At 49.0% G+C, this 57671-nt stretch carries 52 protein-coding genes (1 of these 52 cut by a window edge); 26 read left to right on the top strand and 26 right to left on the bottom strand.

The features are described 5' to 3' along the window. The first annotated feature begins 102 nt into the window (after window positions 1-102). On the top strand, window positions 103-1155 hold the full coding sequence (locus J9260_RS16320) for a hypothetical protein (protein WP_210218771.1): 1053 nt from the start codon (window positions 103-105) through the stop codon (window positions 1153-1155). A gap of 20 nt (window positions 1156-1175) precedes the next feature. Here J9260_RS16320 and J9260_RS16315 read toward each other — a convergent pair whose 3' ends face one another. The 3 genes from J9260_RS16315 to speA are packed head-to-tail and all read right to left on the bottom strand — an operon-like array spanning window position 1176 to window position 4112. Next, window positions 1176-1424, bottom strand: coding sequence for a YcgL domain-containing protein (locus J9260_RS16315; RefSeq protein ID WP_210218770.1), 249 nt, complete (start codon window positions 1422-1424; stop codon window positions 1176-1178). Between the two features lie 5 nt (window positions 1425-1429). Continuing rightward, window positions 1430-2191: a RodZ family helix-turn-helix domain-containing protein gene (locus tag J9260_RS16310; RefSeq protein WP_210218769.1), complete on the bottom strand. Its 762-nt coding sequence runs from the start codon at window positions 2189-2191 to the stop codon at window positions 1430-1432. Between the two features lie 22 nt (window positions 2192-2213). Further along, entirely contained in the window at window positions 2214-4112 is a 1899-nt protein-coding gene (gene speA / locus J9260_RS16305) for a biosynthetic arginine decarboxylase (RefSeq protein ID WP_210218768.1), read from the bottom strand. A 211-nt stretch (window positions 4113-4323) separates the two neighbouring features. Here speA and trhP point away from each other — a divergent pair, with 211 nt between their 5' ends. Beyond that, window positions 4324-5679 carry a prephenate-dependent tRNA uridine(34) hydroxylase TrhP gene (gene trhP, locus J9260_RS16300; RefSeq protein WP_210218767.1) on the top strand — a complete coding sequence of 452 codons (1356 nt, stop codon included), beginning with the start codon at window positions 4324-4326 and terminating at the stop codon, window positions 5677-5679. Here the strand turns inward: trhP and rnd are convergent. From rnd to J9260_RS16280, 4 genes are all read right to left on the bottom strand, one after another. Next, a complete protein-coding gene (rnd, locus tag J9260_RS16295) occupies window positions 5676-6818 on the bottom strand; it encodes a ribonuclease D (protein ID WP_210218766.1) in 1143 nt (380 codons plus the stop codon). The genes trhP and rnd overlap by 4 nt on opposite strands. A 347-nt stretch (window positions 6819-7165) precedes the next feature. Beyond that, window positions 7166-9298 (bottom strand): hypothetical protein, encoded by a 2133-nt coding sequence (locus tag J9260_RS16290; protein ID WP_210218765.1) that lies wholly within the window; start codon window positions 9296-9298, stop codon window positions 7166-7168. A 3-nt stretch (window positions 9299-9301) separates the two neighbouring features. Next, entirely contained in the window at window positions 9302-10390 is a 1089-nt protein-coding gene (locus tag J9260_RS16285) for a M48 family metallopeptidase (RefSeq protein WP_210218764.1), read from the bottom strand. Further along, the gene (locus J9260_RS16280) at window positions 10390-11574 is read right to left on the bottom strand and encodes a YjgN family protein (RefSeq protein ID WP_210218763.1); all 1185 of its coding nucleotides are present in this window, start codon (window positions 11572-11574) and stop codon (window positions 10390-10392) included. Before J9260_RS16280 ends, J9260_RS16285 begins: the two co-directional genes overlap by 1 nt. A gap of 203 nt (window positions 11575-11777) precedes the next feature. Between J9260_RS16280 and J9260_RS16275 the strand changes: the two genes are divergently transcribed. From J9260_RS16275 to yidD, 8 genes are all read left to right on the top strand, one after another. After that, window positions 11778-12809: a bifunctional nicotinamide-nucleotide adenylyltransferase/Nudix hydroxylase gene (locus tag J9260_RS16275; protein WP_210218762.1), complete on the top strand. Its 1032-nt coding sequence runs from the start codon at window positions 11778-11780 to the stop codon at window positions 12807-12809. A gap of 59 nt (window positions 12810-12868) precedes the next feature. After that, window positions 12869-14254: a nicotinate phosphoribosyltransferase gene (locus J9260_RS16270; protein WP_210218761.1), complete on the top strand. Its 1386-nt coding sequence runs from the start codon at window positions 12869-12871 to the stop codon at window positions 14252-14254. Window positions 14255-14267: 13 nt separating this feature from the next. Next, a complete protein-coding gene (locus tag J9260_RS16265) occupies window positions 14268-15056 on the top strand; it encodes an ADP-ribosylglycohydrolase family protein (RefSeq protein ID WP_210218760.1) in 789 nt (262 codons plus the stop codon). A 75-nt stretch (window positions 15057-15131) separates the two neighbouring features. After that, window positions 15132-15368, top strand: a complete 237-nt coding sequence (locus tag J9260_RS16260) for a hypothetical protein (RefSeq protein ID WP_210218759.1) — start codon at window positions 15132-15134, stop codon at window positions 15366-15368. 80 nt (window positions 15369-15448) lie between these two features. Next, on the top strand, window positions 15449-16006 hold the full coding sequence (locus J9260_RS16255; RefSeq protein WP_210218758.1) for an HPP family protein: 558 nt from the start codon (window positions 15449-15451) through the stop codon (window positions 16004-16006). A gap of 49 nt (window positions 16007-16055) precedes the next feature. Then, window positions 16056-16988, top strand: a complete 933-nt coding sequence (locus J9260_RS16250) for an AAA family ATPase (protein ID WP_210218757.1) — start codon at window positions 16056-16058, stop codon at window positions 16986-16988. Then, the gene (locus tag J9260_RS16245) at window positions 16985-17455 is read left to right on the top strand and encodes a type II toxin-antitoxin system VapC family toxin (protein ID WP_210218756.1); all 471 of its coding nucleotides are present in this window, start codon (window positions 16985-16987) and stop codon (window positions 17453-17455) included. Before J9260_RS16250 ends, J9260_RS16245 begins: the two co-directional genes overlap by 4 nt. Beyond that, window positions 17452-17709, top strand: coding sequence for a membrane protein insertion efficiency factor YidD (gene yidD, locus J9260_RS16240; protein WP_210218755.1), 258 nt, complete (start codon window positions 17452-17454; stop codon window positions 17707-17709). The genes J9260_RS16245 and yidD overlap by 4 nt, the downstream gene beginning before the upstream one ends. Window positions 17710-17719: 10 nt before the next feature. Here yidD and J9260_RS16235 read toward each other — a convergent pair whose 3' ends face one another. From J9260_RS16235 to J9260_RS16215, 5 genes are all read right to left on the bottom strand, one after another. After that, entirely contained in the window at window positions 17720-19285 is a 1566-nt protein-coding gene (locus J9260_RS16235; protein ID WP_210218754.1) for a tetratricopeptide repeat protein, read from the bottom strand. A gap of 313 nt (window positions 19286-19598) precedes the next feature. Further along, window positions 19599-20822 (bottom strand): GGDEF domain-containing protein, encoded by a 1224-nt coding sequence (locus J9260_RS16230; RefSeq protein ID WP_210218753.1) that lies wholly within the window; start codon window positions 20820-20822, stop codon window positions 19599-19601. 160 nt (window positions 20823-20982) lie between these two features. Further along, window positions 20983-21711: a hypothetical protein gene (locus J9260_RS16225; RefSeq protein WP_210218752.1), complete on the bottom strand. Its 729-nt coding sequence runs from the start codon at window positions 21709-21711 to the stop codon at window positions 20983-20985. Between the two features lie 20 nt (window positions 21712-21731). Next, a complete protein-coding gene (locus J9260_RS16220; protein ID WP_210218751.1) occupies window positions 21732-22169 on the bottom strand; it encodes a cyclic nucleotide-binding domain-containing protein in 438 nt (145 codons plus the stop codon). Between the two features lie 7 nt (window positions 22170-22176). Then, window positions 22177-24159: a HEAT repeat domain-containing protein gene (locus J9260_RS16215; RefSeq protein WP_210218750.1), complete on the bottom strand. Its 1983-nt coding sequence runs from the start codon at window positions 24157-24159 to the stop codon at window positions 22177-22179. An 820-nt stretch (window positions 24160-24979) separates the two neighbouring features. On the opposite strand from J9260_RS16215, the gene J9260_RS16210 reads away from it, so the two are divergent. Both J9260_RS16210 and J9260_RS16205 read left to right on the top strand, forming a co-directional pair. Continuing rightward, entirely contained in the window at window positions 24980-27448 is a 2469-nt protein-coding gene (locus J9260_RS16210; protein WP_210218749.1) for an FAD-dependent oxidoreductase, read from the top strand. After that, window positions 27438-27902, top strand: a complete 465-nt coding sequence (locus tag J9260_RS16205; RefSeq protein ID WP_210218748.1) for a hypothetical protein — start codon at window positions 27438-27440, stop codon at window positions 27900-27902. Before J9260_RS16210 ends, J9260_RS16205 begins: the two co-directional genes overlap by 11 nt. An 18-nt stretch (window positions 27903-27920) precedes the next feature. Here the strand turns inward: J9260_RS16205 and J9260_RS16200 are convergent, their stop codons facing one another. Both J9260_RS16200 and J9260_RS18710 read right to left on the bottom strand, forming a co-directional pair. Beyond that, on the bottom strand, window positions 27921-29420 hold the full coding sequence (locus tag J9260_RS16200) for a FecR family protein (RefSeq protein WP_210218747.1): 1500 nt from the start codon (window positions 29418-29420) through the stop codon (window positions 27921-27923). A gap of 13 nt (window positions 29421-29433) precedes the next feature. Continuing rightward, entirely contained in the window at window positions 29434-29709 is a 276-nt protein-coding gene (locus J9260_RS18710; RefSeq protein WP_281419482.1) for a DUF2860 family protein, read from the bottom strand. Between the two features lie 30 nt (window positions 29710-29739). On the opposite strand from J9260_RS18710, the gene J9260_RS16190 reads away from it, so the two are divergent. After that, window positions 29740-30960 (top strand): IS256 family transposase, encoded by a 1221-nt coding sequence (locus J9260_RS16190; protein ID WP_210217517.1) that lies wholly within the window; start codon window positions 29740-29742, stop codon window positions 30958-30960. 17 nt (window positions 30961-30977) lie between these two features. Here J9260_RS16190 and J9260_RS16185 read toward each other — a convergent pair whose 3' ends face one another. Then, window positions 30978-32063, bottom strand: coding sequence for a tetratricopeptide repeat protein (locus J9260_RS16185; RefSeq protein ID WP_210218746.1), 1086 nt, complete (start codon window positions 32061-32063; stop codon window positions 30978-30980). A 182-nt stretch (window positions 32064-32245) separates the two neighbouring features. On the opposite strand from J9260_RS16185, the gene J9260_RS16180 reads away from it, so the two are divergent. Continuing rightward, a complete protein-coding gene (locus J9260_RS16180) occupies window positions 32246-34477 on the top strand; it encodes a CHASE2 domain-containing protein (RefSeq protein WP_281419400.1) in 2232 nt (743 codons plus the stop codon). Between the two features lie 20 nt (window positions 34478-34497). Further along, window positions 34498-36312 carry a patatin-like phospholipase family protein gene (locus J9260_RS16175; RefSeq protein WP_210218744.1) on the top strand — a complete coding sequence of 605 codons (1815 nt, stop codon included), beginning with the start codon at window positions 34498-34500 and terminating at the stop codon, window positions 36310-36312. Between the two features lie 45 nt (window positions 36313-36357). Here the strand turns inward: J9260_RS16175 and ilvD are convergent, their stop codons facing one another. Next, on the bottom strand, window positions 36358-38208 hold the full coding sequence (gene ilvD, locus J9260_RS16170; protein WP_210218743.1) for a dihydroxy-acid dehydratase: 1851 nt from the start codon (window positions 38206-38208) through the stop codon (window positions 36358-36360). 356 nt (window positions 38209-38564) lie between these two features. Here ilvD and J9260_RS16165 point away from each other — a divergent pair, with 356 nt between their 5' ends. The 4 genes from J9260_RS16165 to ribF are packed head-to-tail and all read left to right on the top strand — an operon-like array spanning window position 38565 to window position 42269. Further along, complete coding sequence (locus J9260_RS16165; RefSeq protein WP_228292346.1) at window positions 38565-39563, top strand: aspartate carbamoyltransferase catalytic subunit; 999 nt, start codon at window positions 38565-38567, stop codon at window positions 39561-39563. Continuing rightward, on the top strand, window positions 39560-40834 hold the full coding sequence (locus J9260_RS16160; RefSeq protein WP_210218742.1) for a dihydroorotase: 1275 nt from the start codon (window positions 39560-39562) through the stop codon (window positions 40832-40834). Before J9260_RS16165 ends, J9260_RS16160 begins: the two co-directional genes overlap by 4 nt. Beyond that, window positions 40827-41291 carry a tRNA (cytidine(34)-2'-O)-methyltransferase gene (locus J9260_RS16155; RefSeq protein WP_210218741.1) on the top strand — a complete coding sequence of 155 codons (465 nt, stop codon included), beginning with the start codon at window positions 40827-40829 and terminating at the stop codon, window positions 41289-41291. Before J9260_RS16160 ends, J9260_RS16155 begins: the two co-directional genes overlap by 8 nt. A gap of 9 nt (window positions 41292-41300) precedes the next feature. After that, window positions 41301-42269: a bifunctional riboflavin kinase/FAD synthetase gene (gene ribF, locus J9260_RS16150; RefSeq protein ID WP_210218740.1), complete on the top strand. Its 969-nt coding sequence runs from the start codon at window positions 41301-41303 to the stop codon at window positions 42267-42269. On the opposite strand, the gene J9260_RS16145 is transcribed toward ribF, so the two are convergent. Next, on the bottom strand, window positions 42266-43279 hold the full coding sequence (locus J9260_RS16145; RefSeq protein ID WP_210218739.1) for a class 1 fructose-bisphosphatase: 1014 nt from the start codon (window positions 43277-43279) through the stop codon (window positions 42266-42268). The two genes, ribF and J9260_RS16145, sit on opposite strands and share 4 nt — an antisense overlap. A gap of 463 nt (window positions 43280-43742) precedes the next feature. On the opposite strand from J9260_RS16145, the gene J9260_RS16140 reads away from it, so the two are divergent. The 4 genes from J9260_RS16140 (at window position 43743) to J9260_RS16125 (ending at window position 46703) form a co-directional block, all read left to right on the top strand. Next, the gene (locus J9260_RS16140) at window positions 43743-44378 is read left to right on the top strand and encodes an RNA polymerase sigma factor (protein WP_246499490.1); all 636 of its coding nucleotides are present in this window, start codon (window positions 43743-43745) and stop codon (window positions 44376-44378) included. Window positions 44379-44398: 20 nt separating this feature from the next. After that, window positions 44399-45157, top strand: a complete 759-nt coding sequence (locus tag J9260_RS16135; protein WP_210218738.1) for a hypothetical protein — start codon at window positions 44399-44401, stop codon at window positions 45155-45157. A gap of 8 nt (window positions 45158-45165) precedes the next feature. After that, the gene (locus J9260_RS16130; RefSeq protein ID WP_210218737.1) at window positions 45166-46428 is read left to right on the top strand and encodes a S8 family serine peptidase; all 1263 of its coding nucleotides are present in this window, start codon (window positions 45166-45168) and stop codon (window positions 46426-46428) included. A 128-nt stretch (window positions 46429-46556) separates the two neighbouring features. Further along, entirely contained in the window at window positions 46557-46703 is a 147-nt protein-coding gene (locus J9260_RS16125) for a hypothetical protein (RefSeq protein ID WP_210218736.1), read from the top strand. 4 nt (window positions 46704-46707) lie between these two features. On the opposite strand, the gene hemF is transcribed toward J9260_RS16125, so the two are convergent. From hemF to J9260_RS16110, 3 genes are read right to left on the bottom strand one after another with little or no spacing between them, the layout of a single operon-like run. Further along, entirely contained in the window at window positions 46708-47625 is a 918-nt protein-coding gene (gene hemF, locus J9260_RS16120; protein WP_246499789.1) for an oxygen-dependent coproporphyrinogen oxidase, read from the bottom strand. A gap of 60 nt (window positions 47626-47685) precedes the next feature. Further along, on the bottom strand, window positions 47686-48261 hold the full coding sequence (locus J9260_RS16115) for a CAP domain-containing protein (protein WP_210218734.1): 576 nt from the start codon (window positions 48259-48261) through the stop codon (window positions 47686-47688). 15 nt (window positions 48262-48276) lie between these two features. Further along, window positions 48277-48906 carry an MBL fold metallo-hydrolase gene (locus J9260_RS16110; RefSeq protein WP_210218733.1) on the bottom strand — a complete coding sequence of 210 codons (630 nt, stop codon included), beginning with the start codon at window positions 48904-48906 and terminating at the stop codon, window positions 48277-48279. A 38-nt stretch (window positions 48907-48944) separates the two neighbouring features. Between J9260_RS16110 and J9260_RS16105 the strand changes: the two genes are divergently transcribed. Continuing rightward, window positions 48945-49748, top strand: coding sequence for a sulfite exporter TauE/SafE family protein (locus J9260_RS16105; protein ID WP_246499489.1), 804 nt, complete (start codon window positions 48945-48947; stop codon window positions 49746-49748). Window positions 49749-49824: 76 nt separating this feature from the next. Here J9260_RS16105 and J9260_RS16100 read toward each other — a convergent pair whose 3' ends face one another. The 3 genes from J9260_RS16100 to J9260_RS16090 all read right to left on the bottom strand — a co-directional run bounded on the left by J9260_RS16100 (window position 49825) and on the right by J9260_RS16090 (window position 53399). Then, the gene (locus J9260_RS16100) at window positions 49825-52098 is read right to left on the bottom strand and encodes an NADP-dependent malic enzyme (protein ID WP_210218732.1); all 2274 of its coding nucleotides are present in this window, start codon (window positions 52096-52098) and stop codon (window positions 49825-49827) included. A gap of 149 nt (window positions 52099-52247) precedes the next feature. Further along, window positions 52248-52991: a helix-turn-helix domain-containing protein gene (locus J9260_RS16095; protein WP_210218731.1), complete on the bottom strand. Its 744-nt coding sequence runs from the start codon at window positions 52989-52991 to the stop codon at window positions 52248-52250. 135 nt (window positions 52992-53126) lie between these two features. Further along, entirely contained in the window at window positions 53127-53399 is a 273-nt protein-coding gene (locus J9260_RS16090; protein WP_210218730.1) for a YiaA/YiaB family inner membrane protein, read from the bottom strand. Window positions 53400-53667: 268 nt separating this feature from the next. Here J9260_RS16090 and J9260_RS16085 point away from each other — a divergent pair, with 268 nt between their 5' ends. After that, window positions 53668-54084, top strand: a complete 417-nt coding sequence (locus J9260_RS16085) for a CBS domain-containing protein (protein ID WP_210218729.1) — start codon at window positions 53668-53670, stop codon at window positions 54082-54084. Between the two features lie 405 nt (window positions 54085-54489). After that, a complete protein-coding gene (locus J9260_RS16080; RefSeq protein ID WP_210218728.1) occupies window positions 54490-55827 on the top strand; it encodes an ATP-binding protein in 1338 nt (445 codons plus the stop codon). A gap of 11 nt (window positions 55828-55838) precedes the next feature. Here J9260_RS16080 and J9260_RS16075 read toward each other — a convergent pair whose 3' ends face one another. From J9260_RS16075 to J9260_RS16065, 3 genes are all read right to left on the bottom strand, one after another. Next, window positions 55839-56708, bottom strand: a complete 870-nt coding sequence (locus J9260_RS16075; RefSeq protein ID WP_210218727.1) for a toll/interleukin-1 receptor domain-containing protein — start codon at window positions 56706-56708, stop codon at window positions 55839-55841. A gap of 14 nt (window positions 56709-56722) precedes the next feature. Next, entirely contained in the window at window positions 56723-57175 is a 453-nt protein-coding gene (locus J9260_RS16070) for a hypothetical protein (RefSeq protein ID WP_210218726.1), read from the bottom strand. 139 nt (window positions 57176-57314) lie between these two features. Then, on the bottom strand, window positions 57315-57671 hold the 3' portion of the coding sequence (locus tag J9260_RS16065; protein ID WP_210218725.1) for a type II toxin-antitoxin system VapC family toxin. It continues 66 nt past the right edge of the window; the window shows 357 of its 423 coding nt (coding positions 67-423); the start codon falls outside the window, past its right edge — the gene reads right to left on this strand; its stop codon occupies window positions 57315-57317.

Raw genomic sequence — 57671 nt, 5'->3', positions numbered from 1 at the left:
CAAAATAATAATACGTCCGAAGATTTTCGGGCAATCGCTATGCATCGACAAGCAGGGGAACGGGGATCAGCCCCCATAACGTGCTGAGCAAGGAAAGCTTCCATGAATAATCAATGGTATTCACTGGGCGTGTTGCGTTTACTACTGTTAGTAATATTGAGTGTCTTCAACGCAACGGCTGTAGCAGGTGTTGCTGCTTATCAGCAACCCGAATCGAACGCATCACTGTGGCAAAAGGTTTCTGCATGGGCGCAACATCTACCGTTTAATACGGAAGCAACGCCCGGTTTTCGCTGGATTGAAACCCCAAGTCTACACAGTGAACCCCAACAACGCACTGTCGCTCCCGGTGGTATGTTCCGCCGTGCTGAAAAAGGTCCGCACATTGGTGTTAATGGCGTGGCTCCGGTGGCGGCTGCGTATCCTTCATCCATTGCTGAGCAAAATTTGGTATTGGATGTGTTGTTACCGCGTGAGTTGGTTTTGGCTGATGCGGAGATTGTTTGGCACATTCACGCACTGGAAAACGCAGTCGAACATCGCCTACACGGGCGTAAGCTCGGTTTAACGCTGCCCGACGGTAAATACCAGATTAGTTTGATGATTGGCACTTATGTTGAAAACAGCACAGTGGATGTTCATCATGGCAAATTAGCGGTGACTACCTTTAACCCGCGCATCGGGCGTTTGCAGGGGGAAAGTACCCTGTTAGCAGCGTGGGAAGTATTTGCGGTCAAGGCTGGTGTACCCACCCATAAAATCATGACGCGCGAACGGGTGAGCCAGTTCCAAGCCATTGTGCCGGAAGGTGAATACGATGTGTTCGCTACCATTGGTGATGCACGCCAATTAGCGCGGGTTCGCGTGGGTAACGGAACTAACGCTATTACCCGGATGGATATTCCTACCGGACGGGTGAATTTGTTGGCAACCCTCGATAACACCCCCGCCATGCGCCCAATGAGCTGGAAAGTGTTTCGTTTGGATGGCGGTACAGGGCGGCGCGAAGTGGCCTCCCCTGAGCGTCACAGTGCTTCGCTGGTGGTTCCACCGGGGCATTACGAAGCGGTGGCAATTTTAAACGGTAAGCAACGCAGTCGTGAGTTCACGGTGAGCAGCGGTACGTTTAACAGCATTGTTTTGGCGATGGATTAACGCTCAGCGAAAGAGCGCACTTAACAAACGCGCTCTTCGCTGGGGGGTAATTGCAGGAAAAAACCGTTAGTCGTAATCAGTCGACGGATTTCGGCAGTGTCGGCTTTAATCATCAGGGTACGGTCTACACTCGCATCAAATTCAAACGAGAATTCCGGCACGCCAAAAATATCCAGCAATGGTTGCGGAACCGCTTTGAAATTATCACGCTCCGCTAAAAATAAAAAAGAACCGGGTTTACGGCGACTGCGATAAACATAGCATTGCATCGTGGTTACTCTTGATTTTGCTGGTTACGCAGAATGAATACTTCACGCAGTTCATTAAGCTTGAACGTTTGACTTTTCACCCCACCCTCTTCGCGCTCTTCCACGGTAATCTCAGTGTTAGTCACGTTTTGCAGTTTACCTTCACGGCGTTTTCCGTCTTTTTGCACGATCCGCAAGTAACTACCGGTATTATCGCCCACTTTATCCAGTGGTAAGGCTTCAAATACCATGTGATACAAAGCTTTGGATGGTAATGCTTGCGCCTGAATCGTTGAGCTCGTGGTTTCCGGGGTTTGCGCAACAGGTGCTGCTGTTGACGGCGTGGACTGTACCGGTACGGTAGTATTATTTACGGGTGCGGCAGTTTGCGGTTGCGCAGGCGGCAAACTCAATGCGGTAGTGGTTAACGCATTAGATGCTGTTGCTGTGGCTGGTTTAACGCTGGGGGCTGGCGTATTAGCAGTAACTGCTACGGCTGCTGGTGGCGCACTAATGCCTAGGCCAAATCGCTGTGCTTGTTGCTGTAACTGGGTTGGTGCGCCGCCTAACCACGCACCAATTGCGAGTAAAAACCCGACAAAGCCCACCATGACCCAACCCGACACGCGATGCCATAGTGATGGCAGGGTGACGACGTTAAGCACGGGTATGAGTGCGAACACCCCGGTGACAGCGTGGCGTTGGAAGCCTTTAATCACCACGGCTAACCAGCCTGCCAAAAATAATAAAACCCCGACCAACAATGCACCCAGCAGTACGTATTCCATAATTTCCTCGTGTTGCCCGCGATTAATCTTCCAAGTAAGTATAACCGATTAAACCCGCTTCGATTTCGCGCAACAACATTTTTTGTCGGTCGCTGTCGCTCACGGCTGTCGCTAGTTTACGGCGGCATTGTGCCAGTAAATCCTTCGGCTCGAAATGCACGTAACGCAACAATTCATCAATGGTGTCGCCGCGCTCCGGTTCTGACAAGCGATAACTGCCATCATTGAGCAGTTCCACATTGATCGAATCGGTATCCCCGAACAAATTGTGTAAATCGCCCAGAATTTCCTGATACGCACCCACCATGAAAATTCCCAGCAAATACGGCTGGCCTTTTTGTAAGGAATGCAATGCTAGGGTGGTTTCCAGCCGCCCACTTTCCACGTAATTGGATACCGTACCGTCAGAATCGCATGTTAAATCTTGCAGCGTTACCCTACGATCAGGGCATTCCTGTAAGCGGTGCAACGGCATAATCGGGAAGATTTGCTCAATCGCCCAAGCATCCGGCATCGACTGGAACAGCGAGAAATTGCAGAAATACTTATCTGCCAATTTTTCCCGAAGGCTGACCTGAATTTCCGGCTCCAATGCGTCAAACAATTCCGCCTTGCGCAATAATTGGTAACAAATCGCGCGGTGGAACTCCTCTGCCCTCGCCCGCTGATTCAAATCAATCGAGCCGTGCGCGTACATCCCGTGTGCCTCGTCCAGCCAATACGCGGCATCGTGGTAAATTTCTGATGGCGGTAATTGCTTACGATTGTGATACAAACGATAGAGATTGTGCAAAATCATCGGGTCAGCATCATCCGGTTCACGCAGTACCGGTACGGCTTCCGGCTGTTCCGGGTCGGTATCAATCACGTTGGTAATCAACACCGCGTGGTGCGCACTTAAGCCGCGCCCGGATTCTGAGATGAAATCGGGGAATGGCAGTTCATATTCCTCGCATACATCCTGCACGCTGCGCACGATGGTATTGGCGTATTCCTGCAAGCTGTAATTGATCGAGCAATCATTGCGTGAACGCGAACCGTCATAATCCACGCCCAAACCACCGCCGACGTCGACCACGCGAATCCCCGCGCCTAAACGGTGCAATTCCGCGAAATAACGGCTGGCTTCACGCATTCCGCGCTGAATATCCTGAATATTGGCAATCTGCGAACCCATGTGAAAATGCAGCAATTGCAGGCAATCAAGTTTACCAGCCGTTTGCAAATGCTCGATCATGTGTAGGGCTTGCGCGGCGGAAAGCCCGAATTTGGATTTTTCTCCGCCGGTATTTTGCCATTTACCTTTACCGAGCGAATACAAGCGCACCCGAATCCCCAGCAGCGGTTCGATGCCAAGTTTGGCGGCTTCTTCCAGTGTTTCCGGCAATTCCGACGGTTTTTCAATCACAATGTAAATGCGATGTCCCATCTGTCGCCCAATCAGGGCTAGGCGCAAATATTCACGGTCTTTGTAACCGTTGCAGATAATCGTGCTACCTGCCGGGGCGGAGCCTAATACCGCCATGAGTTCGGGTTTACTACCGGCTTCCAAACCGACTTGTTCACCGCCGCCTTTGATGATTTCCTGTACCACACTACGTTGCTGATTCACCTTGATCGGGTAAATCGCGGTGTAATGGCTGTGCTGCCCGCAATCGGCAATCGCTTGGTTAAACGCCGCCTGCAAGCGTTGCACCCGATCGTGCAACACATTGACAAAGCGCACCAGCAATGGAAAACGCATCCCTTCTTCGTTGTGAACGCGCATTGCCAAGGCGTGCAAATCGACTTGCTGCGAAGGATTGCCGGGTACGCACATAGCAACATTGCCAGCGGTGTTAATGTCGAAATAACCATCGCCCCAATGCGCAATGCTGTACAAGCGGCGTGCGGTATCAAGATTCCAAAGCTTATCGGTCATGGTGTTCCTGCTCGTGTGGATGACACGGTGTCTCAAGGCGTGCAGGATACTAGCAAAGCGAATAACAGGCTATCTCAAGCCTAGGGCGACCGCAGATAAATTTACGTCGCTCTGACAAAATACCACACCGCTTGCCAATCTCATGGTTTCTGCGCTTACGCCCAGATTTCACGTATAATCGCGGCCTTGATGTAACGAACCGGACTTTGCCATGAAACGCCCTGAACTGCTCGCGCCTGCGGGAACGCTTAAATCCATGCGCCATGCGTTTGCCTACGGTGCGGATGCCGTGTATGCCGGACAACCGCGCTACAGTTTGCGGGTGCGCAATAACGAGTTCAAAAATGAAAATCTCGCGCAAGGCATTGCGGAAGCGCACGCTTTGGGTAAGCAGTTTTTCGTGGCGGTAAATATTTCCCCGCACAACAGTAAAATCAAAACGTTTTTAGCTGATCTTGAGCCGGTCATTGCGATGAATCCTGATGCCTTGATCATGGCTGACCCCGGTTTAATCATGCTAGTGCGCGAACGCTGGCCACACATGCCAGTGCATTTATCGGTGCAAGCCAATACGGTGAACTACGCGACGGTCAAATTCTGGCAGGCGTTGGGTTTAACCCGCGTGATTTTGTCGCGTGAATTATCGCTGGATGAAATTGCCGAAATTCGTCAGCAATGCCCCGACATGGAACTGGAAGTGTTCGTCCACGGTGCGTTGTGCATTGCGTATTCAGGGCGTTGTTTATTGTCCGGTTATTTCAACCATCGTGACCCGAATCAAGGCACTTGTACCAATGCGTGTCGCTGGGAATACAAAGCTTCCGAAGCGGTTGAAGCGGCAGAAGGCAAATTTGTGCCCAAAGAAGCTGTATTGTCGATGGATGCGTTTAATCAAGCGCAAAGCATGGGCAGTTGCGGCAATCAAGAACGCCACCCGCTCGCCGATAAGGTGTATTTCCTCGAAGAAACCAATCGCCCCGGTGAATTAATGCCTGTTATGGAAGATGAACACGGCACGTATATTATGAATTCCAAAGACTTGCGGGCGATTGAACACATCCAAAAGCTCACCGAAATCGGGGTGGATTGCCTCAAAATCGAAGGCCGTACCAAATCCCATTACTACGTGGCACGGACTGCGCAGGCTTACAAACAAGCGATTGATGATACCTTGGCGGGTCGTCCGTTTGATCCACGCTTGCTGGGCGTGTTGGAAAATCTGGCGAATCGGGGTTATACCGATGGTTTTTACGAGCGGCATCACACCCACGAATACCAAAATTATATGCAAGGTGCGTCAATGGGGCATCAGCAACAATTCGTTGCCGAAGCCATGCGCGTTGACCGTGAACAAGGTTGGGTAGAGCTGGACGTGAAAAACCGTTTCAGTGTTGGCGACCGTTTGGAATGGGTGCTACCGAGTGGCAATCGCGAAATCGTGCTGGAACACATGGAAAACCTCAACGGCGAAACCGTGAGCGTCGCCCCCGGCAGCGGTCACAAAATGCGAATTCCGCTCCCGGAAGGTATCAACGATGACATGATTTTAATCAGCCGTTTTCTTTAAGCGGCAATCACTACCCGCTGTTGCTGCACGCTGACTTGCGCTTTGCCGGACAGCAGTGCGGTAAACGCATCATTGACCAACGCGCCGCGCCAATCATCAGATAGGGTGGTGCGACCTTCTTCCAGCATCTTTTCTAGTTGCTGACGGGTGGCAATCATTTGTGCGGAAATGCCGTTTTCATTGGCAATCTGATTCAACACCGCCGTTAGCAAATCCGCAACCACACTCATGTTTTCATCCAGCTTACGGCGACGCGGCAGATTCGGCCATTCGCTCTTCGGCACTGCTTTACCCCGCGCAATACAGCCTAGCCATTCCGCCGCACCACGCTCGATTTGCTCATCACTTAAGCCACGAATATGGCGCAAACCTTCCGCGCTATCCGGCTGCATCCGTGCCATATCCAGCAGAATTTCGTCCGATAATAACCAGCGACGTGGTAAATCTTTCTGCAACGCCCGTTGTTCACGCCATGCCGCCAATTCACGCAATACCGCGAGTTGATGCGGTTTTAATACCTGTAAACCCCGGATGCGCTCCCAACACGTTTGCGGATCAATGTTGTAAGTATTGGCATCCGCCAGCTTCTGAAACGGTTTATCCAACCATTTCATCCGCCCTAATTGTTGCAGTTGTTCACGCAAGGCAAGGTAGACATCACGTAAATGACGCACATCATCAATCGCGTATTCCAGTTGGGCTTTGCTCAAGGGGCGGCGTGACCAATCGGTGCGCGATTGCGATTTATCCAAGGTAATGCCCAAAACGCCTTCCACCAAACGGGCGTAACCCATTTGATCACCCATGCCCAACACCGCTGCTGCAATTTGGGTATCAAACAACGGACTGGGCAATTCCCCTTGCCCCAAATGGTGGAAGATTTCCATATCCTGCCAAGCGGCGTGTAACACTTTCAGGCGTTTAGGGTCTTGTAGCCAAGTTAAAAACGGACGCAAATCCGTAATCGCTAATGGATCAATGCACGCCAACGTATCGGTACTGCCAATCTGAATCAGGCAAAGGCGCGGAAAATAGGTTTTTTCACGAATAAACTCGGTATCCAGCGTCACCCATTCGGCATTATCCAAACGGGTCATCAAATCATTGAGTTGTTGCGGGGTGCTGATGTATTCAAACATGGTGCGTCTGTCAGTAAAGAGTAGGAATGGTTATGCGACAGAGCATGGAGATTTATCGGCATTTATGCAAGTTTTGTGACGCAAGCCACACTCTAAGCGCAATTGCTGCAATGCAGCGTTAGCTAATTATTATATTATAAAAATCAACTACTTGTTGACGCATCAGAATTTTTTCTGCATATTGCGAAATATCAATTTGAAATCTCCTGACAATTGATCGTTTAACTTAAGACCGCTAGTAGAGGGTAGTCGCTGTAACAAATTGCTAGGTTTGTTACAGGTTATAGCGGGAAGCCCGGTTCAACAACCGGGCTTTTTTTTATCCAGATCAATGACATCAGCCACGCTTATTCCACACAAGCACTATCGGCAATTATTTTTGATAGCATGTAACCCTGTTGGAAAAGCGCGTATTCAGCTTGTGCGAATGCAGCGGCCTGTTGTTCTAATACGGCAGGCTTCACTTCCCGGCTGCAATCCAATTCGGTGTAACGGAATTCGTTATCCGCATACAACGGACTCAGGATTAACTCATCTTCTGTGCTGAAATGGCGGTAATGACGCGCTAACACCTGCGGCTTTTCATCGTTAACCCAATGCCACAATGGTTGCGCTTTTAACCCCGTTGCAGATGGCTGCTGCAATTGTGTCAACCAGCGCGTCGTATCGGTTGCCGCCGGAAAACGTAACCAATACGAATGTACCTCACCTTTGACCTCGGCATTCAACATCACCTGCGAACCGTAACGGACATATTCCAGATAACGGCTATCGCCATTGCCCCAGTTATCCGAGGGTGAAAATAACAAACGCTGATCCGCGTGCTGCAAGGCTTCATCCAAGCTTGCCAGCGTTACCGGCCCGTCTTGATTCGCGGTTAATATCTGGAAAATGTATTCAAACCAAATCGCCAACGGTGAACGTACTGTGGGTTTTTCCACACTGTTGTCAATGGGTTGCGCACTGAACGGTATCGCTGTGGTATTTTGCTCGTAACCGTCAAAGTAACTGAGTTCCCCAGCATTATCCAACAACAATGCCGCACCGGTCGCCGCATCGTGCCAAGGACGCGCCACCACCGTGCTATCAGTAAATACGCTGTAAATTTCCGCTGGTAAATCGGTAAAGGGTTTCTCTGGTTTTTGCTGATTATCGTGCCATGCTACCAACGCTGCGAGTTGCCCATCGGCGTGCAGGGCTTTCACTGGCGCAAACGTGGAACGCTGATCAGGGCGTTCCTCTTCCCAGTCCATGCTGCCGTTACTGGCGTGGAGATACCACGATAGCGGTTCCGCCGTGATGGTCTTGGCTTTATCCAACCATTTCAGGGTATCGCCTAAAGAACGCTCCTCATCATCCAAGTACCGCGCCCCGGCAGCTTGTAAATAAATGTATTTCAACACTGCTTGCGTTTCGGCATCATCCGGGGCTTTTTCACTGATGGCTTCCAGCTTTTCCACGGTTTCGCGCACATGCCGCCAATCACCACCTTCCGCGTTAACCAGCAAAAATAAATAACTTGCCATAAAACGCACATCAGACTGCTCGTCTAAATGCTTTAACGCTGCGGTGTGCAATGCCTCTGGAAATAATTCATCCTGATCAGAGTACTCTGCCATTAACGTTTCGTGCGCAATCCGAAAATAACGCGCTGGGTTATCCCACAGCGTATTCCAAAACGCCTGCGCCGCATCGGTTGAATTCAAAGCTACCAAGGTTTCTAAAATACGAGGTATTTGTTCCTCAGTCGCTTTAGCCAAACCCTCTTGCAGATCGCTCACAAATGGGTTCAACAATGCCTCATCCGCACTGTTACCCAAAAAAGTGCTGATACCGTAAGTATCGTTGTCGTCTTTATCAAAATACTGCGCCGCCAATGTTTTACGCAATTGTTGGGTCTGCGCCGGATCAAGCTTATCCACAGTAATGCTGTAATCGAAAATGGCTTGGCGTTGTGGGTGTGTTTCCGCATTTAACCGCGCTAATAACCATGCGAATATTTCAGGTTGTTGGGCGGCATCCAGCACTTGGGCAATACAAACCGTGTCTAAACTCGCACGTTTGTCGCGCTGATCACTCAGTTGCTCGTCGTCCTCTTTATCCAGTTCGGGGTTATACGGCTGCTGCAATTGCAAAAAACAAAGCTGCTGGTTCGCTGCTTGTTCAGCTGGAAGCATCACTGAACTATCGAGGTGCGGGCGGTCATTTTCAGCCGCCTGAATCAGTTCCCAATCATTGGCATTTTGCGGTTGACTACTAAGATACGCCAACAAAAACACCTGCCAAGTTGGGGCTGTTGCCTGATCATTGCCCATGTATTCCAACGCCAGTTGTTGACGCTGCGCTGCGGGCAAAGCCAAAAACTGTTCGGCAGCGGTAACACTTTGCGCATCTTGGCGTTGGAACGCGGATGCATCAAATGCCCAAGCTGTTTGACTCAGCAAGGTTAACGCGGTTATCAGCGAAAAGGCACGCAGCATGGTTCAATCCTTAGGAATTACAGGGGGTTTACTCGCTTGATAACGTTGCGAATAGGTTTTTGCCATTGCCGCACGCTCTTCACTGGGCGGGTGCGATGACAGGTATTTCAAGAAGGTTTCCGCGCGTTGACTGTCTTTGGCGGAAAGCGGGCTGTCTTGCAAGGCATCGGTGGTAATACGGTGCAAAGCATTACCAAAATGTACCGGATCAAGCCCCAAAATCGCCATACGTTCAAACGCATACACATCGGCTTCGCTCTCAAACTCGCGCGAATACTGGCTTTGTAACACGGTTGCAGGTAACGCCAGCGTCCATTCATCCACCGCCGAAGCATCACCCGCCAACATGACCAACGCCAATGTCACCGCCGACGATTGAATCACCTGACGCAAACTGTGACGATGCACCACATGCCCGATTTCATGCAGTAAGATCGAATCCAATTCAGCCGGTTTGGTAATAATTTCCGCCAAGCGATCCGTCACCACTACATCGCCGGAAGGCAACGCAAACGCATTAGCAACGTCCTCCATCTCACGAAAGTGCAGGGTGTAAGTAAAACCTTCGGGATTCAGCGGAACCAGTGTTTGCTGAAAATGCTCGCGTATCGCCTGCTGGCGTTCCGCAGGTAAACGACTAGGCTCTAGGACTAATTGATCGAGGGTTTTCAATGTGCCTTCCGCCAATGCCTGATTGACCGACGGGGGTAATTGATACGCAACGTACTTACTCGCCCAAGGCAATCCCCAAACAGCCACACTGACAACCACCAGCAAAGTCAGAACTACCGCTGAGGCAATCCAACGCCAACGGCTTTCTAGAGTATGCATCCATTGCACCCCGGCATCGTGATGCTCTGTCGCCTCCAGCCAAGCATCCACACCCGCGTTATCCACGGTTTCAAAAATCGACGCATCGGGCAGGGTAATTTTGCGTGGAATATTGCCGACACGCTGGCTCACTTGCAGGTTACTGGCCTCCCCGGTATGCAGCTCATCGCCCACTGACAGTCGGTAACTTTCACCCTCAAATTGCAGACTTGCCACTTGACGGGCGGAACTTTCCGGGGGATACCAATAGCCGTGCAACATTATAAGCCCACCTCAAATCCACCTTGCAAATCAAAGGCATCACCCATTTCATCACCCAAGGACGATTGCAGGTTTTGCTGTTGGGTCACGTATTGCCCCAAATCGCCTTCGACATGCGCTTGCGTGTGTTCGAGCATAAAACGGTGCAGACGCACTTTAACCCACGGTGTCGCCAATCCCATCGTCAACATGATTAACAACAAGTTAGTGGCGTACACTTTAAACAATCCCCATGTGGTTAAACTCGACCCCAAGGCAATCGCATTATCTAACGCGGTGTGGTTGAACACATAGTTGCGCATCTGGGTTTTCAGGTACGCATTGGTGAACACCCCAAACAAGATAATGATGAAATACAGTAGGAAAATAAATGGCAACATCACCATGATCAGCGTTGCTAACTGACTTTCATCGGCTCCACCGCCACTAAAAAAGTCAGAAATCCCCATGCCTGCACCAGCAATGACCAGCATCCCGATAATCCCGAATATCACCGACACCAACACACTGCCTAATACACTTACGCCCAACCATTTCAGGTAAATCACGTAAAACTGACCGGTCGTCACACTGGTAACAAACTTGCCTTGCCCGTATTGCGAATAATTAAGGTGATAGCGTTTCGCGAGGCTTTGCAGATACGGAATTATTAAATACGTTGCGATACCCGTCACGATCATCACATTGATGTAAACGGTACTGCTGTGAATGTCCGCAAGGTATAAACCCAACGTGACTAACGCCCCCAAAGCAATCGGGAACAGCGGAATCCATAAAAAATAACGGTAAGCATCGCCCAAACCGCCGTGGAACGAAAAGCGCACATTACGGTAGCTGCTCATTCGCGCCCCGAATTGCATACTGCGCCAAATTAACCAAGGTGCAGCAAGCATAATCAGTAGCAACAATCCAAACCCAATAATCGGGAACGTTTCTGACAACAGGGTATAAGCCACTAACAAACCAATCGCCACTGCGCGTCCGACTAAAATTTGCATTGGGGTAGCGTGATACTCAAAATTGGCTTCCGCTAACCAAGTATTACCGTAAAAGTAACGCCGATTTCTGACCGTAGCCCATGCGGAATAAATCCCCAATGTCAGAATGCTTAACAGGATATTGACGATCCAAATTTTAAAATATTCGTCGCCGGAACCTGTAAATCTAAAATGATTGGTATTCATGCTGTTATTCTTGAAAGGGGTAAAATATTTGCGCGCCGATAAGACTAGCACCGGATGGTCAAATCAACAAGCCAACAACCCAGCACAATCTCCACCATTTATCACATAATAAACGGAGGTTGACAGACAAGCTTCAACAGAGTTTACTTTAGACTATTCCCAGATAGACTGGGAAAAACTTTTGCAGTAAGGAGCTTACTGACATGTTCAAACCTGATTTTGATTTTCTGGTCTTCATTGGTCGTTTCCAGCCGTTTCATACGGGTCATCAAGCCGTGGTGGAAACCGCGTTGCAACGTGCCGAGCGCGTGATTGTGCTGGTCGGTTCGAGTTGCCAGCCGCGTACCTTGCGCAATCCTTGGACATTTGCCGAGCGTGAAGCGTTTATCCGCGCCACGTTTCCTGAGGCGGGCGAACGGTTGATTCTTGCGCCATTGCTGGATGATACCTACAACGAGCAAGGCTGGATCACCCGTGTGCAACAAACTGTGCATGGCATTACTTGCCGTTTCCCACCCAAAGTGGGCAGTGCCGCGCCGCGTGTCGGCCTGATTGGGCATAGCAAAGACCACAGTTCCTATTACCTGTCGATGTTTCCGCAATGGCAATCGGTCGCGGTGGAAAACGTGCGCGGGGTGTCGTCTACCCCTTTGCGTGAACAGTATTTCCAACGGGGTGCTGCGAATGGCGAGATGCCGCCAGCGGTGCAAACCTGGCTGGAAACCTTCCGCGAATCTGACACCTTTCAGCATATTGCCAGCGAGTGGGAATTCGTTAACCAATACCGCAAAGGTTGGGAAGCCGCGCCCTACGCACCAACGTTTGTTACCGTGGATGCGGTGGTGGTACAAGCCGGACACATCTTGCTGATCGAACGTAAAGCTCGCCCCGGCAAAGGGCAGTGGGCATTACCCGGCGGTTTCCTTGACCCGCACGAAAAGCTGTGCGATGCGGTAATCCGCGAATTGCGTGAAGAAACTCGCATCAAAGTGCCAGCACCCGTGTTGGCAGGGTCGATTGTGAAAGAGCAAGTGTTTGACGATCCGTACCGTTCGGCACGAGGGCGCACCATTACCCATGCGTTTCTGATTGAACTCAAACCGGATGCGCATGGTTTGCCGAAAGTGAAAGGCGGCGATGATGCGCAGCACGCTTTCTGGATGCCGTTGGGCGACCTTGATCCCGAACGCTTGTTTGAAGACCATTTCCAGATCATCAAAACGATGATTGGGTAATTATTCTCTCTCTCCACGCTGGATAGACCGGCGTTTAACTCAACACAGGAGGATTTCCTATGTTCACTAACTTGATTCTCAACACTGACAGCTACAAAGCCAGCCACTTTCTGCAGTACCCTGCGGGGACGCAAGTGGTGTCATCCTACATCGAATCGCGTGGCGGGCAGTTTCCGCAAACGCTGTTCTTTGGCTTGCAGGCGTTCATCAAGGAATACCTGCTTAAACCTGTTACCACGGCGGATATTGATGAGGCAGAGGCGTTGTTTGCGGCGCACGGTGTGCCGTTTTTCCGCCAAGGTTGGGAACAGATTGTGCAGCAACACGGCGGTTTTTTGCCGATTGAAATCCAAGCGTTGCCCGAAGGCATGATTGTTCCTACCGGCAATGCCTTGGTGCAAATCCGCAATACTGACCCGCAAGCGTTTTGGCTGACTTCGTATTTGGAAACGGCGTTGCTGCGGGCGGTGTGGTATCCCACCACCGTTGCCACGCTGTCATGGCAGGTGAAGCAAAGCATTCGCCAATCCCTCGAAACGACTTGCGACAATCCGGCGAATGAATTGCCGTTCAAGTTGCATGACTTCGGCGCACGCGGGGTGTCTTCGCACGAATCCGCAGCCCTCGGCGGTATGGCGCACTTGGTCAATTTCATGGGTGGCGATACGGTCGTGGCATTGCTGGCGGCGCGTAAATATTACGGCGCAGACATGGCAGGCTTTTCGATCCCGGCGGCAGAACATTCCACCATTACCGCATGGGGACGCGAAGGCGAAGCGGATGCTTACGCCAATATGCTGCAACAATTCGGGCAAGCAGGAAAATTGCTCGCGGTCGTCTCCGATTCCTACGACATCTACCACGCCGTTTCCGATATTTGGGGCAAGCAATTGCGGGCGCAGGTCGAAAGCAGCGGCGCAACCGTGGTGATCCGCCCCGATTCCGGTGTGCCGGAAGACATCGTGCCGGAAGTGCTGGAACGTTTGTATGCGGAATTCGGTGGTCGCGTAAACAGCAAGGGCTACAAAGTGTTGAGCGATTGCGTGCGCGTGATTCAGGGCGATGGGGTGGATGTGGATTCCATCGGCGTGATTCTGCAACGCATCCAGCAAGCGGGTTTTTCCACCGAGAATGTCGCGTTTGGTATGGGCGGTGGGCTGTTGCAGAAGGTCAACCGCGATACCTTGCGCTTTGCGATGAAGGCTTCCGCGATGCAAATCAATGGCGCATGGCGCGATGTGTATAAACAGCCCATTACCGATTCGGGCAAAAACTCCAAACGCGGACGACTGGCGGTGATCCGGGATGCGGGCGTGATCAAAACGATTCGTGAGGATGCGCTGTCGTGGGAAAGTAATTTGTTGCGCCCTGTGTTCCGTAATGGCGAGTTGTTGGTGGATGATAGTTTTGAAACCGTGCGTGCCCGTTCCAACGGTCAGCTATAAAAGGAGGTTCATCATGTTAGGTGCAATTGCAGGCGACATTATCGGTTCGGTATTTGAAGCGCGGAACTGGAACGACAAAACACCCCATAAGAGCAAAGAGTTTCCCTTGTTCGACCCTCAGTGCAGGTTCACGGATGACAGCACACTCACGATCGCATTGGCTGATGCAATCTTGCACCAGCGCGATTACGCCACAGTCATGCGCGAGTACTATCAGCGTTACCCCAAGGCCGGGTTTGGGAAATCGTTTCGTGTGTGGGCAGCCACACCCGATGCCCCCGCTTACAACAGTTGGGGTAATGGCTCGGCAATGCGCATCAGCCCGGTTGCGTATGCCTTTGATTCGTTGGAAGCGGTATTGGTGAATGCACGCCGTTACAGCGAACCGACCCATAATCACCCAGAAGGTATCAAGGGTGCGCAAGCCGTGGCGAGTGTGATTTATCTGGCGCGAAAAGAGGCAGACAAAGCCGAGTTAAAACGTTTCGTGGAAGGTGAATTCGGCTACGACTTGTCGCGCACTTTGGATGAGATCCGCCCGAATTACGTTTTCAATGAATCCTGCCAACAAACCGTACCGGAAGCGATCACCGCTTTTCTGGAGGCCAGTGATTTCGAGGACACTATCCGCAACGCGATTTCCATTGGCGGTGACAGTGATACCTTGGCGTGTATCGCGGGCAGCATGGCAGAAGCGTTTTACGGTGGCGTGCCAGAACACATTGCGACACCGTGCTTGGCATTACTGGATGAGCCATTGCGCAATGTTACTGAGGCATTCCGGGCAACTTATAGGGAATAACCACTGATGAAACATACTCATACTCTCAAAAACTACCAAGGCAGCCCGGAACAATTAGCCTAGGAAATCGGTGATTTGTTTTACGATTCACTCGCGGATTTATTGCACCTACTGAGTGAGAAGCTCCAGCGGGATGCGAATGCCGACCTTGCGCGGCAACGCTTCAAACTGGGCGGGCATTTGAAGGAATGCAGCCTGCATTTGGAACGCGCTTCCCACGAGATTCAACAGGCATGGCAGATTTGCGAACCGCACGTGCCACTGGAATACCAGCGTGTAACGTCACAAAATGCGCCAGCCAGTCAGCAATAGCAGACTAATCTAATGGGGTATAGCCGCTATCTTGAGTAAGCACTACTATGGTGCATATGTTTATACGGAGATAGCGGCTAATGCCTCAGTTTCTAAAAAATTATCTGGCGAAGATGCGTGGTGGGGGCAATAAGTCACCACACGCCGTAAATTGGCGCAACGCCTTGTGTTCGTGGTTGGGCGCATTCATTGGTCTGGCATTATTGGGCTGGTTAAGTACCAGTAGCAGCTTGACCGAACATGACCACTTGATCCTCATCGGCCCATTTGGAGCAACTGCGGTGTTGCTATACGGTTCGCCTGCCGCACCTTTTGCACAGCCGCGTTATGTATTGGGTGGACATTTTATCTCGGCGGTTGTCGGGGTAACGGTGTATTTGCTACTGCCCGAACCGTTGTGGTTGGCATCAGCCTTGGCAGTGTCGATTGCAACGGTATTGATGTATTTGACGCATACCACTCATCCACCCGGCGGGGCAACTGCGTTGATTGCGATCATTGGCAGTGACAGCATCCATGCACAAGGTTACTGGTACGTGCTAAACCCGGTGATGCTGGGGATCGTGTTATTGCTGTTGGTGGCACTGGTGGTGAATAATCTTTCGCCGCTGCGTAAATATCCGAATTACTGGTGGTAAAGTATTTCTGCTAAAGTAGTGGGAATGGTTTTACCGATGGAGTGCGACAATGCTGGACTTAACCCACTTACGACTAGACGATGTACAAGGTGTCGGCACAATCGAGCTGAATCTCGATCCGGGCAAGCAGGCTTACGTCTTCATCGGCGCAAATGGCGTGGGGAAAACCAAACTGCTCGAATCTCTATTTAATAAAATTAAAAGACAACATGCGAAAAGTCTTCTGGATATTTTTGATTCAGATAAAATTCAAATCATATTTCCACGTTATGAACTAATAACCACCAATGATCGAGGTCATTTTGCTAAAGGTTCAAAAAAACAAGATGAGTTAAGAACTTGGATTATAGAAAGTGCCAGTCTATCCAGCGTATTTCAAAGATCGAAAAACAATCGTGAACGCCAATTAAAAACACTTCTAAAGTGTTTAAATGATATTGACCCAAGCTATGATAGAAATTTCCTTGAAGTAGATGAAAAAGGACACATATTCCTTCTGATTAATCAGAAAGAGAAAGAACTATCCGAACTTAGCACAGGATTTGTATCTATCTTCAAAATTCTGACAGAAATAATTTCAAGATATGGACAAGAACTCAACGATATTGAAATACAGAATGTTGAGGGTGTTTTTCTAATCGACGAAATCGAGAGTCACCTCCATTTGGAATGGCAGGTTAAGATCATTCCAACACTCAAAAAGCTGTTCCCCAACACTACATTCTTCATTGCTACGCATTCCCCGTTGGTATTGAGCCAGCTTGAAGACGGTGAAGCCTATGAACTACGGCGGGATGAGGATGATATTGTGCGTACCCATAAGATCAAAAATCCGGGTAATACCGCGATGATTGATTTACTCAAAACGGCATTCAATATTGATCTTAACCGCCTTGCATTAGATAGACCTATCAGCGCAACACAACAGAAAGCTAGAACAGCTTTATTAGAACGCATGAAAAGCAGAAGGGTCGCGCAATGATAGTCAAACGCTTTTTGCTGGATAGCAACTTTTTGATTTATGCACTACCATTCAAGAAAATTGAGCTTACGTCTGAATCAACAGCAGAAGAAATAAAATTAGCCGATTTACAGGAAGAAAGTAGCCAAAAATTAAGTGATCTGATTAAGAATCAAGCCGTGCTCACTATCACGCCAGTTATTCAATATGAGTTGTTATGTGATGCTAAAAGCACTGATGAGAGACGTAAACTTGAAGAAGATCTTGTTGATTTAGGTTGCACCATGATTCAAGTCAACCAAGAAATTGCTGAACTTGCTGCAAAAATCTTTCGCACAGAACGTGATAACCAAGCTCCCGATAAGAAGAAACACAAATTCGATATTTTGCATCTAGCAACGGCAAAATATGAAAAACTAGAATTAATTACTTGTGATCAGAAACTATTAAAGCTGAAAAAACGGCATTTGCAGGAGGAAAATTCATGAAATACCTCCTAATCGCCATTATCCGCTTTTACCAACTCGCCATCAGTCCGATGCTAGGCAGTAATTGCCGCTTTTACCCCACCTGTTCGCATTACGCGAAACAAGCGATTGAGCAACACGGTGCGCTCAAAGGCAGTTGGCTTGCAGTGCAGCGGATTGGGCGGTGTAATCCTTGGCACGAGGGCGGAGTCGATTTAGTTCCCGAACCACATCGCGCTAATTGCCAGTGCAAAACGCATGATGACAAACCGTGATACGACTATTTCACAGTAGTGAGCGCAACGTTGTCCACAATCCTTGAAACGCTGTGTCTGATAAAAATCGCGAATCACTCAAACGGTTATTACACAATAGATCAGGGTATTTTTCCTGTAAGCGCATCCATTCAGCCTGAGCGCGGGAATAGTGTCCCAGATGGTAGTAACTAACGCACCGCGCTACTTCCCCCCAATACCCAAACTGTTGAATGTGTTCCGCGTGCGCTAACGCTTCCAGGTAATCGCCGCGATTAAAAGCGTATAAAAACGGTAAAACATGATACCAATCGGGTTTGTTACAAGGCACAAGCATCAGTTGCTTTATAATCGCGATGCCCTCCTCCCAATCACCTAACATGCATAAACCAATGCCATGCAAATATTCACCGGATAAATCGAACGGGTTCGCTTGTCGTGCCACATCCAATTCTGCACGGCACAATGCATAATCACCGCGCATGTAACTGTTGTGCGCAAACACCGAATGCGCTTCCGCATTACCGACATCAAGCTTCATCGCCAATCGTGCAGCCTGCGTCCACACCTGATCGCGGTCTTCGATTAAACGGTATTGCAACACCCCATCAAACGCACACAACCGCGCAAATACCACCAACGCCTTGCTATCGTGAGGAAAACATTTCAACCGCTGCCGACACACTTGCAATACTTGGGTAAAGGTTTCGACGCTCATGGCCTGCAAAAAATTCAAATAAGCCACCAACACCCGGTGATGCCCCGGCACACTGGTTACAGTATTGTTCCAATGTTGCGCCCAATGTTGCAGCATTAACCCACAATGCAATGACACCGTATTCGCAGTTACTTGACGATACATCGCCTGTAAGGTTTCAGCGCAAGGGGCGGAGGGTAACGCGACCGTGTTGCGCCATACCGTTTCATCCGTTGGGGTATGCGCTAACGAAAAACACAACTCCAACGCCTCGCTACCCGCGTTCACATCGCAGGTCAGCAAATAATCAGCGCGGTAAATATCCCACACATCGCGTAACCGTTGCCCACTGATCGGGTGTCCGGTATCCATCGACGCAGACGATACCAGCCGGATATTCCGAAAGCGGCTCAAAATCAGCAATAAATCGCCACGTACCTTGTAAAGCAACGGGTACGCATCACTGTGATCACCGTGTACCATCTGAAAATGTACAAACAAGCGCGGCCCTTCACTGACGCGCGGTTGCGCTTCGTCACTGAGGTAAACTGCCTGTTGTGATTGCGACTCGCACGCTTGAAACTCCACCTGATACGAACCTTTTGGCATCCGAATCATTACCGTATTTAAATGCCCTACATCGCTGTAGTAATCATCCAATAACTTGCGTAAACGCCCCGCTTCAATACGCACGATAGGATTATAAATAGGGGAAAAATCAGCCGTCTTACCCAATGCGTTGACCGCAATGGTGTATTGATTTAACTGCTCACCACGTCCTGCCAGACTTTCCTGAACCACGTAATGCAGAAATTTTTTAATGAGTTTCCTAGCGCGAAATCCCGGACTCGCGATAATGCGCTGTAATTCAGCCATCACCTGTTGTGTATCTATAGCCATTGCTAACGACTACCCGACTGCGTTACTCTCCTACGCAAGTTTGCGGAGAGGGCTCTGTGAGTAAAAAGCATTTTGTTATCCCGTGTTCTTGTGTTTTTTCTAAAAAAACCACCAAAAATAAGTGGCGGCATTTTTATATCAGAAAATACAATACTAGGGAAATGATTATTTTTTTCTTTATTAATCAGTTTGTTATATGCGTACCATTCAAGACGCTTTTTTGTTACGGTAACAAAAAATATTGTAACCTCGCACCTAAAAACACGAATTCTCTGAATTTCGACACGAATATACCACGAATCCTAGGGCGCATTTACGCTGCGTGCGTTGTCACCGCGACGGGGGCAACCGGCAAAATCAACATCGACTGCCCACACTGCTCTTTCGCCACCTGATTACGCCCATTACGCTTAGCACGATATAAAGCACGATCCGCTGAATTTAATAACATAGCGGGGTAAACCACCGCTGCATCTGGCTGCTGAGATTCCCCTAAACGGCTCGGTGCACAACAAGCCACACCAATACTCACCGTTACAATGCGAGGTAATGCGCCATCCGCGTGTGGAATCCGCAATTCCTCAACATTTTTACGCAACACTTCTGCCAATTTCACCGCATCTTCCAACTCGGTATTCGGCAATAAAATCGCAAACTCTTCACCACCGTGACGTGCCACTACATCTGACGCACGCCGCGTTACCGTTTTCATCGACTGCGCAATGCGTTGCAAACACTTATCACCTTCGTGATGCCCGTGCTTATCGTTATAACGTTTAAAATGATCCACATCGACCATCAGCAAGGACAAAGTATTGCTATCACGTGCGGCGCGTCGCCATTCTGTTTTAAAAATCGCATCAAAAAAGCGGCGGTTAGGAATTTGTGTCACCGGATCGGTGTGTGCTTGCTCCTGCATTTGTAACTGGGTTTTGCGTAAATCATTCAGCAAATGCGTTACAAACCGCGAAGTCATCACCAACAAGATCCCCAATAATAATGTCGCTACTGCCAATGCTTGTTGCGCGGGCTGACTTGACCACAATAGATTGATCGTGACCGGCGATAAAACCACCCCAATCTGTAAATACAACCCCACAGACGATAACGCCAGCACCGGCATAGCAGCAATGACCGCCGCGACCAGCAGCAATACGTGCGTCGCCTGCACCAGCACTTGCGTAGAAAATAAAATCACCCCGGAGACACCCCACAATGCACTCAGCAACGTAGAATAAATTAAATAACGCCGCCCAAACGCCCTCACACTATCCGGCGTATGTGCGTAGGCTGGTGTTGGCGCGAAGCTTTGCCCAAATACCCAACGCCAGCCACCCAATGCCACAATAGCCACGTACCACAGCGCGGCTAATAACACCGGTTGCTCGCCCTCAAGCCAATGCAAAAATACAAATAAACTGGCGGCAAAGAAATTACCCCAGAACCACATGGCTCCGTGACGTAACAAAAACGCGAGTTGCCCTTGTAACAAGGCAGATGGCAGGTCGACGAATAAATCAGCATTTTTCTTATTCATTGGTGTTGCTTCAATAGGGGAGAGGCGCGTCACTAGTACGCTATGTCAATGATCATAAATGTAAATTATTGAATAGTACAAGCTAAAAAGATAATCAGTCTTTTTCAGCAAAAATTGTGCAATAAATTCCAGTAAACAGCGTGTGGTTCGCCACCCTTAATTACTCTCCGCGCACACTAAAAAACGCCTTTTCACTCAATGAACCGCTATTAAAATCACCAAGGATTATGTTCTCATTGACATCCCGCGCGTGGACAACCCAACTGTAATAACCACCCGCTTGTAACACTTCGGCAGGAATAGCCACTTGTGGCTTATCCAATAGTTTGGATTCAAAGACCAACTTATTGGCAAATTCATCACGCACGAATACCTGATAATGCTTTGCACCACTCACTGCGTCCCACTGCAACTGCTGGGGCAGCGGAATATCATCCTCAGTATTGGGTAATAGTTTAGTGGCAGGCAACAAGCGTCCCATCACCACATAATCGGTGGCAGTGTGCACAATGCCTGCCTTATCCGTTACCCGGATGCTATACCAACCATCTTTGCTACCACTCGGAACCGCAAGGTCATTCAGGAATACCCGTTTTTCTGGCTTACCCGCAGGATGGACGCTACGGAAATTATCCAAACTTAACTCACCAACGGAATGACCATCTGGGGCTAGCACTTCCATTTTTACTACTTGCGCAAACTGCTGGGTACTGAATAATGCTTTAAAAAAAGCGGGGCGTTCTGGCCAATTACACAAATGTAAATCAAAAAATCCCATGTCATTACGGTGTGGGTCTTGGGTAAACAACGGTGGCAATGCCTCCTCCGACCATGCGCCTGTGGGCAACAAAACAGCAATGACCGCAAACCAACGTAAATTAAATAACATGAATACACATCCTTATGCCTTCAGGCATTCCTTAAGTTAGCATCCCTTAGCCGCAAGCTAAGACTGCGCATAATGCCCAGCGACAATTCGGGGCAACGCAAAATCAATTGACGTAAACGCTGTTTTTCCAGTGCGAAGACGATTACATCTTCCAATGCATAAGCGGTGGCAGAACGTGGCAAATCATCCAGCAAATTCATTTCACCGAAACACTCCCCAGCCCCCAATTCAGCAAGGCACTCGCTGCGATTACCTGTGCGCAAAGAAATACCAACCCGCCCCGCCTGCAAAACGTACATATGATCACCAAACTGGCCTTGATCAAAAATATGCTCGCCCACCAAGTAACGTTCTTCCTCCATCGCCAATGCGACTTGGCGCAAGTCATCGGTACTCACTTGGGAAAACACACTGGACGATTTCAACAATAGGATAATTCGGTAAATATCTACTGCCATAAGCCCCTCACGTCTGGCGCATCAAAACATATTGGGCGCATCCCTGTAACCACGGATCAGGTTGACCGGAACACCAGCGCACTGCTGCCAATACATCGGGGAATTGCTGCCTATCGACCTGTACCTCCTGTTCCAACACTCCACACAAGGTTTTTTGAACACCTCGGTGCGGTAAATACAGCAATGCCTCTCGTGCCGAACCTTGTAAACAGCGATCCCCGGTTTCCAAACCTGCCCGGATTACCTTGATGGCATCCGCATTGCGCGACGTTTGTAACGCTTGTAAAGCAATTTGCAACACGGCGTTGACGCGCTCTTTCACCACAATCAGCAACAGTTTCTGTGCATCATCAGGTGTTTGCATCTGCTTTAACAGCATCCAAACCATGGCGAATTGTTGTGCCTGCACGGCTTTACACGTTGCCACATCTTGCAAATAGCTTTGCTCCGCTTCATCTTTCAGCAATTGCCACACAACAGCCGATTGCATCCGGGGCGTACCGCGTTGCAGTAATGGTTTAAGCCCCTGATTCCCCACTTGCTGCTGAATTTGGTTAACCGCCAATTTACGTACATCAGGATGCGGGTCATCCAAAGCCGTGTGTAATAAACGATAACCACTGGCATGACCCTCACCACCGCACACGGCAACACAAGCAAGGCGCAATGCCGGATCATCTTGCTGTAATGCTTTACCCAATACGGGCAATAACGGGGCAAACTGGGCAGTCGGAAGCAGGCGTAATGTTTTTAAAATTGCCTGCTGTAACACACCGTCACCACCTAACCACAAATGCAAGACACTGGCGGGAAAATCCGGTGGCATAACCGGGTTTTCATTATCAACAGAATTACCCTGTTGATGATTAATGCTACGCAACAGGCGCAAACCTAACAAATTGCTAGACACCTCCTGGGCTTGCAGCAACTCATTCCAAACTTCACTGGCACTTTGCCAGAGCGTCGTTTGAAACCCGTTAACATACGCACCATAGACACCGCTGGCTTGGGTACGAGGACAACTACTCAACAGCAACATGCTGGGTAGGGCGGCTATCGCAGGACTGCGCACATGAAACAATACCCACAATATTGCTGCCGCATGGCTAGGAGCGGCAGATGGCAGCAGATTAAGTAACGGTTTTTCCAGATAGTCTCGCCCCAATGGTGTCAATACACAGAGAAGTTCATCATAAAAAGTAATATCCGCCGTCATTTTAAGTCGCCCCATAACAACAGTAACTGCCTGTTCGGGAAATGCTTGGACTAAGGTATTGGCAAATGCCAAGGCAACTTGAGGATCTTCCTGATAAACGCCATCCCGTAACGTTTGTAACAATTTGCTGTCCGGTTTTTCGGATAAAAAATCCCGATTCGTTTTAAAACTGAGTTTACGCTTTAAATAGGTTATTATTTCATCCAGATACGCAATATTCATCCGCCAGTTACAATAACCGTAAACAAGAGCCGTAGCCATTCCAACCCAAACCATCGTTGTAGTATCAAACCAAGATTGCAGCAACCACAATCCCAAACCCGATACCAATAAAGCTAAGGGAATAACCACTGCCAGGATCATCGCACGAATACGCCCTTGGGCACTTGCAGGCAATACTTTTAACATGATTTCCCATACCGGATCACGAAATGCATTCATCAATGCATCACGGTTAAAGCTCCCCATAACGGCTGCGGGTAAACTAAAGCTAAAAAATAATGCCAACAAGCTAGCAAAACTGGTAACAGGAAAAATTAGATTAACATTTTTTACCCCAAACCATTGGAGCAAGCGATTGGTCAGTAGCACTTGCAGTAATAATCCGACCACACTGTTAATAGTCGTCAATATCCCAAAAAACTGTGCCATTTCTGTTTCATTGGTAAATGACTGGCTAAAAACCACATTGATTAAATAAGCGATTAAATAAAAAGTTATCACTAAAAAGAAAAGCGATGCCATTGCCGCTTTTAATAAAGGTGAATAATGCATGAGTCGTATTCTCATCCCTACCTCATGCATTATATGTAAAGCCCCTGATGTTTGTTTAACATCAAATCGAAAAAATGGTGAGACACCGCGCCGCTTATGCCAGAATCGCACTAAAATAAAAGTTACAGCAATAAATAAAAACCATATAAATAAAAAGTGCTGTATGTTTAAGAAAGACACCAATCCAACCAATAAAAAACCACCAAAGACAATACCCACCTGAGAGCCAGCCATAATAACTGAGGTCAACCGCTTGCTTTCTTGGAAATCTAAATTTTGTGATAAATACAGACTGATATGAATCACCAATAATTCTGAAAATATTTCATACAGCATAAAATATAGAGGGTAGAGTATATCGAGTTGCAGCGTACTGATTCCCCACCAACACAACAACAATATGCACCCTAACAACCCCAATAAACGTTGAAATCCACGCTCCGCAGACAAACGCGCTAGTGTAGCTGCATAAATGATGGCACTACACGCAAGGGCAACCCCGATCAGCCCATACATGAGTGGCAAATTCTCGACACCATAACGTTTTAGAAACAAGGTGTTGGCAACGGCATTACCAATGGAAAGTCCACCTTCCACCAGAAAGAAGATGGTAAAGAAGTAAACCACACTGGCACGTTCACCGGGACGAATGAGTAATGCCTGCCAAAATTTATCCAATATCTACATCCTTGAAGAATAAAATTTATTGTTAATTATTATTGAATTTATGCACTACTTAATAGCTTTAATGAATCCATTGGTAAGATTGTTGCTACAGTTTATCTGACTCAGAGAAAATACCCTAAAAATACGCCTATACTTGACCGTTATCAATACAAATAAATCACACCGCATTCAAGGAGGAAGCCCTATGGCTGAGCACAATCGCAGAATTATTATCATTGGCGGTGTAGCCGGAGGTGCATCTTGTGCAACCCGGTTGCGCCGTCATAACGAAACCATTGATATTATTTTATTGGAGCGAGGGCCTTACGTTTCTTTTGCCAATTGCGGTCTTCCTTATTACATTGGCGGCACGATTCAAGATAAAAATAGTTTATTTCTTGCTAATGTGGATTTATTTAAGGAACGATTCCGTATTGATGCACGAATTCTAGCAGAAGTGACGAAGATTGATCCTGCCACTAAAACGCTGACGGTATTGAATCATCAAGATGGGACAAGTTACACCGAATCTTATGATGAGTTAGTACTCGCTCCCGGTGCAAGACCCATTCGCCCTGATTTACCGGGCATCGAGTTGGCAGGGATTTTCTCACTGCGCACTGTCCCGGATAGCCAACAGATCAAGGACTGGATTCAAAACCATAGAGCCAAACGTGCCGTGGTCATCGGTGGCGGTTTCATCGGTTTGGAAATGGTGGAAAACCTTATCCAATTAGGCATCCATACCTCACTGGTGGAGCGTAACTTGCAAGTATTGCCCACATTAGATCAGGAAATGACCATTCCCTTGCGCACGATTTTGCAACAACACGGTGTTGCTCTCTATCTAGGTGATGGCGTAACCGCCTTTACCCAAGGAAAGCATGGCCTGAATGTACATACAGAAAGCGGGAAAATACTGGTGGCTGATTTGGTGATACTTGCTATTGGTGTCACCCCAGAGAACAAATTGGCACAGGATGCTAGCCTCAATTTAGGTTTGCAAGGTCATATTCTGGTCGATAAAAATCTGCGTACTAGTGATCCTTATATTTATGCGATTGGTGACTGTATTGAAGTCAGAAATGTTATTTCCGGCAAAAAAACAGCATTACCCCTAGCGGGGCCCGCTAACCGTCAAGGTCGAATTGTTGCAGATATGTTAGTGGGGCGCGGACGTTTTTTTCGTGGCGTACAAGGTACAGCAATTTGTGGATTATTTGGTGTCACTATTGCCAGTACGGGGTTAAATGAAAAAACCTTGAAACAACATAATGACATGGAATATGGCGTGGTATACGCTCATCCCAACGACCATGTGAGTTATTATCCCGGTGCAAAACCAATTTTTATTAAGTTATTATTTGATAAAAATGATGGACGTGTATTAGGCGCACAAGCAGTAGGTGAAGCAGGGATTGCCCGACGTATTGATGTGATTGCAATGGCTATCCAAATGAAGGCCACAGTCTTTGATTTGGAAGAAGCCGAATTATGTTATGCCCCTCAATACGGTGCGGCAAAAGATGCAATCAATGTTATTGGCATGATTGCCGCCAATGAAATGCGCGGGGATTTATCCATTACACATTGGAATGAAATGGGTAAAACGGGCAGTGTGGTATTGGATGTGCGCGAAGCCCATGAAGTTGCCACCCGTGCTTTGCCCAATGCTATCCATATCCCGCTCAATAGTTTGCGCCAACGCCAACATGAATTACCCAAACATCAGGAAATCCAAGTTTCTTGCGCAGTGGGAGCGCGAGCTTACAATGCTGTGCGTCTTTTGAGCAATTTAGGTTTCCGTGCCAGCCTGTTATCCGGCGGGGAAAAGACATGGTTTAATTTGGACAATTGCCATACCGATAAGGTTGCTTGCCATGCAGCACGTGAGCAGATGGACTTTATCTTGTCTTGGGAGATTATGCGGGAAAACTTACCCGACAATATGGACTTATCGGCTGAACTGGCCTTGCTGCACAATCCCAAAGTGTTTATGAACCTACCTTTGGAAAATGTCGCAGAAGCTTTCCGTCGCATGGAAACCATCACTGCCACAGCCAACCAAGAAATCATGAAGCAAGGTGAAAAAGGTAACTATTTTTACATTATAAAAGAAGGGCTTGCTGAAGTTTGGCAACAGGGGCTTTACGATGATACCCAACAAAAAGTTGCAGAATTGGGCATAGGCGATCATTTCGGCGAAGAAGCCTTAGTCACAGGCGGAACGCGCAATGCCAGCATTAAAATGGTGAGTGATGGCGTGTTATTACGCTTAAGCCGCGAGGATTTTCTGGAGCTTATTCGTCAACCATTGGTGCAAGAAGTTGAAGTGGATACAGCTAAAGTCTTGATAGCACAAGGTCATAATATCTTAGATGTGCGCTATGAAGAAGAATATGAGGAAGGCCACATTCCCGATGCCATTCTCATCCCGTTACCGGAGTTGCGCTCACGCCTCAGTGAACTGGATAACAGCAAAAATTACCTAACCTGTTGTCTCTCAGGTAAACGTAGTGCCGTTGCTGCCATGATCCTGCGCCAAAACGGTTTTCAGGCTTTCGGATTACACAACGGTTTAAACACATGGACGGATACGCTGGAGTCTTCTTATGCAAACTGAAGAAAAATCGGTAGAGCCACACGATGTGCTGAATGTTTTCAGTGCCATTGTTAAAGATAATCGTCAAGCCATGGCGGAATTCAACCAAGCCATGCAACGTCGCGAAGAATTAAGCATACGTATTGGACGACGTACCACCCAAATTTTACGTTATGGTGTAATCGGAATGTTATTGATTAATGGGATTTTATTTTTTCTGGTGCAATCACTATCGCGACATATTCATGATATGTCGAATAATATCCAGACCATTAGCACTAACGTCACCGAAATGGAACGCAGCTTTAAACTGGTCAACCAGCAAATGGGTGTCATGAACCAATCCATTGGTACGATGCAGGCCAGTACCCAATACATCAATTACCACCTCGGTATTATGACCGGGCAGGTGGGAATGATGAGCCAAGATGTTGATAAAATGTCATCACCAATGCGTTTTTTCCCATTCCGCTGACAGATAAAGCGAAGAAACCTAGTCTCCTCTCAGGTGATCATCCACCAAAAAGATTCCCTGAACTTGATTGTTAGCATCTGTATCGTCAATCATACCAAAAGCCCCGGTAACGGCGTTGGCATTATCCCCGACGAAATCGCCATCAATAAAACCTGTTACGGGGCTGCCACCACCATCAGTCGCACCACTAACAATAGGTGATACAGTGCCATTCTGGAAGTTCAAGGAAAGATCGCCATTCTCAATTTGCCCATTAAAGCGACCATCCCATACTTGGGTCGTGTCACGAACGAAAATTCGACCATTTTCCACCGTCGCTGCATCAAAGTTGACGTTCATGGTTGCACTTAAGTAACCAACATCCCCCCCGGTACTCTCGGCTAAATAACCGACAGTGTTCCCGTAATACACGGTTCCGGTTTTAGCACCCACAACGTCTGGAGCAGAAGGTTGGTATGCTGACCAGATCAACCCGTCAGCATCTCCAGAAGGTGATTTTGGTGATGCAAGATTATCCTGCATATCATAACTATCCCATTTCCCCCAACTAACTGGATAACCGCCAATATTTTGCTGAAAAGAATTAGCTTGTCCCGAACTCGTCGTGAGCAATTTGCCACCGGCTTGAATGGAAGGGTTGGCTACATCAAGGGCATTGGCACGGCCTGATTTAATACTTATTGAGCCAATACCAGAGGCTAAGGGAGCAACGCGCCCCGCCGCTGGCAATACAGGATTTTGTTGTCCTAAGATAAACGCATTCAGTGGCAATGGGGGATCTGGTGTAGGTGTGGGCGTACTTACAATACGGGATTGCCCATCTTCGGAAAGCTCACTGCCGTCACGTGTTTCATCCTCCGAACGGACACTAGGGCGATGCCCATCCTGAAAATTCTTCGGCACTTGTTTCTGGGGTTGACAATCCCCTTGTTTGGAAATGTAGATGTACTGAAAATCCTGCCCATCACCCAGCGTTGCCTCACATTTGCCATTGCGGGCACTGACTTTTACTTTGCCTTCCCAAACGGCAACGTGCATCCCACCGGGCACAAGCACAACTTCGTACTTTGTCCCACGAATTCCAATCGTCGCCAATGGGGTGTTCAGTTGATAATCGGCTTTATCTTTCTTACCAAATGCGCCAGTAATGGTACGCAAACCACCTGACAACAAATCCATCGTAACCTCACCATCGGCGGCAATGTCTGTTTTTGGTTGGTATTCAACCAAACGTAATACGGTATTTTCCTGCAAACTGAGGTAAGCGTTGTCCATCATGCGTAATTGAGCAAACGCATTCCCCCCTGTGCGTATAATATCTTGCTGAAACACCGGGTCTTGGCGTTTCAACTCACGTTTAGCCTGCTGCCCTTCCGCACTTACTGCCCCCTGTGCCAGTAAAGTTTTACCAATCGGGGATTCTGATGCCGCGAGGCTCAAAGGTGAACATAACAACACCACAATGACATAACGCTTTGGAAAAACAGGAGTGCTGCTTACATTTTTTTGGATAATCATAAATTACATCCTGTCAAAAATGGTAATTGATGCCAGTTTTGACATAACGTTTATCGGTGTCATACAACCCCAAATTACTGTCGTTATCTGTATGACCTGCTTCTGCAAATACGGAAGTGTTTTTACTGACACGAATTTGATGCCCTATTTGTAATGTAACGCGGGTATCTTTACGTTTTTGGTTATAAATAGGGTCTTTAGCCTGATGCTGGCGTTGTTGCACATTCAATCCAACGGAGGATGAATGTCGGCTATTCCGAGACTGTAAACTGAACTGTGTAACTGCTATATAACGTGAATCCCAAGAAGGAGCAGTAACATGGAACGCCTCGACCCGAAACTCATGGATGACTTACTCAGCGATTGCAAAACGCCTGCTGATGTCAAAAACCTTTACAGCCAGCTCTTGCAGCGGATGATCAACCGCAGCTTGGAAGCCGAATTGGATGTGCACCTAAACTACGACAAGGGTGAGCGTAGCGAAGCCGGGCAACGGCGCAGCAATACCCGTAACGGCAAAGGCAACAAGACCATCAAAGGCGAATTTGGTGAGTTGCAGGTAGAGACACCGCGTGACCGTGATGGCAGCTTTGAGCCGAAGTTGATACAAAAACGCCAAATACGGTTAGCAGGGATGGAAGAACACATCCTGACGCTGTACGCCAAAGGCATGACCACCCGCGACATCGAAGACACGATCAAACGCCTGTACGGGGTGGACATCTCGCATACGCTGATCGCGGAAGTAACCGAAGCCGTTCAGGGCGAAGCTAAAGCGTGGCAGACGCGAGCACTGGATAATATCTACCCGATTGTCTGGCTCGATGGGATTGTCGTTAAAGTTCAACAAGATAAGCAGGTCATCAATAAATCAGCCCATGTGGTATTGGCGGTCAACTTACGCGGTGAAAAGGACGTGTTGGGCATCTGGTTGGCAGAAAATGAAGGTGCCAAGTTCTGGTTATCGGTCTTGACGGAACTACGCCACCGGGGCGTACAAGACATCTACGTGGCGTGCATGGATGGCTTAAACGGCTTGCCTGAAGCCGTCAACGCGGTCTTCCCCAAAACGCTGACCCAGTTGTGCATGGTACACATGGTTCGCGCCAGCTTGCGCTACGTCACCGCCAAGGATACCAAAGGTGTGGTCGCTGCCCTCAAGCGCATTTACCAGTCCAGCACTGCTGAAGAAGCCGAACACGAACTGGAAGCCCTCGACACCGAATGGGGTAACAAATACAAAGCAGTCGTGCGTCTATGGCGCGGTAACTGGGCGAATGTCATCCCGTTTTTCCAGTTCCAGCCGGAGATCCGCAAAGTGATTTACACCACCAATGCGATTGAATCCCTGAACATGAGTTTGCGCAAGTTTACCCGCAACCGGCGCATCTTTCCCAATGACAGTTCAGCCCTCAAAAGCCTGTATTTGGCGGTACGCGAAGCCTCGCAAAAGTGGTCGGTCATTCACCACTGGAAACCCGCTTTGCAGACTTTTTTACTTATGTTCGGTGAAGAGCGGGTTCCGCTCTCCGCCCTATGAAAAACGTGTTACACAGTTTATTTGACAGACTCGCTATTCCACGTATGCACTGCACTATAGCCACCCCCAACCATATCCCTGCTAAAACGTCGACCGGCCTCTTCCTCTGGATGCTCATGTCCTGCGAAAATATCGACCTGATGGCGGGTATTATTTCCTGTGGTAAAACGGTATTGCCCTGTGGCTTGGATACGTTGGTTATCTTGAAGGGCTTGTTGTTTATTTTTAATATCTTCCAATGTCAGTGAGGCGGCAACCACATGACCATTACTAAGATCGCGGGCAACCACACCTTCCAACGCATTACTGCTGTTGTAAGCTTTTTCATCCACATATAACGCCTGATGACGGGCACTCACTTGGTATTGGAGTTGGCCTTGAGTCAAGGTTGTGCCGACCTCTAGCTCACCTTCGCTAGTACTGAACGCTTTGGACTGCGCATAACGCTTATGCCCCAGCTTACCCTTTACAAACCAGGTTCGATCAGGAGATTGAATGTAACGATAAGCTTCCTGCCCTTGAACTTCAGTGAAGGCAGAATCCTGTGCCACCGCACTGTCTTTCAATGTGACATTTCCAAAAATCGGGGTGTTGATAATAGATTCACCAACGCCTGCATTCATATTGCTATCATAACCAACTGCTATAGTTGCCATACCATTTAGGACGGACTGCCGCGCTTGTGCGCTACGCTTTCCCAACTGCTGGATATAGGCATTCACCTTTTGGCGTACCCGTGCTGGCGGGTTAAGTTGCAATACATCACGAAATTCTTTTAAGGCAGCTTGATCATTATTGAGTTTCAGATAAGCCCGTGCCAGTTCCAAGCGGGGACGGATAATGCCCGGATGATGTACAACCACACGATCAAGCGCAAAAACCGCTTGATCATAATTTCCAGTTTCTAATGCCGCCACACCATAAAAGAAATCAAAACGTGGATCACCTTCGTAAGTATCTTTCAAACTTTGTGCAGTTTTCCATGCCTCTGGGTATTTCTCTTGCTCGATTAATGTTGCTAATGGCGCAATATTAGCTTGAGCTAAACTAGGGGAAGCTAATGCACAGGCAATAGAAAAAACTTTGGTACTGGTTTTAAACATTAATAAATTCTCTACTGACATGCATCATCTGTTGGGGTATTTTTTCTTTGAGTGTAGTTACTATTTTTGATTTTGTCTTCTTGCTTATAGACCACTAATCTTTTTAATAAGACCACTTGGCTGTTGATGTGCTATATAAGTAACATTTGATACTAAAATACATAAACACGCTTAATCATTTGGTGAATGAATTGATAAAAGTCTTTCAACACATCAGGGTTTCACCACTTGCTGTCGGAATTGGCTTACTCATCTTTTTTTGCTTGTTGCACTTAGGCCACATGCCTTTTGCCAACAGTTTTATACAACGGATTGATGCGCTTACTTATGATTTACGACTGCGCCTCAGTACAGAAAGCGCATTGAACCGAGTACCACCTATTGTCATCGTCGATATTGATGAAGCCAGTTTACAAGAAGAAGGGCAGTGGCCGTGGAGTCGTCGGAAACTTGCACGATTGGTAGAGATATTAAATAAATCAGGTGCGGCAGTCATTGCTTTTGATGTCACCTTTGCCGAGCCAGAGGAAAATCCGGTTGATACCATATTAGCCAATATTCCACCGGAACAATCCACGTTACAACCCGACTTAACAGGTTTGCGTGACGTGCTGGATGCTGATCAAATATTCGCTAACATCATTAAAGATAAAGGCATTATCTTTGGGTATTTATTTCATCATGATACTCATTTTGAAAAAGGTGTGATAAAGCCAAGTAACTTATTATGGGATGAAACCATTGATAGCTTACCCAATGGTTTGATCATGCGTGGTTACACCGCAAACCTTGAAAAACTAACCAATAATGCTGCTCATAACGGTTTTTTCAACGTTTTTCCTGATGATGATGGCGTGATACGTCGCAGTCCATTAATCCTTGAATTTTCAGGAAAACTATACACCTCACTCGCTTTAGAGACGGTACGCCATTATTTGGGGGCAGAAACTGAACCGTTGAATATCAAGACCCAACGGGTAGGCAATGTAGATGTGATTACCCATATCTTATTAGCAGGAAAAAGTATCCGTACCGATGCGGTTGGACAAATTAATGTACCTTTTCTAGGAAAGGCTGGATTATTCCCTTCTCTATCTGCTTCTACGGTATTACACGGAAAAATCACCACTGACCTGACTGATGCTATTGTACTGATAGGTACATCGGCTAAGGGCTTGGCAGATATTAGGACAACGCCCTTTCAACCAGCCTATCCGGGTGTTGAGGTACAAGCTACTTTAATTCATGGTTTATTAAACCCAGAGATACTGCCCTTTACCCCTGAGTGGAGTGATGGTGCAATTATCACGGAAATGCTCTTGCTTAGCCTGCTGATGTTATGGATTTACCCAAACCTCAAACCTAGCCAACTGATATTCATCGGTACAATATTATTGTTAAGTGTTATTTTATTTAATATAGGGTTGTGGGAAAAATGGCATATTGCCATAACTTTATTTTCACCTGTTTTATTGGTTTCCACAACGAGTAGCTTTTTTATATTGCACCGTTTGTTAAAAGAACACAGCACGCGCCAATACATCCATGATGTTTTTGGGCAATACGTGCCACGGGAGCATATTAAACGTTTATTAGAAAATCGCATCGCATTAAATACTGATGGTGAGCGTCATGAAATGACTGTATTATTTTCAGATATACGCAGTTTTACCGCTATTTCCGAGCATCTAACTACACAGCAACTCAAACGTTTCCTGAATCATTATTTAACCCCGATTACCGCCATTATTTTCGATCACCAAGGGACGATTGACAAATACGTCGGTGATTTAGTGATGGCTTTTTGGGGTGCGCCACTGCCTGATCCTGCTCATGCGGAACACGCGGTGTTGGCAGCATTAGCAATGCAAACCAAAATCCAAGCGATGCAGGATGAGTTTAAAACCTTAGGACTCAAGCAAACGGTTGCTGCTGGGATTGGTATCAACACAGGCGAAATGAATGTGGGTGATATGGGGTCGGAATACCGGCGGGCGTACACTGTCCTCGGTGATGCTGTCAATCTGGGTTCACGTTTGGAAAGTTTAACCAAATACTACGGTGTTGGTATTCTGGTCAGTGAAGACACGGTATTGCAATGCCCAACACTTGCTTTCCGTTTGATTGATTTTGTCCGGGTCAAAGGGCGTAACGAAGCCGTGCGGATTTATGAACCCGTCGCCCTGCGCCAACAGCTTACCCCTGCCACCAACGAACATTTGGTAAAACACCAGCAAGCATTAGATAGCTACCGCAACGGACAATGGAAAATTGCCCAACAACAACTGATCACATTAGCTGCGGAAAATGCAAGCCACGCCCAGTTATACCATTTGTACTTGCAACGCATCGCAACCCACGCGGGGCAAGTGCCCGATGGTTGGGATGGCAGCTTCACCCATCACAGCAAATAACCCATGCATAGGAATGGATTGTGACTCAACAAAACACTAACCCTTTCAATGGCTGGGAACTGTTCCAACGGCTTGAAGAGGCGGACATTCAGCGTATTTTGACAACAACTAACCAGCGCATCTTCCGCAGTGGGGAATCGTTATGCCGCCAAGGTGATAGCGGTGAAAGTATGTTCCTGATTTTGTCGGGGCGGGTGCGAATGAGCCTACAGCGTGGGGATGGTGGCGAAGAGCAATTATTAAATATTCTGCATCGGGGTAATCATTTCGGAGAACTGGCATTACTGAGCGGCAGCCCGCGCACTGCATCCGCCACGGCACTCATGGATACGCTGGTATTAGAAATACCCAAAGATAACTTTTTCACGTTATTGAAAACGATACCTGAGTTTTCTATCAATATCAGCCGAACGATTGGCAATTGGTTGCGTACTGAGTTATCAGGAAAAACCCACCGAAATAAGTTAAAAATTATTGCCATTGTCCATGCTAATCCTATTACCGGCATTCTTTCACAACGACTGATTAACGCTATTGCCCGTAATCATCGAAAAACTCTGGTATTTTCCGACCGCACTGAACAATGGATTGCTCAACACTCCGTGCACTTATATCCGCTACCCAATGAGCAAGAAACCGTTAACCCAGTAAAATTACAGCAACTATTCGCTCAAACAGCGGATGGCGAATGTTTATTTGTTGATATTCATGCGGCGCATGTCAATCCGATACTTCTCATGCAATGTGAACGCATCTGGTGGCTTGCTGAACAGGATAAGCCATCCCATACCTCAGTATTACAACCTATCAAGGGCTTATTACACCAACAACCCGTGTTAGGTAGTCGTTTGCAAATGGTATGGGTGCAAGCCAGCCTTGGCAGCTTAGCCCCACCGCCGCCACAGTTAATCGGCATTAGCCAAAACGCCGTGCGTTGTCAGTATGACCCTGTGACTTACCAACTACGCGATGCTGACCTAGCAAGATTCCAACACCTCATGCAGGGTATTCAACTGGGCTTGGCATTAGGCGGTGGGGGAGCAAAAGGTTTGGCACACCTTGGCGTGTTAGCCGCTTTTCAGGAAAATGGTCTCTATTTCGATCAAATTGCAGGAACAAGTGTCGGGGCAATTATTGCCGCTGGGTATGCGAGTGGACTTGATTTGCCGCATTTGCTGGATTTGTTCAATCGTGAAATGACTCCACCTTGGTGGATGCGTTATTTACCCAAAGGCAGCACATGGCATTTAATGGGCTTATTCCGTTTCCATTTGGTGGAAAAACGTTTCCGCCGTTATTTGCACGATTATGTGTTTGAACAACTGTTATTACCAACGCATATGGTGAGCGTCGATTTAATCAGTGGTAAAGCGGTTATCCGTTCCAGCGGCGATCTGGTAAACAGTGTATTGGAGAGCATCAATCACCCGATGCTAGGTGTACCCATTTTCCGTGATGGTAAAGCCTTGGTGGATGGTGGGGTGCTGATCAATGTTCCCACTTCAGTATTGCGCCAACAAAAGATGGATTACATTGTTTCTATTGACGTTGGTAGCCAGCTCTCCCCGGATTTTGGTGGAAATGCCCGAACAAACCTCAAAACCACAACGGCTGGTTACTTCTCAACACTCAACCGGGTACTGGAAGTTAGCTATCAAAGCTTGTCCACACTGCATATGACGGATAGCGATTTCCTAATTAAGCCAAACACCTCAAGCTGTGCTTTTGAAGATTTCACTGCTGGCTCGCGTTTATTTGAAATAGGTTACGAGGCCGCGATGAATGTTATGCCCGACCTCAAACAAAACTACGCAACCTTGCTTGGTCAGGTTTAAACGGGCAAGCAAAAACCTGCCCGTTCCTAACGACTTGGGTAATCCTTACTTCTCCAACTGCGTCACATCGCGCACCGCACCGCGTGATGCCGAAGTCGTCATTGCGGCATACGCCTTCAACGCCGCACTCACGTAACGTTCACGGTTCACTGGCTTCCAACCAGCTTTGCCAAGTGCCTCCATCGCCGCACGTCGGGTTGCCAGCACTTCATCGCTAATACGCACATTGATGGTACGGTTCGGAATGTCGATGTCGATCATGTCGCCTTCTTCCACCAAACCAATCGCGCCGCCTTCTGCCGCTTCCGGTGAAACGTGACCGATGGACAAGCCCGAAGTGCCGCCGGAAAAACGTCCGTCAGTGATCAGCGCACACGCCTTACCCAAGCCTTTCGACTTGATGTACGAGGTGGGGTAGAGCATTTCCTGCATTCCGGGGCCACCGCGAGGGCCTTCGTAGCGAATCAACACGATGTCACCCGCGACGATTTTATCGCCGAGAATGCCTGCTACCGCGTCATCTTGCGATTCAAAAATACGTGCAGGGCCGGAGAATTTGAGGATGCTGTCATCCACCCCAGCGGTTTTGACCACACAACCATCCAGCGCGATATTACCGAACAATACCGCCAAACCGCCTTCGGTACTGTAAGCGTGGGCTTTGTCACGGATACAGCCGTTTTCACGGTCAATATCCAACGTATCCCAGCGTTTGCTTTGGCTGAACGCCACTTGTGTTGGCACTCCACCGGGGCCTGCGCGGAAAAATTCGTGGCGTTTGGCATCGTCGGTCAGGCGCACATCCCACAACGACAATGCTTCCGCCATATTCGTCGCGTGAACTGTGCCGACTTCGCGGTGCAATAATCCGGCGCGGTCGAGTTCGCCAAGAATGCCGAATACCCCGCCAGCACGGTGTACGTCTTCCATGTGGTAAAGCTGGGTGGAAGGCGCAACTTTACACAATTGCGGCACTTTACGGCTCAAACGGTCGATGTCGTTCATGGTGAAATTGACTCCCGCCTCTTCCGCCGCAGCCAGCAAGTGCAGGATGGTATTGGTCGAGCCACCCATCGCAATGTCCAAACACATCGCGTTTTCAAACGCTTCCATTGTTGCAATTGAGCGCGGCAATACGGATGCATCGTCCTGTTCGTAATACCGTTTTGCCAAACCGACAATGATGCGCCCTGCTTCAAGGAACAAACGCTTGCGGTCAGAATGCGTCGCCAACGTCGAGCCATTCCCCGGCAAGCTCAAGCCCAATGCTTCGGTCAGACAGTTCATCGAGTTGGCAGTAAACATGCCGGAACACGAGCCGCAAGTAGGGCAAGCGGAACGTTCCATCGTTTCCACATTTGCGTCGCTTTCGGCACTATTGGCGGCGGAAACCATTGCATCCACCAAATCCAGCTTCACCAGCTTGCCACCGATGACCGCTTTACCGGATTCCATTGGCCCGCCGGAAACGAAAATGGTGGGAATATTCAAGCGCAGCGCGGCATTCAACATCCCCGGCGTGATTTTGTCGCAGTTGGAAATGCACACCAGCGCATCGGCGCAATGCGCGTTGACCATATATTCCACCGCATCGGCGATCAGTTCGCGCGAAGGCAGCGAATACAACATCCCGCCATGCCCCATCGCAATGCCGTCATCCACCGCAATGGTGTTGAATTCTTTCGCGACACCGCCTGCGGCTTCGATTTCCCGTGCCACCAGTTGCCCCATGTCTTTGAGGTGGACATGCCCCGGCACGAATTGGGTGAAGGAATTGGCAATGGCAATGATGGGTTTCTGGAAATCCGCATCGGTCATGCCGGTCGCACGCCATAAAGCGCGTGCGCCAGCCATATTGCGACCGCCAGTGGAAGTGCGGGAACGGTAAACGGGCATGGTGTACTCCTGACAACAAAATCTTGCAAAGTGGCATTCTAACGCTCAATCAAAGATTCGTCACATATTGCGGGTTTGAGGTCAGGGCAACCGCATATAAACTCTCAATCAAATAAGGCTTTGGCACGGCAGTATCCTCTCATGCGGCTTTGTTTTGTTCTGGATTCATGCATCATGCCCGTGGAGCGAATAGTGGCGCGTATTGCTAAAGGTTATGGCGCGTATTGATGATCCGCGCCATTGTTGCAGTTGGTAGTAATACCTCCGCGCATCCGCAACGATTCGGCTTTATCAGGGTGTCACAAACCTGTAAGATAAGCACACTCAAATTTGTGCAAAATATAAGCGAGTGATCCATGCTGAACGCTCATCTTTCCCCAGGGCCGCTACCGTCGCGGATGCAACTGACCGCTGATGGTCAACTGAAACATTTCCTTACCGTGGAAGGGCTTCCCCCGTTGTTACTGGAAGACATTCTCAAACGTGCCGAGCAGTTTGTGACCGTCCCCAATAAACAGCAGAAAAAAGCTCCGTTGTTACGCGGCAAAACTGTGATGAATTTGTTTTTTGAGAATTCAACACGCACCCGCGTTACCTTTGAAATTGCCGCGCAACGCCTCGGCGCGGATGTCATTAACCTCGATATTCGCACCTCTTCAGCCTCCAAAGGGGAAACCCTGCTGGACACGATCCGCAACCTTGAGGCGATGAATGCCGATATGTTTGTGGTGCGCCATGAACACGCGGGCGCGGCGCATTTTATTGCGCGTTATTGCGCTCCCCATGTCAGCGTGTTGAATGCGGGGGACGGGCGGCATTCGCACCCCACGCAGGCAATGCTGGATATGTTCACGATTCGCCAGAAAAAGGGCAGCTTTCAACCGCTGAAAGTCGCGATTGTGGGTGATGTGCTGCACTCACGGGTGGCGCGTTCCCAAATTCACGCATTAACCACACTGGCAACAGGTGAAGTGCGGGTAGTTGCGCCGAAAACCTTGGTTCCTGCTGGCATTGAAAAAATGGGCGTGAATGTGTTTCATCGCATGGAAGAAGGCATTGCCGATGCCGATGTGGTGATTATGTTGCGGCTGCAACGCGAACGGATGCAAACCGCGCTATTGCCTTCCGAACGCGAGTTTTTCAAGCTGTATGGTTTAACCCAAGAGCGCATGGCGTTAGCCAAACCCGATGCGATTGTAATGCACCCCGGCCCGATTAACCGTGGGGTTGAAATTGATTCGCAAGTCGCTGATGGCAATCAATCCGTTATTTTAGAACAAGTTACCAACGGCATTGCGGTGCGCATGGCGATTATGGCAATGATCATGGGGCCAAAAACCGGAGGTGTGTTATGAGCCTGTTGATCCGTAATGTCCGCGCCATTGATCCCGCCAGTGGTTTGGATGGTTTGCGCAATATCCTGCTGGATGACGGGCGTATTACTGCGATTGCCGAAGCCTCAGCCGGATTTACTGCCACCCAAGAAATTGATGCCAGTGGTTTGTGGGCATTTCCCGGTGGTGTCGACCTCGCGGCGTGGTTGCGCGAACCAGGGCTTGATCACAAAGCCACCTTGAAAAGCGAGACTTACGCTGCCGCCGCCAGCGGTATCACCACCTTGTGTTACCAACCGGAACCGGGGGTAAATTTCGACAGTGCCGCGCAGGTCAAACTGATTGACGATTTAAACCGGCAAGCGGGATTTGCGCGTGTCGCGGTGTTGGGCAATTTGACCCAAGGCTTAAAGGGCGAACAGCTAAGCAATATGGGCAGCCTGAAAAAAGCCGGTTGCGTCGCCGTCACCAATGGCTGGCAGCCGTTTAAAAGCCTGCAAACCCTGCGCCGCGCCATGGAATACGCCGCGACTCACGAGTTAACCGTGTTTGTGTACCCGCTGGAACACGCGCTGGCAGCCGGTGGCTATATGCACGAAGGCGAAGTGTCGGCACGTTTGGGTTTCCCCGCGATTCCATCCGCAGCGGAAACCGTCGCGGTGGCACAAACCCTCGCGTTAGCCAGCCATACCGGAGCACGGGTGCACTTTTGCCGGTTATCTGCACGTTTAAGCGTTAAATTGATTCGTCAAGGCAAGGACAGCGGTTTAGACATTACCGCCGATGTCGCCGCACACCAATTATTCCTCACGGAAGTTGATGTCAGTGATTTCAACCCGTTATGCCATGTGATGCCACCATTACGCTCCTCACGTGACCGCGATGCCTTACGCGAAGGTTTAGCCGACGGCACGATTGACGCGATTTGTTCGGATCATCAGCCGCACGAAATTGATGCCAAACTCGCACCATTCCAGCAAACCGAACCCGGCATTGCAGGGCTGGAAACTTTATTGCCACTGACGCTGCGTTTGGTGGAAGAAAAAGTGTTAACCCTGCCCGAAGCCTTACGCAAATTGACCAGCAACCCCGCCCGCATTATTGGCAGCGAAGCAGGCCGTGTCCGGGTCGGCGCACCAGCGGATTTAGTGCTGTTCAACCCTGATAGCTTGTGGGAGTTAGACCTTAACCACTCGCACAGCGCGGGCAAAAACACCCCGTTTGCAGGCTGGAATTTCAGCGGTGCGGTACAACAAACCTTCGTCGCCGGAAAACGGGTGTTTCATGTTTGATATTGCCCTTTACCAACCCGAAATTCCCCCGAATACTGGCAATATTATGCGCTTGTGTGCCAATACCGGTTGCCGCTTGCACTTGATTCATCCGTTGGGGTTTTCCTTGGATGAAAAACAAGTACGCCGTGCGGGGATGGATTACCGCGATTTAGCCGTGGTGCAGGAACACGCCAGTTTCGCCGCCTTTAGTGTAGCGATGCAGGGGCGGCGAGTGTTTGCGTTAAGCACCAAAGTTAACCGCACTTACACCCAAACCGCCTTTGAACCCGGTGATGTGGTGTTGTTTGGCCCTGAAACACGCGGTTTACCGGAAGCATTGTTGTTAAGTTTGCCGAATGAGTTGAAATTGCGCGTGCCGATGCTTGCCGATAGCCGCAGTTTAAATTTATCCAATACCGTGGCGGTGGTGGTGTATGAAATGTTACGTCAACACGATTTCCCGGAATTGCGGTAAACTCAGCGCATGAAATTGATACGCCACATTACCCCCGCCTCAGACGCTGCCCCCGGTTGTGTTGCCACCATCGGTAACTTTGACGGTTTGCACCAAGGCCACCGTGCGGTGATTACGCACGTTGAGCAACAAGCTGCCGCACGCGGTTTACCCGCCACCGTGATCAGTTTTGAACCCTTGCCGATTGAGTTTTTCCGCAGCCCGCCACCGCCACGTATTTATGCGTTACGCGACAAATTGCGCTTGCTGCAATCGCTGGGGGTAACACAGTTTGCGTGCCTGCGTTTTGATCAGCAGCTTGCTAGCATGGAAGCGGAAGATTTCGTGCAAGACATCCTGCTCGCGGGTTTGAAGGTGCGTTATCTGGTGGTGGGCGATGATTTTCGCTTTGGTAAGGGGCGGCGCGGTGATTATCACTTGTTGCAGCAAATGGGTGCGGCGCACGGCATGGAAGTGGTGGATACCCCAACCTTATTGCACACCGATGAGCGCGTCAGCAGCACCCGCATTCGTTTAGCACTGAGCACCGCCGAACTGGAACTAGCTACCACCTTGCTGGGGCAACCTTACCGCATTTCCGGGCGGGTACGTCACGGCGATAAACGCGGGCGCACCATCGGCTTTCCGACCTTAAACCTGCGCGTGCCGCAACACGTTGCCTTGCGCAAAGGCGTTTACGCGGTACGAGTTATGGGTTTGGGGGAAACTGCGGTGTATGGCGTGGCAAACGTTGGGGTGCGTCCCACGGTGCATGGCATGGAAAACCGTTTGGAAGCGCATTTATTCGAATTTAATCAACAAGTTTACGGCAAACACATTTGCGTGGAGCCTGTCGCTTTTTTGCGTGATGAAATGAAATTTTCATCATTTGACGATCTCAAAACGCAAATTGCCCGCGATGCAGAACAAGCGCGGGCAATCTTCAGCCTTTCGCCCCCTTCCACCCTTGCGGGGGAAGGGTTGGGGATGGGGGGTTAACGGTTAGTGTGGTAACCCACTACCAATTCCACTTCATTGCGTGAACCCATTACCACCGGTACGCGCTGGTGCAAATCGCTGGGTTGGATTTCCATAATACGTTCGTAAGCAGTGCTTGCCATGCCGCCCGCTTGCTCAACGATAAAGCCCATTGGGTTGGCTTCGTACATTAAGCGCAGTTTGCCGGTTTTGCCCGCCGCTTTCATTTTGCTATCCATTGGATAAATGAAAATGCCGCCGCGTGTCAGGATACGGTGAATTTCCGCTACCATTGATGCAACCCAGCGCATATTGAAATCTTTACCACGCACGCCTTCTACTCCCGCCAAGCATTCGCCGATGTAACGCTGCATTGGTGGTTCCCAGTAACGCTGGTTTGATACGTTGATCGCAAATTCTTTGGTATCCGCCGGGATTTTCACGTCTTCGCGGGTCAACAAGAATTCGCCGCAATCTTTATCCAGCGTAAACATATTTACGCCTTTGCCGGTGGTCAATACCATAATGGCGGATGGCCCGTACAAGCAATAGCCTGCTGCCACTTGGGTAGTGCCGGGTTGCATGAAATCGGCGGCAGTAGGGTTAGTTACGCCTTCTGGTGCTTTGATAATGGAGAAAATCGTACCCACGGATACGTTAACGTCCATATTAGAAGAGCCATCCAACGGGTCAAACGTTACCAAATAGTGACCGCGTGGAATGTGCTTAGGCAGGTTATAAACTTCGTCCATTTCTTCAGAAGCCAGCGCGGCAGTATGACCACGAGACAACGCTTCAATCATCACGTCATTGGTGATGATGTCCATTTTCTTTTGTTCTTCACCTTGCACGTTTTCAGAACCGGCGGAGCCAAGCACGCCGATCAGGTCGCCTTTGCTGGTCAGGGCGGCAATTTTCTTGCAAGCCAGTGCAATGTCGTTCAATACGCAACTGAATTCGCCGGTTGCGCCGCTGTATTTACGTTGTTCTTCGAGGATAAATTGTGTGAGTGTGGTGCCGATTTGGTGCATAACCCTAGTTCCCAAGAATAAAAAATCATAAGATCACAGCCATTAAAGCTGCCAAAGTGAGTATATCAGAGGATTATGATATTCTTATTCGCTGCTTGCAAACAAAAAAAAGGCGAATCCGAGGATTCGCCAGAACTTGCGAGGGAGTATTATAACTTTTCAGTATTGCTAGTTAGTGTGTGTAGTGTGTCTATCAAACAGCGATTTAACCGCTCATCTAAGCAATCATGTCGGTGGTCAACGAGGTTGGCGCGTTTCACTATGCTTATCTGCTTTGATCAGGAGGTTAGTCGTAGCGAACACAGCATCGGTTCAAACAAAATAAAAAAAAAATTTACAGGGATGATAACTTCATCATCCTGATGCTTGAAATAAACCAAGTATTTGATTTTGTTGAGGTGGTGGTTGATTGATAAACGTTAAGTAAAATTTTTATCGGTAAAATCAATTTGATTAGAACCAAATGGATAACAAGAGCGACATAGTGATGGAAGGCTATCCACAAAGTAACGCAGAAGAGATTCCCGACGGTATCGGCAGGCCAACCGATGCCATCTTGTTGGAGAGAATTGGGCGAGGTGATCAGCAGGCTTTCAGCCAATTGTATTTGTACTACCAGCCAAGACTGGTTAAGTATTGCGCTCGCGTATTGCGCGACGATTTGGCGCAAGCGGCTGATGTTGTGGATGAAGCTATGTTTGATATTTGGCGGTCAGCCGGTAGTTTTGCCGGACGCTCCAAGCCATCAACATGGATTTACTCCATTGCCCGCAACAAAGTGATTTCGTGGTTACGTAAAACCTCGGAAGTCGGGCTAGATGATGAATCCTTGTTGGAGGCGTTGGTTGATCCCGCCGCTACGCCCCATGAGGAGTTGGCAATGAATGACATGAAGCAGCAGTTGCTGCGGCTGATAGACCAATTGAGTGATGAACACCGCGAGGTCTTGAGGCTTACTTACTTTGAGGATTTATCTGTCAAAGAAGTCGCTGATTTATTGGGGATTTCGGAAAATACTGTCAAAACACGTATGTTCTATGCGCGAAAACGCATGGCGCAATTACTGGATAAGGCAGGCATTACTAACGTTGACTTGTAAGCATATTGAGTAACACTGTTATGAGCCTATTCCCACAAGGCGATCCGATCGAAGAAGCGCGTTTGCTGTTACCTTGGTACATTACTGGCAAGTTGAGCGAGGCTGAACGCGAATACGTTGAGCGCATGTTGGCACAACACCCGTCGTTGCAAGCAGAGCACCGCGATGAACTGGCTATGGTCGGCTTGATCCGAAACAATGCCAGTTTGCTGCAATTGAGCACGATGGATTCAACTCCGCAACGCCTTGATAAGTTAATGAAGCGTATTGAGCGTGAAGCCCGCCATGCCGAGCCGCCCGCTGTCGCACCCGCAGAGCCAGCACCGATACCACGTAAACCGTCAGCACAGGTCAAACCTTCATGGGCTGATTTCTTACGCCAATTGATACCGAGTGCGACTTGGTTGACCCCGGCGAATGCAGTATTTGCTACGTTATTGGTGATTCAGGCAGGTTTGCTGGGGTGGTTTAGTCAGTCGTCACTGGCTCCTGGCTCAGAAAGCATTTATGTATCCGCCAGTGTCAGCGAGGCTCCGACAACAGTTGCGGTGACGAAGGGCATGACCTTATTGGTTGGGTTTCGTGATGAGGCGCAAATTCAGCAATTACGTCAGTTCCTGCATCAATGGAATGCTCATATTATCGACGGCCCGGATAATAACGATTTGTTCCGGCTACAGGTGCGTGATGTTCCCGCTGCTGATCAACGTTCCGAAGTGATCCTAGAGCAAATGCAACAGGATCAAAACGTGATTGCTTTTATTGGGCGTGAGTTTTAAATACCACCATGACACTGATCCGCACCGTACCTACGCGCTGGGCTTACCCCTTGTTATTGCTCAGTTTACTGAGTATTTCCGGGTGTAGCACTCCACCAGAATATAAAATTATCGGTAAAACAACCAATTCAACAACTTGCCAAGTCAGTGCTGCATTGTGCATTGAAAGCCACGTCTTCCGTGCGGTTGATTACGAAAAAGACGAAATGCTCATCACCTATGACAGCAGCAAACCGGCTGAAGTCGCTGATGACATTTTGAAAAAATACCGTTTGCGGGCGAAACGCAGCGATAGCCTCGATAGTGTCAAAACCACGATGATCACGGCTGCCACCAATGGGCAAGACCCCATAGATTTGGTTGCGGCAATCAAAAAACAAGAAAAAGAAGTCGATGCCAGTACCAGTAATTTTTACACGACGGCCAATGTAGGCAACAACGATCTTTACCCCATGAACATGACCGGGGTAGCGGCGGCGCGTAATCGTACCGGTAACAGCGGTGCGGGTGTCACCATTGGGATGATTGATACGCCGGTTGACATGACCTACAACGATTCTTTGCAAGCGTCGATTGAGCGTATCGACTTAGTAGCCCCTGGCGATGAACGCAACCGCCTGCACGGTACAGAAGTCGCAGGAGTCATGGTGAGTCGCAATCCGCGCATTGGCATTGCTCCGCAAGCACGTTTGGTAGCCATCAGTGCCTTTAGCACCAACCCGGCAAACCCGGATCAACGCCGTAGCAACTCTGGTCTTGTGGCACGCGCTCTGGAAATCGCGATGGATCAAGGCGTGGATGTATTAAACTTGAGCTTTGCGGGCAAATCCGACCCGCTGGTGGATAAGCTGGTGCAGGCGGCGGTGCAACGCGGCATTGTGGTAGTGGCTTCTGCCGGTAATGAAGGCCCCGGTGCGCAACCGTCTTACCCCGCAGCACTACCCGGCGTAGTCGCAGTCACAGCGGTGGATCGTGGTGAACAGGTGTTTGGACGTGCCAATCGTGGTGATTACATCAGTTTAGCAGCCCCCGGCGTGGGTATTTTAACCACTGCCCCACGCGGTAGTTTTCAGGTTAGCAGTGGTACATCGCTTGCCACTGCGCACGTTTCGGGTGTGGCTGCGTTGCTGATGTCAGCAAACCGCGCACAATTTAACCCCAACGTGTTAAACAATACCGCGATTGATCTTGGCAGACCGGGGCGTGACAGCGATTACGGTTATGGCTTGGTCAATGTGGAACGCGCACTTACTTCGCTGGGCGCACGCTAAAACACACCAAAACTTGATCTGTAGCAAGAAACCCACCGAATCTGCCCAAGCGTTTTGACTTCGCTCAAAGCGGGGGCGGAACCTCCCCGTTACGATGATCTCATTCATCAAACAAGGAGGCTTACCTCATGGCTCAGTTTTTTACCAGTGATCAAGGCATTGTTTTTATGTCAGTTTTCACCATCGTTTTCATCCTTGGTTTTCTTGGCTACCTGTTTTGGAAATTCATGAAACTTTCCAACCACAAGCCACAACCCGGTGAAAAAGCTTGGTAAAACTTTACGCGCTTGCCAGCCAGTCACGCGGACGCAGGAAATCGGTGTAGAGCTTAGCTTCTGCACTACCTGCTTCGGGTTGCCAGTCGTAACGCCATTTCACCAAGGGCGGTAATGACATCAAAATGGATTCGGTGCGTCCCCCGGATTGCAGCCCGAACAAGGTTCCCCGGTCGTACACCAGATTGAATTCGACGTAACGTCCCCGGCGGTACAGTTGGAAATCGCGCTGAGTTTCGGTAAACGCCAAGGTTTTACGACGATTTACAATCGGGCGATAGGCTTGGATGTAGTGGTCGCCGACGCTGCGCATGAACGCGAAAGTTTTTTCAAAGCCCCATTCGTTCAGGTCGTCGAAGAATAAACCGCCGATACCGCGCGGTTCGTTGCGGTGTTTGATAAAAAAGTAATCGTCACACCATTGCTTGTAACGCGGGTAAACCTCTTCCCCAAACGGTTGGCACGCGGCTTGTGCCTTTTGATGCCACTCGGTGCAGTCTTCTTCAAAGCCGTAATACGGGGTCAAGTCAAAACCACCACCAAACCACCACACAGGTGCTTCACCGGGTTTTTCCGCGACGAAAAAACGCACATTCGCATGGGAAGTCGGAATCAAAGGATTATGTGGGTGAATTACCAACGACACGCCCATGGCTTGGAAGCTACGCCCCGCTAATTCCGGGCGTTGCGCAGTAGCAGAAGGCGGCAAGGTATCCCCAAACACGTGGGAAAAATTGACCCCACCTTGCTCAAATACCGCACCATTGCTAATCACGCGACTGCGCCCACCGCCGCCACCGGGACGTTCCCACGCATCTTCTACAAAATTTGCACCACCGTCTTCGGCTGCCAATTCCTCACAAATGCGGTCTTGTAACGCCAATAAATACTGTTTAACGGCGGCAATATCCACTTGCGACATCATGCGTTGCCCCTTAGCTGCATAAAAGTCGCCTATTGTAACGGCAAATCGCAGCTAACCCTAGTAGGGTTTTTCACCGACCCAATTTCCCGGTGGATTGTAATTACACACCCACAACTGCCCCTGATCGGGACACACGGTCATCGCGCAACCCACTTCGGTGGTGCTGCGCCACGCCATTTGGGTGTAGTGCCCGCATTGTGCTCCGGCACGGCAGGTATTGCGGGCATAGTCGTAATCGCTGCGTTCATCCGCCCAATCCTGCGCGACTTTGGCAGGAGCTATGCGCTGCACTTCAATACGCCCATCTGACCAGCGTAACGGGCTGCCCCAATAGAGGTTTTCCCCAACATCCAGACGATTGGCGTGCGCGTGAGAACGGTGCTGCATGGTGCAACGGTTATTCGCGGCTAAATGTTCCGCCCATTGTTGCGCATAGGCTGCCATTGTTCCCGACCAGCGTAACGGCGGTACACCGACCGCTGCTCGCACTTGGTTGTGGGTGGCTAACATGCCTTGCATCGCAGCGGGTTCGGTATCCGCTAACGGCGGTGGTACATCACCCAGCGATAGCGGCGCACTCACCACGCACGCGCTGCACAATAAAACGCTGCCTAATAACGGCAATCGACGCATAACACACCTCCACAATTAACGGATGTAAGGGTTATTGCGGCGTTCCGTGCCTATATCGGTGTTGGAACCGTGTCCCGGTACAACGGTCACATGATCACCAAGTGTCCACAATTGGGTTTTAATCGCAGTCATCAATTGCTGATGATTTCCGCCGGGAAAATCGGTGCGCCCCACAGAACCTTGAAACAACACATCACCGGCAAATACCACGGCGGTTTCACGTTGAAAAAATACCACATGCCCCGGCGTATGACCGGGTGTGTGTAAAACTTCCAGCGTGATTTCACCGACTTGCAAGGTGTCCCCATGCTGTAACCAGCGAGTCGGCACAAACGCATCGGAATGCGTCAAGCCGAAACGTTGCGCCTGCACTGGCAAGGCATCCAGCCAATATTTATCGGCTTCGTGAGGGCCACTGACCGGAATCGCGTAATGTGCCACCAGTGCCAGCGTGCCGCCCACATGATCCAAATGCCCGTGGGTTAAAAACACCCCAATTGGAGTCAAGCCGCGCTGTTCCACGGCAGCAATCAACGCTTCCACGTCGCCACCGGGATCAACAAAGGCACAGGTTTTGGTGGCTTCGCACCAGATAATACTGCAATTTTGCGCAAAGGCAGTGACAGGAAGGCTGATGTATTGCATAAACGTCATCTTAGTGAACTAAACAGGACGATTATACGGTGGAATGGTACTTAGTGGTTGCCTTTCTGGCATTGGGCGGGGTCGTGGGATTTCTTGCGGGCTTGCTGGGTATTGGCGGCGGCGGGGTCATGGTTCCGGTGTTAACCGCCTTATTCGTGGGGCAGGCGTTCCCGACGGAACAGGTGGTGCATCTGGCGTTAGGCACGTCAATGGCTGCGATTGTGCCGACCGCGCTGTCGAGTTTATGGGCGCACCATTGTAAAGGCGCGGTATTGTGGAACGTGGTGCAGCGGATTACACCGGGCATTCTGTTGGGTACGTTTGCGGGAACATTTTTAGCGAGCTATTTATCAACCAACAGTCTGGCGATCTTTTTCGCGTGTTTCATGGCGTATGTCGCCTTGCAAATGTGGCTGGGTATCAAGCCAACGCCGCATCGTGATGTACCGGGCATGGTGGGTTTATCCGCAACTGGTGCGGGTATTGGGGGAATTTCCGCGCTGGTAGCGATTGGCGGCGGTACGCTTTCTGTGCCGTTTTTGATGTGGTGCAACGTCAATATCCGCCAAGCGATTGCGACTTCTTCCGCGATTGGCTTTCCGATTGCGCTGGCGGGAACCGTAGGTTACGTGCTGAATGGCTGGCAGGTTGCGGGTTTACCGCCGTATACGCTGGGCTTTGTGTATTGGCCTGCGGTGGTGCTGATTGCGATGGTCAGTTTTTTCACCACCAGTTTGGGCGCAAACCTTGCGCACAGTTTGCCAGTTGCGGCGTTAAAGAAAGTGTTTGCGGTATTGCTGGTGTTGCTCAGTGCGAAAATGTTGCACTCGGTGTTTGCGTAAGCGGGTGCAGTTGTCGGGGGTGATGCAGGTAGAGACGCAAGATTTTGCGTCTCTACGGTTGGATGCAATATGCTGGTTAAGCTTTGCGACTCATGGCTTCGACGCTCGCAAAGGCAGCCATGTTCACAATCCCACGCACCGTGGTGCTTTCGGTGAGGATATGCGCGGGGTATTTTGTACCCACCAACATTGGTCCCACCGGTAAACCATCCGCCAGCGTTTTGGTCATATTGTACGCAATATTCGCCGAGTTCAGATCGGGGCAAACCAGCAAATTGGCTTCACCCTCAAACGCGCAACCTTTGAACATGCGGTCACGGATGTCTTGCGATAACGCCGCATCCGCGTGCATTTCACCTTCCACCAGCAAATCCGGGTGTTTTTCGCGCAAGATTTCCAGCGTGCGGCGCATTTTGGCGGAATGCACATTCATGCGGCTGCCGAAGTTAGAATGCGACAGCAACGCGGCTTTGGGTTCCATCCCAAAACCTGCCACCAATTCCGCCGCGAGCGCGGTGTTATCCGCAAGCTGTTCAGCGGTTGGGTCATCGCCAACGTGGGTATCGGTGAGGAAATACGTGCCTTGCTTCAAAATCAGCATGGTGACAGCCGCCACATCCGTCAAACCGGGACGCGCCCCAATCAAGTCACGCACGTAATGCAGATGCGAAATGAAATTACCTTCTACCCCGCAAATCATTGCGTCAGCATCGCCACAACGTACCATCACTGCCGCAATTTGCGTGGTACGTGCTGTCATCACCCGGCGGCTGTAAGTTGGCGTTACACCTTTGCGGCACATCACTGCGTAATGCTCTTCCACATGACGTTCGTAGTCGGGGTTATTGCGCGGGTCAACCACGGTAATGTTTTCACCGATTTTCAAGCGTAAATCGTAGGCTTCGATATTGCGCTGAATCAGTTCAGGGTTGCCGAGCAGGATCGGTTTGCAAATGCCATCATCCACCAATTGTTGCGCCGCATTGATAACACGTTGCGATTCGCCTTCCGCAAACACAATGCGCTGCGGGTTGCGTTTGGCTTTTTCAAACACGGGCTTCATGGCCATGCCGGAGCGGAACACGAAACTTTCCAGTTGACGTTCATACGCCTCGAAATCAGCAATCGGGCGCGTCGCCACGCCAGTTTCCATCGCTGCTCTGGCGACACGCGGCGGAATGATGGTCATCAAACGCGGGTCGAACGGCTTGGGAATCAGGTAGTCGCGCCCGAAGTGGAATTCCGCGCCGCCGTAAGCAGACACCACCGCATCAGAGGCTTCGCGCATCGCCAGATCGCCAATCGCTTCGACCACCGCAATTTTCATCGCTTCGTTGATTTCGGTTGCGCCCACATCCAACGCTCCCCGGAACAGGAACGGGAAGCACAGCACGTTGTTCACTTGGTTAGGGTAATCGCTGCGTCCGGTCGCCACAATCGCGTCGGAACGCACTTCGTAAATCAGTTCGGGGCGGATTTCTGGCTCAGGGTTGGCGAGCGCGAGGATCAGGGGATTTTCCGCCATTACCTTGACGTGATGCTGTTTCAACACACGCGGCGCGGATAAACCGAGGAAAACGTCCACGCCGTCCATCACATCATCCAACGTGCGTGCGTCGGTGTCGATGGCGTAAGCCGCATTGTACGGGTTCATTTCTTCGACCCGGCCTTTGTAGATAATGCCGAAGCGGTCGTTAACGACGATATTCTCTTTCTTTAAACCCATTTCCACCAGCAAGTTCATGCAGGCAATCGCTGCCGCACCCGCACCGGAACACACCAGTTTCACGTCTTCGATGTTCTTGCCCGCGACGCGCAAACCGTTACGGATTGCCGCTGCTACGCAAATCGCCGTGCCGTGCTGGTCGTCGTGGAACACCGGAATTTTCATCATGGCTTTAAGGCGTTTTTCCACCTCAAAACATTCCGGGGCTTTAATATCTTCGAGGTTAATGCCGCCGAATGTGGGTTCGAGCAGGCTGATGGCATCCACCAAACGGTCTACGTCGAGCGTGTCCATTTCAATGTCGAAGGCATTCACGCCCGCGAATTTCTTGAACAATACCGCTTTGCCTTCCATGACGGGTTTGGAGGCGAGTGCGCCGATCGAACCCAAGCCCAGCACCGCCGTGCCGTTGGAAATGACCGCCACCAGATTGCCCCGGCTGGTGTAATCCGCCGCACACGCGGGGTCAGCCGCAATCGCCAAGCTTGCTGCCGCCACGCCGGGGGAATACGCCAGTGCCAAATCGCGCTGGTTCGCCATGTTTTTGGTGGGGGTGACTTCGAGTTTGCCCGGTTGCGGGAAGCGGTGGTAGTCGAGTGCGGCTTGGTCTAATTCGTCTTTCATAGCGGTATGTCGTCCTAAAGCTGTTATCGAAACGTAGCGGAGTTCTGCCGATTGAGCGATTGCCTGATGACGTGATACCGCCGTTGGTCTGATATTACCTGAGTTTTGTGCGATGCGGAAAATGTTTGTGCAAGCACCTCAATCCTGTGCTACTCCTTTTTACGCTGATGACCAAACAGGCGTTCGTAACCCCAGTCACGCATCGCCAGCAGCACCGTAGAACCTTTACGCTCCCCAATCGGCAAGCACGCATCATCCTTACTCAGCGTGTCGAAATCTTTGGCTAACTGCGCCATTTTGCGCTGGAATAAGGCATTACTGGCATCGCTCAACATGCCGTTTAGCACAACCAGCTTTTCGCTTTCCTTGGTGAAGGTGGTGCGGAAATACTCACTTTCGATTTTGGCGCGGAACAGTTGCATGATTGGCCCGTCATCGCGCCATTTAAAATTGGGTGCTACCAGTAATTTGATACGATTACCTGCCTGCAATTCGATAATGTGCAGGCGGTCAAGATGGGCAAGGTAACGAATCACTTGTGGCTCGTTGAACTGGTAGTGGCGGGTAATATCCGGCAAGCTCCAGCGGTTTAGCACGCACACTGTTACCAGTAATAAATTAAGGTCGTCGGCAATTTCCTTTTCCTGCGCGTGAGTGATTTCACTGATTGGCTGGGCGTGTTCGGCGTGCATTTCCCGCACCAGGTCGGTGATTTCCATACCCAGCAGGGCGCAAATAGCATCTAAGCGTTGCAACGACAAATTTTGTTCGGCAAACAAGCGTTTCACGCTGGCTTCCGATAATTGCAGGCAAGCGGCTACGTCCACATAGGTTTTATTGTGACGCTTGAGCAGCTTTTTCAGGGTGTGGATCAGTTCGGTGGTTTGTGGCATGGTACTTCAGATGTAATTGTTATTGCTGAAGTACCAGATTGTAATACTTTTATGGTGTTTTCACACCCGCAACCGCGCCAAAACGCCCGCCGTCCGCTGTTGATTTTGCTGCTTTTCCGTCGGCTTTATTGCCCCTTACTCGGTGTATTCTTTAAGGATTTTGTTGGTTTTGGCTTCGTTGATACGGTTCAGTAAACGTTGTGCTTCGTAGTCATCACGCAGCGTTTTCGACAGCATAATGGTGGAACTGACCAGAAACAGGGCGTTTAACGCCAGATAGCCTTTGGTCAATAGATTGCCTTCCAGAAAGAAAATGAAAGCCGCCATTGCCGCCAGTGAAATCCCGAAAGTCAGTTTGACGAAAAATGTCCAGCTACTGGTATTGGGCAGGGTAAGTGTGTCGTTCATGGTGTGTTCCTCTGTTTGCGTGTGTTGGGTTGGTGTTGCTCTGAGAGGAAGATTAGGGGAGGGTGGCATAAGCTGCAACGTTAGTGGGAGAGGTTGAAGTTGGTGGGGCTTTAGGTATCGAAATACGATACTTTTCGCGGTGATCTGCCTGCGCGAAACCGATGTGCGGCTCGTGTGTGTGCAATAGGCGGGCCACGTTCGCTGTACATGGTTTTGCGGTATAATATTGTTTTAATTTTGTGAAACAGTGAATAATTCAAGGGGTTATATGATCATTTCCAGCGTAGAAAAACTTATTGATGGAAAACTGCCTGGGCAAGTGCAGTTCAACGTTACTATCCGTGAAGCCTGCAAACGCATGTGTGAACTGAATGTTGGAGCACTGGTGGTTTTTGATCAGCAGCAACTGGTAGGCATTTTAAGTGAGCGGGACATTATCCGCCGCTGTCTGGGTGTCGATCTCCCTGTGGACGAGACCGCTGTTGCGATGGTCATGACCAAAACCCCCATCACCATTGACGCTGGCAGCAGTCTGGCAAACGCGCTGGAAGTCATGCAAACGGGCGGTTTCCACCATCTCCCGGTGACAAAAGACGGTCAGCTTATCGGCTTGCTGGAGCTGGATGACATCCCAGAGGAATACCATTTGCTGCTGGAACAATTCAAGGAATTGCGGGCAAGGTAGGCAATGTTGGGGACTCGCTACCCTGTGAAACAACTATCGTAATCTAGGTTACGATAACGTGGGTTACTATAAATGCTAGCCGTTACAACCAGAATGAGATTGATGTGGTCGCGGTCAACGATTTGGACAGGCAAGTGCTGGTCGGGGAGGTAAAAATGAATCCTGAGCGTATCCGCATTCCGGCATTGCAACACAAGGCGGCGAGCTGGAACAGGCGTTTGCGTATCAGGGGTTTAGTTTGGAGGCGATTGATCAGTATGTTGGGCAGCAAGATTAATACGGTTATGACTTACTTTGTGTCGGAAGTAGGCGGATTTATCCCTTACTTTGCGACGAAAACTGGCAAAAATACCCCTTACTTTGTGCTAAAATCACCTCAAAGTATCCCTTACTTTGAGGTGAAGCATGTTCAAACGTCTGTTATTAAAAGATTTGAATCACTGGCTACACAGGCCCAATCGCAAGCCGCTAATCCTGCGAGGTGCTAGGCAGGTCGGCAAAACCACACTTGTTTCCCTGTTTGCCGAACAATTTGATCAATTCATTTCCTTGAACTTGGAGCGACAAGAAGACAAGGCACTGTTTGAACAGAACTACACGATTCAGGAACTGGTTGAAGCGATCTTCTTTCTTCACAGCAAAGACCGCCAACAACCCAATACCCTGCTATTCATCGACGAAATCCAAAACTCATCAGCGGCAGTCGCCATGTTGCGGTATTTTCACGAGAACTACCCCACGTTGCCTGTTATTGCGGCTGGTTCGCTGCTGGAAAGCTTGCTGGATCGGCACATCAGCTTTCCGGTTGGTCGTGTGGAATATTTGCGCGTCCATCCGCTGACGTTTGAAGAATTCCTCATTGCGCTTGGCGAAGAACCAGCCGCCGCCATGCTCAACCAGATTCCCTTACCGATTGTTGCCCATGACAAGTTGCTGAAACTGTTTCACCGTTACGCACTGATTGGCGGGATGCCGGAAATCGTCCAGCAGTATGCAGCTACCCACGACCTAGCCCAACTTCGCCCGATTTACGACAACCTGATTACCGCCTATCTGGATGATGTCGAGAAATATTCGCCGCGTGACTCGCAAACCCCAGTAATCCGTCATGTTATCCAAACGGCTTTTCGGGAAGCGGGCAATCGCATTACGCTGGCGGGCTTTGGGCAATCTCATTACGGCTCGAAAGACGTAGGTGAAGCTTTACAGGTGCTGGAAAAAGCCTTGCTGTTACACCGCTGTTATCCTGTGACTGACACACGCTTGCCACTTGTCCCTAACCTGAAAAAATCCCCCAAGCTGCAATTGCTGGATAGTGGACTCGTCAACTATTTTTCTGGCTTGCAGGCTGACATTTTCGGCAGCAAAGACTTGAACAGCATCTACGGTGGGCGAATTATCGAACATCTGGTTGGGCAGGAATTATTGGCAAGCCAGTCTTCGCTGTTATTCCAGTTGCACTTTTGGGTGCGCGAGAAAAATCAGTCCAATGCCGAAGTGGATTTTGTGGTGGCGTATGGCAACAAAGTGATCCCGATTGAAGTGAAATCGGGCGCAACGGGCAGGCTGCGTTCGCTGCATCAGTTTATGGATCAGGCGGAGCATGGTTTTGCAGTGCGTTTGTATGCAGGGAAGCTGGAGGTGGAGGATGCGGTTACGGTGGAGGGAAAGGCGTTTAAGTTGCTGAACTTGCCTTATTATTTAGGGGGAAAGGTTGAGGGGTATTTGGAGTGGTTTGTTTAAAGCAATTTAGACTAGCGACAGTTGGTTTTTAAATACTGACTAGATGCGTAAGTATCAAGTTTTTGCATTCTTTTAATAGCTTCAAAGGTTAGTTTAAACCCCGGAACACCACATGACTGCATTTCAATCAATCCTCTAACCTCCAAGAGAATCATTGCTTGAAATACTGCACCATAACAATATCCATCATAATTGATTATTTCATAAGCTTTATCTAAAGTAATAAAATAATCATTCCACAAGTTACCTTTCTTAAAGGCTTGCCATAATACCTGATTCTCCCATTCAGTTAAATCAACCCTATTCAAAACCCCTTCTAAAATTTGCGAGTCATTATTTTTTGACATATTTCTAAGATTAGTTGCAAGCTTCGGGTAATATCCGGAAAATCTCCTATCAAAAAGAGATTCATTGAGATTTGCCAGATCAGCAGTAGATAGTCTGTCATTTATTTCTTTTAACATCACTTTAATTTTATCTTCTTGATTCCAAAAAACTCTCTCTTTTGACCTCAAAATTCCTCTAAATGACTCAGTATTCAAGTCAACCTCTTCTGCATCAAAAATGAAAGGGATTAGCAAGTTTTCTGTACTATCAGTGCTCTGAGGATTATGAGCAACACTTCCGGCTTCTGATGGAATCCATGAACTTGCATCAGCAAGATTTTCAGATGTAATGCAAAATATTCCAGCATTAGCTTTTCTCAACTCTGCTGTTACTCTATTAATAGACTCAACACCTGGAGGAATATCTCTTTCAGACATAAAAGTCTTCACACTTGGTTTAAAAAATAATTCAAGCCAAGTAGCTAATATTTTTGCAACATTTTTACTTACTGGCTTGGACCAGCTAATAAAGATTTTGAAATTTTCTTGTTCCATAAAAAACCCAAAAATCAGGAAAAGAAAATTATAATCACAGTCAAAATAACTCCACCAAATGCAATCATCAAGTGCAGTGCCATCCAAAGATAATACAATTTAATTTTCTTAATAACAGGAAATCTTTGGTAATGACTTATGTTAGCTTCAGATTTTAGGGCTTCTAGCTTGGTGTCAGGATTTAGTTCATCTATTTTTTTTCTCCAAGAAGTCAAACGGCTAATGTGAAACTGATGTCTTTCATAAAGCTTTGCACTAACAATAGCGCCATACAATCCCAAAATAATTAAAAGAATTGATAAAAATAAAACATTGTTATTCAAGCCTTTTTGAGCTATAAAACCAATAATGGCAGCGACTATAACCAAAATAATATTTGTCATAATTGAGCGCTGATCTTCTGCTTGTTTAGCTTCAATCCATTGCTGCTCAACAAATTTCAGTAAAACATCCGTAGAATCCGCCATCTAAAGCCTCACTCATGATAGTTACCGTAATCAAAAATATTACTTCATCACCGAGATGAAAATAAATTTCATAAATCGGAATTATCGCATCAAAAATTTATGTTGTAAAAATATTTCCTCTACATATAAAGCATACTTGTCAAATCACCTCAAACGGATTGATCAGTTCAAGCCCGCACTGTTCAAAATCTTTGGTATTACGGGTAGCAACCGCAAAGTGATGCGCACTGACAATTCCCGCAATCTGTCCATCTGCCATGCTCATGGGCAAGCCAATAGTTCTCCGGTGGCTCATGATGTCTGCGTAGTGGCTTGCCGCTTCCGCTGTGAAATCGAGAATACGCCCTTCAAACGCTCGCCCAATATACGCTTCAAATTGTGCGCTGAGGCGGCGTTTACGTTCACCATCCGGCATGACACCCAAGCCGTAGCGGATTTCGGCAAGGGTAATCGTGGTCACAAACAGGTTCGGGGTATCTTGCTGATCCAGCCATGT

It is taken from the genome of Thiothrix unzii (assembly GCF_017901175.1).
In the GTDB taxonomy this organism is placed as follows: Bacteria; Pseudomonadota; Gammaproteobacteria; order Thiotrichales; family Thiotrichaceae; genus Thiothrix; species Thiothrix unzii.
Note: the sequence above shows the minus strand (reverse complement) of the source record. Positions and strands in the feature narration are given on the sequence as shown.

Bases quoted from the DNA above. Each gene is read 5' to 3' on its own strand.
- J9260_RS16320 (WP_210218771.1), top strand. From the start codon at position 103: ATGAATAATCAATGGTATTCACTGGGCGTGTTGCGTTTACTACTGTTA.
- J9260_RS16315 (WP_210218770.1), bottom strand. From the start codon at position 1,424: ATGCAATGCTATGTTTATCGCAGTCGCCGTAAACCCGGTTCTTTTTTA.
- J9260_RS16310 (WP_210218769.1), bottom strand. From the start codon at position 2,191: ATGGAATACGTACTGCTGGGTGCATTGTTGGTCGGGGTTTTATTATTT.
- speA (WP_210218768.1), bottom strand. From the start codon at position 4,112: ATGACCGATAAGCTTTGGAATCTTGATACCGCACGCCGCTTGTACAGC.
- trhP (WP_210218767.1), top strand. From the start codon at position 4,324: ATGAAACGCCCTGAACTGCTCGCGCCTGCGGGAACGCTTAAATCCATG.
- rnd (WP_210218766.1), bottom strand. From the start codon at position 6,818: ATGTTTGAATACATCAGCACCCCGCAACAACTCAATGATTTGATGACC.
- J9260_RS16290 (WP_210218765.1), bottom strand. From the start codon at position 9,298: ATGCTGCGTGCCTTTTCGCTGATAACCGCGTTAACCTTGCTGAGTCAA.
- J9260_RS16285 (WP_210218764.1), bottom strand. From the start codon at position 10,390: ATGTTGCACGGCTATTGGTATCCCCCGGAAAGTTCCGCCCGTCAAGTG.
- J9260_RS16280 (WP_210218763.1), bottom strand. From the start codon at position 11,574: ATGAATACCAATCATTTTAGATTTACAGGTTCCGGCGACGAATATTTT.
- J9260_RS16275 (WP_210218762.1), top strand. From the start codon at position 11,778: ATGTTCAAACCTGATTTTGATTTTCTGGTCTTCATTGGTCGTTTCCAG.
- J9260_RS16270 (WP_210218761.1), top strand. From the start codon at position 12,869: ATGTTCACTAACTTGATTCTCAACACTGACAGCTACAAAGCCAGCCAC.
- J9260_RS16265 (WP_210218760.1), top strand. From the start codon at position 14,268: ATGTTAGGTGCAATTGCAGGCGACATTATCGGTTCGGTATTTGAAGCG.
- J9260_RS16255 (WP_210218758.1), top strand. From the start codon at position 15,449: ATGCCTCAGTTTCTAAAAAATTATCTGGCGAAGATGCGTGGTGGGGGC.
- J9260_RS16250 (WP_210218757.1), top strand. From the start codon at position 16,056: ATGCTGGACTTAACCCACTTACGACTAGACGATGTACAAGGTGTCGGC.
- J9260_RS16245 (WP_210218756.1), top strand. From the start codon at position 16,985: ATGATAGTCAAACGCTTTTTGCTGGATAGCAACTTTTTGATTTATGCA.
- yidD (WP_210218755.1), top strand. From the start codon at position 17,452: ATGAAATACCTCCTAATCGCCATTATCCGCTTTTACCAACTCGCCATC.
- J9260_RS16235 (WP_210218754.1), bottom strand. From the start codon at position 19,285: ATGGCTATAGATACACAACAGGTGATGGCTGAATTACAGCGCATTATC.
- J9260_RS16230 (WP_210218753.1), bottom strand. From the start codon at position 20,822: ATGAATAAGAAAAATGCTGATTTATTCGTCGACCTGCCATCTGCCTTG.
- J9260_RS16225 (WP_210218752.1), bottom strand. From the start codon at position 21,711: ATGTTATTTAATTTACGTTGGTTTGCGGTCATTGCTGTTTTGTTGCCC.
- J9260_RS16220 (WP_210218751.1), bottom strand. From the start codon at position 22,169: ATGGCAGTAGATATTTACCGAATTATCCTATTGTTGAAATCGTCCAGT.
- J9260_RS16215 (WP_210218750.1), bottom strand. From the start codon at position 24,159: ATGCATTATTCACCTTTATTAAAAGCGGCAATGGCATCGCTTTTCTTT.
- J9260_RS16205 (WP_210218748.1), top strand. From the start codon at position 27,438: ATGCAAACTGAAGAAAAATCGGTAGAGCCACACGATGTGCTGAATGTT.
- J9260_RS16200 (WP_210218747.1), bottom strand. From the start codon at position 29,420: ATGATTATCCAAAAAAATGTAAGCAGCACTCCTGTTTTTCCAAAGCGT.
- J9260_RS16190 (WP_210217517.1), top strand. From the start codon at position 29,740: ATGGAACGCCTCGACCCGAAACTCATGGATGACTTACTCAGCGATTGC.
- J9260_RS16185 (WP_210218746.1), bottom strand. From the start codon at position 32,063: ATGTTTAAAACCAGTACCAAAGTTTTTTCTATTGCCTGTGCATTAGCT.
- ilvD (WP_210218743.1), bottom strand. From the start codon at position 38,208: ATGCCCGTTTACCGTTCCCGCACTTCCACTGGCGGTCGCAATATGGCT.
- J9260_RS16165 (WP_228292346.1), top strand. From the start codon at position 38,565: ATGCTGAACGCTCATCTTTCCCCAGGGCCGCTACCGTCGCGGATGCAA.
- J9260_RS16160 (WP_210218742.1), top strand. From the start codon at position 39,560: ATGAGCCTGTTGATCCGTAATGTCCGCGCCATTGATCCCGCCAGTGGT.
- J9260_RS16155 (WP_210218741.1), top strand. From the start codon at position 40,827: ATGTTTGATATTGCCCTTTACCAACCCGAAATTCCCCCGAATACTGGC.
- ribF (WP_210218740.1), top strand. From the start codon at position 41,301: ATGAAATTGATACGCCACATTACCCCCGCCTCAGACGCTGCCCCCGGT.
- J9260_RS16145 (WP_210218739.1), bottom strand. From the start codon at position 43,279: ATGCACCAAATCGGCACCACACTCACACAATTTATCCTCGAAGAACAA.
- J9260_RS16140 (WP_246499490.1), top strand. From the start codon at position 43,743: ATGGATAACAAGAGCGACATAGTGATGGAAGGCTATCCACAAAGTAAC.
- J9260_RS16135 (WP_210218738.1), top strand. From the start codon at position 44,399: ATGAGCCTATTCCCACAAGGCGATCCGATCGAAGAAGCGCGTTTGCTG.
- J9260_RS16130 (WP_210218737.1), top strand. From the start codon at position 45,166: ATGACACTGATCCGCACCGTACCTACGCGCTGGGCTTACCCCTTGTTA.
- J9260_RS16125 (WP_210218736.1), top strand. From the start codon at position 46,557: ATGGCTCAGTTTTTTACCAGTGATCAAGGCATTGTTTTTATGTCAGTT.
- hemF (WP_246499789.1), bottom strand. From the start codon at position 47,625: ATGTCGCAAGTGGATATTGCCGCCGTTAAACAGTATTTATTGGCGTTA.
- J9260_RS16115 (WP_210218734.1), bottom strand. From the start codon at position 48,261: ATGCGTCGATTGCCGTTATTAGGCAGCGTTTTATTGTGCAGCGCGTGC.
- J9260_RS16110 (WP_210218733.1), bottom strand. From the start codon at position 48,906: ATGCAATACATCAGCCTTCCTGTCACTGCCTTTGCGCAAAATTGCAGT.
- J9260_RS16100 (WP_210218732.1), bottom strand. From the start codon at position 52,098: ATGAAAGACGAATTAGACCAAGCCGCACTCGACTACCACCGCTTCCCG.
- J9260_RS16095 (WP_210218731.1), bottom strand. From the start codon at position 52,991: ATGCCACAAACCACCGAACTGATCCACACCCTGAAAAAGCTGCTCAAG.
- J9260_RS16090 (WP_210218730.1), bottom strand. From the start codon at position 53,399: ATGAACGACACACTTACCCTGCCCAATACCAGTAGCTGGACATTTTTC.
- J9260_RS16085 (WP_210218729.1), top strand. From the start codon at position 53,668: ATGATCATTTCCAGCGTAGAAAAACTTATTGATGGAAAACTGCCTGGG.
- J9260_RS16080 (WP_210218728.1), top strand. From the start codon at position 54,490: ATGTTCAAACGTCTGTTATTAAAAGATTTGAATCACTGGCTACACAGG.
- J9260_RS16075 (WP_210218727.1), bottom strand. From the start codon at position 56,708: ATGGAACAAGAAAATTTCAAAATCTTTATTAGCTGGTCCAAGCCAGTA.
- J9260_RS16070 (WP_210218726.1), bottom strand. From the start codon at position 57,175: ATGGCGGATTCTACGGATGTTTTACTGAAATTTGTTGAGCAGCAATGG.